The following is a 54703-nucleotide window of genomic DNA, read 5'->3' on the forward strand; positions in this document are numbered from 1 at the left end:
TAATCAAGATAAAGCTTATTTAAAAGCAAGAGGAATCGATCCAGATAAGATAAAAGATGCAGAAATTGGTAATATCGCAGATAATGAGAGGGCAAAGGAACGATTAGTTGTAAGCGGTACTGAAACACCAGAAAGTCTAAAAAAACTGAGTGATAAAGAAATAGCTGACCGAGTAGATGCGCTAGAGAGGAAACTTGAAGCAGAAAATGCAGGAGCAGGTGCTGCAACTGCCGGGTCTCTCGCTTTGATGATGTTAGGTTATCTTGGATTAGGCAGGAAAGAGAATGATAGTAGTACTAAAGAATTAGAACTCAATCAAAAAATTACTGACGCTCAAGAAAAAGCAAAAGCTAAAATTAGTGAACTTAGGCAAAGTTTAGAAAATGCAAAAAACGGGCGCGAAAAGGAGAAAATTGAACAGAAAATACGAAAAATCGAAGCAGACACTGAGAAATCAATTAAACAGTTAAAAATCGACGATTTAGAAAAACCAATAACGATCTCAGGCAAATATCCTAATTTTAAAGACGCATTTTTTACTGGATATAGCTTCAAGGATAAAATCGCAATAATCGAAACTATCTCCAAAAATTTAAACTCAGAGATAAATGATCAGATAAAGAATGCCAAAGATATTGATCCAAATGATAAACGTATTAAAGAACGGATAAAGTTATTAGAGAAAGAAAAAATCAAAATAAAAGCAGAAGTAGAAAAAGCAAAATTGAGTGCTTTAAGCGAAATTCCGAAAGTGCAAGATAAAATTAACGATCTGAAAAATTCAGACAGTAATGTCAGCAAAATTGATAAGATTAAAGAATTGAAAGCAACAGTTTTGGCATTACAAGCCGAAATGAAAGAACTTAACCAAAAAGACAAAATTGTAATTGCTAGAAATAAAGAAATAGATCTTCAAATTAAGATTTTGGATTTAGAGGTTTTAAAAGCTGACCATGAAAATTCAATTCGTAATTTAAATATTGAAGATACATTTGCAAGAACCTCTCTTGAAGGACATACTAAGGCACAATTGAAGGCCGAACAAAAGAAATTCGAAGAGGATAAACGGCTAGTAAATGCAAACTTTGAAAGAATGATTGCAGCTGCTAAAAATTCGGATAAGCAATATATAGATCAACTAAAAGTGGAACATGCAAAAGCAAAAGAAATAATGAATCGTCGAGGAGCGGACTTATCTGCACAATTGGCTGAACTTCATATGGCCCCACTTAGAGACATGCTGTTACAAGGAGGTTCAGCTTTAGAATTTTCTAAAAATTTTGAGAAACTTTCTACTGCGGATAAACGTTTACTTTATCAAGAAAGCATACGATTAGGACAAGATGGGAATGTAATGGTTCCTTATGCGTCTGCTTTTATTCCAGTCGCGAATGGAGAAAAGGTTTATGTTGATGTCGTAGATAGGCCTCAACATTATAAATACTCTGAAACAAATGAGAGTAAAAAAACGATAGGAATATTGAGAGATACGTTACAAGATTCAATTAGTAATAACATTTTGAAATTTGAGAACAATTTAGAAAACTCTTTTGATCCTAATATTAGAGAGCAATATCAGAAAATCAAAACAAAGCGTGGGGAACAAGAAAGCATATTGAAATCAGCGACGGGCGAAATAAGAATTTTTGAGTTAATGCACCCTATTCAATCAATTTCGACTGATCCTGCTTTAAAAAAAGAATATAGCCTATTAAGACAAAAGATTGAAAATGCAAATAAAGAATTGATCAAACTTGAAAAGGCTGAAAAACCTTTATTAGTATCAAATCAAAAGTTGATAGACAAGAAAATTTCAGCACAGGTTGCGATTGATTTAGCAAAAAATCCAGACCTTCTACCACAATTAGATCCAAGTTTATCAAAAGCAGTCACCGCTTACAACCAAGCTCGCACAAACTATGAGGCAATGATTTATTCATCAAATCTGAATATCAATGAGACTAAACCAAATCAGCAAACCTTAGATAGATTTAAAAAAGCTTTAGATGATGCAGAAGCGAATCTTATAAAATTAACAGGTCCGATTCTCGAAATTCAATATAAATTGGGTAATCGTCAGGATTTTGAATCGACTGTAAGTGATGTGAGAAGGATTTTTAAAGAAAATACCATCGTTGATACAGTTCCAGAGACAACCAGAAGAGTAGAACTTCCTATTCTTCAAAACCCAGAAACAGGAGAATTCAGAATTGGAAATGGAGAATCAGCTCGGTCAATTGCAGTGAATTCAGGTCCTGGGTCCGCCTTTTTTCAAGATCAGAATCCGAATCATCTTGCATTGGAAATGGCGGAGAAAATTAGAACTGACTTGAATATAGATGCAAATGTTCCAAGTTCAGAAATAGTTTCTAAATGGTGCCAAGCAGCATCTCTTTGGGCAACTTGCCGCAAAGAGTTTGGGTCTGCCGTGCCTGATAATTTTGTTGATTTTATTATAAAACATAAGGATAGTATCGATATCAAACCTGGAAGTGTGATGTATGTTACAGGTAACCACACAATTATGAATTCTTATGGAGAGCAAAGTGGTAAAGAATGGCATAGGGATACATTTAAAGATACAAATCCCAATATCACCAGAGACCAAGCCTATACAAAAATCGCTGAAGCCATGCAAACTACGACTTCCAATTCTGTGATGATTCGGATTAGTAGCGGGCATACGATTTCCATTCATAGAGATGGTCCGGGAAGCGATTGGATTGTGAAGGATACGGGGCATAGTGATATTAATGGGAAAATCGTTGATCCTGCGAATATTACGAACTCAATTTTATATTCTGGTGGATCCTATGAGAAAAATCTTCCTGAAAGTATAGCATTCCCAGTAACTTCGCCAAAACGGTAATTATGAGAAATAAAATTGTTACATGCTTATTGTATCTTGTTTTTGTTTCAATTTGTAGTTGTAAGACGCAATCAAAAACAGTTGATAATAACTTTTCAAATAGTGAGGGTATTCTTTTCGATTTGAAAACAAGAGGTTACGATATTGATTTTAACAAGCGTAATGGAATGGAGACATATGTGAGTATTTCTCCGACTACTAAAATTAATAGCCATGATATGAAATTAATTTGTAGTTTGCCTAATTTAAATAGAATGAGAATCCAAGGCATTCTCATTCCGGATACGTTTATTAAAGATTTAGAAAATTGCAGCTTAGCAAATTTAAAATCGATAAGACTTGATGAGGTAAAGTTTAATGCAAAATTACTCTGTTCAATTAATGCAGATAGATTTTTTCATGGAGGCATAACCTTTTTAAATACTTCTTTAGACGATGATGGGCTTAATTGTTTAAATGGGATTCAAATATCAGAAAATTTTACTTTGTATGGACCAAATGAAAAATTCACTGAGGCAGGACTTTGTGATTTTATTCACTCGGGAATCAGTATCAAGAGAGTGTATTTATTTCATCTTTCCCTTTCGGATAAAGCTTTTGGTTGCTTAGCCGATTTGCAAGGCGTGGAACACTTCGGTTTCAAAAAAATTAAGGGGCGTTCCGCCAATGATATGAAAAAACTGGAAGACTTATATTTCAAAAAAAATGGTCGTAAAGTCCATGTCGATGTCTTTGAATACGATTCCCTTTAAAGGAATATTTTCATCTACTTAGACTGCATCGTTTTCGAGACATTGATTTTCAATCCTCAGGTTTAATAATATCATTCGCTAAGAAATAGGATTTGGATTTCAAACGAAAGTTCATTATGAAAAAACTTCCAATGTGAATTGAGAATTCTTAAAGACAAAGGAAGTTTTTGGAAAATTGAACTTCAGTAGATTTTGGCGGATCTCTTTGGATGTTAGAATTCGTAATTTCCGCTAAATTCAAAAAGAAATTTTCACTTCATGGTTTCTATATGAAAATTGAATTTGATTTTCTCTGATCCAACCTCTTTGTAAATTCTCATATTGCATTTGCTAAAAAGTTGGTTGATTTGGGTATTGAAGCGGAACAAGCATTTGACGCTAATAACGGCCAAATTTACAGCGAGAGATGTTATTCACTACCTTAGAATTTTCATTTGGTACCTATTTGATTTCCAATTGATTGGTCCGTTGAGTAAAATGTTGGAATTTCCATCCTGCTGAAATTGGTGAATGCAATATGACAAAAAGAAATATCTTATTATTGGGAAGTATCATAGTTATTAGTTTTAGATTGATAGAATCAAAGGTGAACTAATGAAGCTTTTAAAAGGAAAAGATTAAAAAGAGAACTTAACTTAGCACTAGGAAAAATTAAGCTCTCTTCTGCGAAAGGAATTGATTAAATAAATAGTAGACTTATTGCTCCACACAAACAATGGCTTTGCCAATAAGGAGAAGATAGCGCAATTAGTCAATCGAATGTTAAGGTTGCGGAATATTCAAAAAAATTGAAGAAATTAAACGGAGACCAATTACTTGGGGAAATTTCAAAATCCATTAACTTGCCTTCGAGTACAACACTTACCTTAGTAAAAGATGCTGTTGTCATCAAAAAAGAAGTATCTGTTATGAAAGATGGTCAAAAGCCAGTCATCGGAAAGGAAAAAACGATTTCTGTTTTGAATGAGAAGATGAATCGTGCAATAAGTGATTTGGCGAGAGATCCTTTACGAAGTGAAACAATCAAAGATGCTCAGACAAAAATTGACACGGCGCGAGACCAAATTACCAAAGAATCGATGAAAGTTCCGAAAAATACGGGAGAGATACAATCGCTCACAAGTAAGTTGAATTCCTACCAAACAGAGTTAAACAAAGCAATGAGTGGCGAAATTGCCAAAAAATAGGCGACCGACCCTGATTTTGCAAAACAATTACGAACAGATGCACAAATTAAAGCAGATAAGACATTAGCGGAAGCTAAAAATAATCTGACATTATTGTATATTCAAGAACCAAGAACTTCAGATTTATTCGAACCGAAAAAACAATTGTTGGAAAATTTGGTAAAAAATGCAGAATTAGCGAAAGCAAAGGCAGATGCAACGACCGAACAACGAATGAGCTTACTTGTAAAAGAGAGAGATCCCGTAACAGGAAATATCAAACTAGAAACTCTTAGCAGCATAAGTGTGGGACTAGTGGAAAAAGGAAGAGTTCCGGAAACCTACACCGAAACATTCAAGGTATACCAAGATTCTTCTGGAAACCCTTATCTATTGCCAGGTAAAGGCAAAATAGTTGATGCGGTAAGTTTAGAACGTGGTGTCCAGGAAGCTGCCTTCCATAGGCAAGTAGAGAGTATCAACCAGTCAAGCAACGGTTACCTCATAAAACCAGAGACAGGACTAATCGAAAGGAATGCAAAGGGCGAAAAAATTGACGCAAACGATTTCAAAGGACGACAAGACGCATTTAAAGAACTAAAAGCCTCTCTCGGATCTGCGTTTGATCCAAAAACGAATCCGAATCATGCAAAATTGGAAGCAGTGAATAATTTCGAAGAAGTGAGAGGTTCACATGGAACTATAAATCAGTTTAGAACTTCTGTAAATGGAATTGTAATTTATACCATGAATGCTGATTCTGATATGAATTATAATTCAATTCAAATGTCAAACGGGTCAACATGGATGGATGTCACCAATGCTGCCAAATCCGCAGGAGCAATAGAAGTAACGGTAAATTCAATTATTAAAGCAGGGAGTCATAGTCAAGGATTTGCTCTTGATATCGGTTCAATTACAGTTCCAGGGAAAACTGATCCTATAAGTATTAGATATTAAAATGGATCACCTAACTCCATAAGTTCCGAACCACCTCCTGAGCTTAAAACATTTTTAGATAAAATTAAAAATTCAGCAGGAACAACATTTTATGCCACACCTTGGGAAGTAAGAATGAATGGCAAAGTTTATGATAATAAATTCTCTGCAGTTAGACCCGAATTGTGGAGCATCGGAAATTTAGAGCCAGGCAATAAAAAAATAACGCCTGAAATTGAAAATGAAATTTATACGACTATTGCTGAAGCTGCGGGGCTAGATCAAGTAGTGAATCAAGATTTAATCAAGCAGATGTGGAATCATAGACACCACTTGCATGTTTCCGAAGTAGGGTCGCCAGATGGGCACTAAAAAAAAGATATTCGTTTCTCTTGTCTTTTTAATTCTGAATTTTGAGATCGCTGCAGATGAAGTTCATAAATCAGAATACTTTTCGTATTGGTCAAAGGAATTGAAAAAATTTAACTACAGTTTGCCAGATGAATTGAAAGATAGATTTTTTATTTCTAATTTTGATAATGCTGAAATAAAAACGGAAAGAATAAGTATCATTATAAACAAAGTTTCGTTCCCAAATGAGACAATTAACTATGGTATTTTTATTCGAAGTAATGCAATTTCCAATCTTGCATCTAATGTTTACCGAGCATTTTATTTCCAAAACGAAAAACTTTCTCTTGTGACATCGACAGCTTTGTATATTGATGGATTGAAGCGGTATGACTTTGGAGGCATAATAGTTCGAGTAGGGTTAACTTACGAGTACGACGATCATGGACATCTTACTATCAGTTGTTTGGATAAGACTACAAAAAAAACTTTTTACGAAATTGTTGCAAAACAATATTGTGACCAATCGATTGAACTCAATGATGAGAACTCAGTTGTCCGTGTCAGAAGTTATCAATCAAATTGTAATTACGGATGTTTAAGATATTTCCCGTACTTAGAACCGGGTGATTATTTTACTGTAAAGAATCAGGTTAATTTACGAAAGGAACCTACGTCAAAATCGGAAGTTTTGAAATCTTTAGTTAAGGATACAAAAATTAAAATAATAGAAGATACTTTTAAACATGAATATTTTCAAGGACAAGATGCTGCCAACTGGGTCAAAGTTCGTATTGAAGATGGCGGTGAGGGATTTATTTACGGAGGTTTCCTTCGAGCACCATTCGAGCCAGATTTTGTATTGATTCGTGAAAAAGCTGCCAAATGGAAAAAATATACGGTTAAAAATAAAAAAGGGCTTAAATTCCAAGTGTTCATTATCTAAGAAAGATTACAGATACAGTATTCGCCTTACAAGACCTTCTAACTTATTTTAAATTTTTGATCGCCTTACTTCCCTCACTCTCGGATTCTATCGAGGAAAACTTAATAATGTGTTCTCCCGTAGTTATTTCTGGCTTGTAGAGTTCTATCATTGTTGTACAATTTAATATAGAACCGGTTAGTTTTTTCTATATCATCAACTGTTTCATAAAAGTTTGTCGACCAGCGATTCGAAAGAGTTTGTAGATAGACTCTTCCAATCTCTTTAAAGATCCTACTATAAAGGTAACCAAAGCGACTAATTCCACAGTAAAATTGCCCTGAGTGAATCTATAATGATCTTCAAAATTGAATTTTACTAGTAACTTTAATCGATTCACATTTAATTCTATAGGATAATTTTTAAATGTTGATATAGTCTTTGACGGTTCGTAAGAGCTTTAGTCCTCATCCAGACACCTCGAACTCCGTGTTAACTTACACTATACCTTTCTAGGTTCAGTTGTAGAGCTACACGATTAGAATTTTGAGTTGAGTTCTGAGACTGTAATCCAATATCACTATTTCGAGTTCTTCAAAGAATCGGTTTTAAATATCGAAGTTAGTTTCGGTAACTAAAATTATTAGTTCCTTCTAATCTCATAGAATTCTTGTCTGGATCAACCTATGATCTTAATTGCTTAACTAAGATTACCCAATTCATTTAATGACTATAACAAAATTAACATTCTTCTCGCCACTTTATTGAATACGTTAGTATAGGTGGTGATCATGTATTTTCACTCCTAGGAAATGACTTTGTGATAAAAATCATTTTTCTAACTAGAGGATAACTGACCAATGCTTCTTTACGAAACAATAAGGTGAATTTTATACTATCACATCTAACAACAGGAATTGTGACTAAATCTTTGTTATCTCCGCCTCACATCAGACTCTTCCAGAGTCATTATTCTCGCTAATCCATCTTCGGCAATACCTTCAGATTATATACACTTTCTATATACGTCCTTTGTCAAAAAAAGTGTGGATTCAAATCGTATAAAGTACTAATACTTTTGCAGACTAGTCTAATAATATCGATAAAGGCGTTCCATTATTTTGGTCACCTCATTACTTAAAATGCGCCTAACATTAAAATAAAACGATTATAGGTTGGTTAGATTGAGATTGATCGAATGAGGTGACTGTAAGTAAACTAAAGGTGGAGAAAATGTTTATCCTAGATTAAGATGTTTTGGATTATGAGTCGTGCTTTATGCGCTTACTATATTGCTGATCTATTTTGTGAGTAACTTGAAAAGAAAAAGTTAAGCGCGTTCATTGAGCGTCTTGGATAATCTAGCTGATTAACAAATGATCCAATTTATAAATACAATAGCAACCGCATATCGACTTAGGGAATTCCCTGAACCAGGCAAAATATATTTACATAATATTCATAAATACGAATTTTTAAATTATCAGGTAAACTTTTACTGTTGATAGCATAATCGTCATTATGCTATAAGTACAATTCAACTAATTCATAAGAAGACTCTATGAAATATCTAAATCAATTATTCGCGCTGTTTCTTGTTAGTTTATTTATTACAGGCTGTAACAAACCCGATGATAGTAAAGAAATTTGGAAATGGGCAAGTATACTTCCGGGAAATGGGACAATTAACACTGAAAATTCAGAATATAACGAAACTCAAATCATTGATTTAGCTATGAATTCGAATTTAGGAAATAATGGGTTTTACGGAAAATTTGTAGCGTCTGCAAACTATCCAACAGGTATTACCGAAATTCCCATTAACGATTTAATACCTGAAATAATTCCAGGGAATTCTGGAATTCCCGAAACATCCAATCAAACACTTTTAGCAAATGGTGTAGTTGCTTTAAAGTCCATTTCTTTATTGCAACGAGCAAAAATCGAAGCAAATTTATTTACATTAGCACACTGCAAAGGATTTTTTGGAAAAGAATCATGTAAAGGATTTAAAGCAGAACTAACTTTTGGAAAAGAAGCTCAGCAAGAAATTAATTATATTTCAAAAGCTGATACTATATCTATGGATAAAAATTCAAAGATATTAGGAAAGGCATATGCAAATGAATATAAATTAAAAAGTAATTCGCAAATTTCAGAACGTATCACTCCAATAGGTAATCTACCACTATTACCTAAATTTTTAATTGGCACCACTTCAGAAACAAATATTTATGCAAGAAAGAATACTACATTAGAACCCGGTAGTTATAAAAGTATTTTAGTCTCACCAGGAATTCAGTTAAATCTTAGAGAAGGATATTATCAAATAAAATCCCTTTATTTAAACTATAAGTCATCTTTAATCTGCAATGGCACATGTGTAATTACAATAAAAGATGATTTAATTACGCTTCCAAATACCTTAATTACGGCAGCTTCTGGAGATTCTAAAGATCTGTTAATATATTCTCAGAATGCAGATTATCGATTATGGATTTTTTCAAAGCCAGCTGTAATAATTGGAAATAAATCAAATCTCATTGCCAACATTTATTCGCCTTACGGAACAATCGTTGTAAATGATAGTACAAGCATTAAAGGTACCTTAATTGGAAAAGACATTTCTATTGGTAAAAACGCAAAAGTGTACGACACATACATAGGGCAGAATCCTTCTGAACTAAGTTACGATACTTTAACTATACCCATTAACAGAATTTCCATAATAAACTCAACTGGACAAGAATACTCAATCCATAATGGTCAGAAGAGCATCATTTTTAACAAAGATTTTTCTAATAACATAGCCGAATCGATTGATTTCCCAAATACCAATATACCTGCTAGTTTAGCATCGAAAATAAGATTTTATATAAATGGAGAAGCTTATGTAAACAATTCTTCACAGGAATATAAAGTAAAATTTATAACAGATGGAAATCAAAATTATTTTGATGCTATAGGCGAGATTAACATTAGCTCTGGAAAACTCACAGAGCTAAGAATACGGCCAAGTAATAATTTTTCGATGCTTAAAGTATTTGATACAGAATATCTTCTGACTCCTAAATTTGAAATCGAACAATTAAGGTACTTTGGGATAGATAAATTATCGTTAGTTGAAAGGTATGTAGGTGAAGATTCGAAACTTCTTATACAAAATTCTGATACCATAGTTGATGCAAATGTAATCGATCTTTCATCGAATTACGAGACGATCGAAGGCCATCAGCTCATAACAACTATCGTAACCATAAAAACTAACGATATATTTTTAGATGAAGATGGAGGATTGACCAGAGGAGATTCGATTAGCGTTAAATCACTAGGTGGTGAGGTTGGTGATGTGAAACTATTTAGTCCCCATACGGCAAGCTTTTCAGAGGGTGAGCGCTCTCTGGTTTTCTTAAGAACAATTAATGGAATTAAATACGTAACCTTTGGACCTTTAGGAAAAATTAAATTATGAAATTGGGATTAACGAAATATAAAACTTTTCTCATTGTTAGTATATGTTTACTTATTTTTTTAACTACAAGTATATTTGCATATACTACCTTCTTTTTTCGGTGGAAAAGATTTGAAATTCAACCTTTAGTTGGTTTTCATCATAATCTTGAAATGTTTTTTTATGATTTAGAGAATCCTCCACATCGAATAGTTTCTGATGTATTATGGGCAACTTATGCGTCTTGGAACAATGAAGGAAACTCAAATCTCACTGTAGCAGATTTTGGCCAAACAAGTAATCGTACGTTAGCAAATGATAATCACAATACAGTTATTGCAACATTAGATTTAGATATTTTGCAATACTTGTTTTTTAGTCCAAATGCTATAGCAGCCGCGGTTCCATGGGGGAGAGTTCAGTCACTGGAAATTACCGATTGCGACATTATGATTTTTCCTCGACCTTTTTTCATAGACCAAGTAAGTTATTCTAAGTTATCTCTACCAACTGCATTTAAACATGAAGTAGGCCATTGCGTAGGCTTACTACATTCTTCAGAGAATCCAAACGAAAGTGACTCTAATTTAAAGAATGCGTTAATGTATTATTCACTTTATTACGGACAAGTAAAAACTCTCAATGCGGATGATACAGCTGGATTGCATAGTTTATATGGACAAAGAATTAATCTTAATGATTTATTATCAAATTTTTGCAGAGCCATTAATATTGATCCTGCAGATCCATGGTGTATAGTCGTTGCCTGTTTTGCTATAGGATATTGTCATTTATAAAGGTGTTCAAATGAAAAAAATAATTCTTATATTAGTTATTGCATTCGCTAATCTAAATGCAGACGATTCTTGCGTCGTAAATGCAAATGCTACCTGTATCGATTTTAGTAAAAATTATCCTACATCAAATGCGAAAGATTATTGCATTAAAATGTCCGGAGGTGATTACCGATCTAAAATTTGTCCTATAGGCGGAGTCATTTTTCGCTGTAACTTGACCAACGGCAATAGGGAACTCAATATAAATTTTTATTCAGAACGCTGGAATGTTTCTATGAGTTCATCGCAATGCTATCGCCTTCAAAGTTTAATAGCGAAATGAGAATATTGATTAAATAAAGCTTTATGAAATTTTTTTTATTACTTACAATCAATGGTTTTTTGTTGTTTGGTTGTAACATGATTCGATCAAATGAAATGGAAGATAAAAAAAATTCATACATTACTTTATATTTATTAGGGGGAGGGTGCTGCTATACACCTAATAGTCTTCCAAAATCCGGTCGCCCCGAGTTTATCGGTGATTGGAAAAACGTGAATTATACAGATGCCTGTAACCAAACTACTATAAATTACATTTTTGATGATACAATAGTTTCGCTTTATAAAATGCATCAGGTTAAAGATAATTGCAATACAATTAATCAGTATAATCTACAATTACAATGGAAAGTTGAAAGTAGTTTGTTTTGTCAAAAAGTTTGGCTAAATGAACTCTCACCTTGGAATTGTTACTCATATAATTTGAACTCTTCAACTTTTGGATTGGATAATGTCAATTATTTGAAACAATAGCATAAAATTAAATTCTTAATTAAGCGAATAACTTACCTAGTTATCTATGAATTAGGTATGTAAACACCAATCATTCTGGAAGTATGCAGACAAAGACTTCTCAAAGGCCTTACTTTTCCTAATTGCGCTCAAACCTTTTGGACTATACCAGTGAAACAATTGATCAATAACCTAAAATATTTCGTAACCAAGAAAAAATCCTTGTACTTTTTCACATTCCATTGTTTCCTTGAATTGTCTTAGGTGAAGATCCAAAAAGACGCGATTCCCCCTCGAGTTTGCCCTCCTGGGGGACTTTTTTCCCTCCCCAGAAATCTCATAAATTATGTCTCATTGTAGTTGACAAAATCTGACGTTTGGATTTAGGTTTTACTGTCCGGTAATAGGCATTTGTCGGATGAGGTAGGCAAAGACCTCGGATCACTTCACCTAACTTGATCCCCCGCCACAAAAAGAATATTAAATGGTTTGGCCGAAGGCGTGTCTAGGCAAACCGAAGGGACAATATGAGACAAGGAATTTGGATCCCTGCTCGGATAGAGAGTAGGAGGGACCTTTCCATTGCTGAGAAGGTAATTCTTTCTGAAATTGAAAGTTTTACTTCGAGTGGAAAGTGTTTTGCATCAAACGAACATTTTGCGAATCTTCTGGGTTTGAAACCAGATACAGTTTCGCGTATGATTTCCAGACTGAAAAAACGCGGTTTTGTAGTTCAAACAGGTTTTGATGGCCGAAGACGCTTCTTATCCTTGGGGTCTGCTTTGGATGAAAATACGAAGCTAACAGAAGAGACGACTGTCCATTCACAAGCCAGCGTAATGGTTTTTTCCTCTCCAGCCTTGGATGAAACAACATCTCCTCGACAGAAGAATTCAATGACTAGTACAAAAGATCTGTACAATGGTATGTTAAACAAATTTCCAGAAGCTACGAGAAAGGCCATAGAACGTGTATTATTTGAAGGAGAGGTCCCAACTTCGAAGCACTTGGCAAGGATTGTGAATTCGATTACGGCCATGGTTGTGGAGGATGGGTGAGTGTAGTTATACATTTCCATCTAGTTTCGGCTGAAAGTTTATTTGTAGAATTTCAAAAATATGGAAATGTATCAGATTTGACTAATAAAATGGTCGTAATCATATTTAATGAGTAGTATAATAGTCAATAAATCGGAATTGAATGTATCATGAAAATCACAAGAACCTATTCTCGTTTGGCAAAAGAAGCCGGTGCACTTCTCGGAAAGGAAATCCAACTGGCACGAAAAGAAAAGGCCTGGTCGGAACAAACACTTGCCGAACGAATTGGAATCTCTCGGACTACTTTACAAAAAATTGAATCAGGAGATATGACAGTGGCAATTGGATTGACATTGGAAGCGGCCGTCATCCTTGGGATACCACTCTTTGCCACTGAGAGTCCTTCCTTATCACAATCCATTCAAACTGCGTCAGGCAAATTGACACTGATGCCAAAACGCATTCGAACCAAAACTAAGAAGGTGAAAGATGACTTCTAAAGAGGCTTATGTTTGGATTTGGTTGGATGGGAAAGTGGATCCCATTGTTTGTGGAAGGATCGAAGAAGAAAATGGTTACTACTATTTCAATTATGGTAGAAGTTATTTAGAGAAAGCAAAAGACAATGCGAATCTATATTCAATCTTTGAACCCGAATTACCACTCATAGAGGGTAGACTTCCCTTATTAAACAATCTTAAGATGCCAAATGCCATTCGAGATGCATCTCCAGATGCATGGGGAAGGCGAGTGATCCTAAACAAAGTATCTGGTTCAAAAGCAAAAGACACGGGTGATCTAAGTGAATTGTTATATCTTTTAGAATCAGGATCCGATCGCATCGGTGCACTTGACTTTCAAGAATCACCGACACAATACGTGCCAAGAAAACCTACAAATATTTCCTTAGAAGAACTGTTAGCTTCATCAGAAAAGGTAGAAAAAGGAATTCCATTGAATCAGGAGTTAGACTTTGCACTCCTCCATGGAACATCCATCGGTGGTGCGAGACCCAAAGCATTGGTAGAAGAAAAAGAAACTAAGTATGTTGCTAAGTTTGCCTCGACTGCTGACTATTATCATGTTGTGAAAGCTGAGTACATTGCTATGCGCCTGGCTAAGCTAGTTGGAATTGATGTCGCCGATGTTAAACTTACAAAAGCAGCTAAAAAGGATGTTCTTCTCATCAAACGATTTGATCGTATCCGAAAGAAAGATGGATGGACGAGGAAACGAATTGTATCTGCTCTCACGCTTATTGGACTTGATGAGATGTTAGCGCGTTATGCCAGTTATGAAACACTATGTGAAATCATCCGGCACCGATTTGTTTCTCCCAAGGAAACATTAGAAGAACTTTTCAAAAGATTGGTTTTCAATGTTCTTTCCGGGAATACTGACGACCATGCAAGAAACCATGCTGCCTTTTGGAATGGCAATACACTCAGTTTGACACCAGCCTACGATATTTGCCCGCAAGCAAGATCGGGTAACGAAGCAACACAGGCCATGCTCATCATTGGAGAAGATAGAAGGAGCCAAATTCAATTATGTTTACAAGCGAGAAATCAGTTCCTTCTTTCGAAACTAAAAGCGACTGAGATTATAAAACACCAAATACGCACGATCGAAAAAAAATGGAAAACGGTTTGTGAGGAAGCAGAGCTAAGCCAAGTCGATCGAAACCTACTTTGGAAACGGCAATTTCTAAATCCGTTTTCACTGGAAGGAGTGAAATTTTAGCCTTCCTATAACTTTGAGAATCTTTAAACTTAAATCTTAAGTTGCCATTCCTATAAATATTTATATTGGTTATACTAACTAAATGAATCTCTTATCTATATTTACTTCAAATAATTTCAAATTTAGAAATTAGAATATTGATTTAGAATCGTACAGCATTTTCAGCACCTAATATCGATTAGGAAGTAAAATCCATCTCTAAAATTCGACAAAAACGACTCGTTAACTGTCGAATTTGTCGAAATTGTCGAATTTTTACACCAAATACAGCAAAGGGATTCAGTTCACAGGTATTGAATTTCTAGGGGTGCTGCATTGGTTCCAAACGATTTGATCATGGGAATTCGTGTCTGAAACAGGAATGTTACTGAGAATCGGTTCTTTCGTTTGGTACGGGTTAGAACTTTTCTTTTTTTTCTTTTGTTCCTTTGGGAAACTGAATGTTTCAAAAGGAGGAATAAACGTTCTTAAATAATAAGGCATAGACTTTCGTTTATGGATCCAGTGCAACATGCAAATGACGCGATGGAATAATTCAGAATTGAGTTCTGTTTCAGGGAATCTGCGATAAATCCTCTTCATGAGGCGTTTGCTCATTTTGTGGTTTGGTTCGGATACAAATCCAAAGGAAGACAAATCCCAATCTAGTTTATCCAGTTCTTGCCCATGTTCAGTTGATTCTTCTCGTCCGCAGTATCCAAAGTATGCGACACCATCTCCTTTTATTTTCTCCATCCATAGCTTATTTGGCTTCCTTTTAGGACCATTTTTTTTAGGCCGATTGAACAATGATTTTGCTAATTCTTCTCTTAGTATCCTTTTAAAGTTTCTCACTTCTCCTTTCGGGATTAAAACATAACCATGGAGGTGAGGATTGTATTGCCCATCGATTCCATTGCCTTCAAAGGTCATGATTGGTATTTCTAATCCTTTCATTTTATATCTGTAGATTTTTGAATTCATATAATATAAGGTTCTATCAAGAGCCACTTTTAATTCCTTCATATCCGCTACTTTATCACCTCTCGTTAATGTGAATGCATATCCCATGTATCCTATCTTACTATATACCTCATGGTTTTTCTTATTGTAATTCTTAAGACAATTCCAAGTGACTCTGCTCGTAACTCGTTTAACATGTCTTATGTTCATCGATTCTTTTCCGTACTCTCTTTGAAGTTTACCCCATCTTCCTTCACAGATATTGACTATCCTGTTCCTCTTAAACCTTTCTTCCGCTAATTCCTGTAGACATAGCTCGACCATATACGGCCCTCCCGCTTTAAAAATTTCGAAAGTCCGACAAAAGCTCCTGGAGGATTATAAGTCATCGCACTTTCTGGGGTTTTCAAAAGGAGGGCTTTTAGGTCGCCAAGTGATCACCTTGACTAAATTCTATAAAAAAATCGAATATCGGAGAACCGATATCGCATATTTTTGGAATTTTTTTCATTTTTGCTGTACGAAAAATTATTTTAGAATCTCAAATTATTAACTTCATAAAACGGGGTCTTAAAAATGTGGTAATTGATATTATTATAATAAACTTATGTAATTTGATTCCATACTGCTGCATTTGATGCATTTAGTATTGGATTTTGTCAGATGGATTTTTTTATTTCCGGGGTTCTTCCGAGTATATACTCGGAGAAACCCCCACTTACACTAACGCATATTTTGTGCTGCAATTGCTGCAACTACAATAGATCTCCTGAAAAGGTATCAGGGAATCTGAAAGAGAAGATCTCTCTAAGTGATAGGATCCTTAATTTCTTCAACATTTTCTGAAGTGGAGGTCTTCTCTTCGTTTTCTGCTTGAGGTAGAATCGCTTGCAAACGAATGAATTTTTGCCTCTCCAACTTAACCTCTTCAAGAGCCTTTTTGAATTTCGGATCATTTTTAGACCATTGTGTAATGATCGTATGATTCATTCCCAATGCTTTTGCTGCCCTTCGGTAACTGCGACCTTCTTTGATATAGACCAAAGCGGTTTGTTTTTCGGCAGCAAGGCCGGGGTAGCGGTTCTCGATAATATCTCTTCTCTTCAGCAATTCTTGCGTGAAAATCATCAATGCAAATTGATATTGCTCCGAGGATATATTGTATTGTTGTTTGCTAAGTATTTGGTTTTCCAAATTTAGTCTCCTTCGATTTATTACCTAAATTTTACAAAGTTTTCGGATATCGGAGAACTCCTTTTGCAATTTATCGATATTTATTGAAAAAAATTTGGGAAAAGTGGATTTTTTTTTAAGTTTTCTTTAGAATTCGTTCTTTTTGGGTGAAAATGGGCAATTTTTCATCAAAAATTGATGTGGGGAAGGTAGATTTTAATAAAATTTTATCATTTTAGGACGTAAGATGCTGATTCATCGGATTATTGATATTTATAGAAATTTATATCAGTGTATGATTGATTCTGCTCGTATTCGTATCGGAGATGAATGGCTTGGAGTTTGGCCTATCTGTTCCGATTTGGGTTCATTGGAGATATGGATTACAATTACAGAGGAATCCGTTTACCTTTTAGCTTAAAAAAATTTTTTTTAGGAAAATAGTACGAAGAAAAAAATTCGGATCGAACTCGATTAACTTTGAACCAAGAATCGACTGCGACATTCACGCGTAGTAGACGGTCGTTGCGGTGGGTAGGGGAGTGAGGATCGGAAGTGGAAAAACTCTTGAGAGTATAGCTCCGCCCCATGAGTTACAGAAAGGGATTTTGATGTTGGATAGAGAGGTAGGATATTAAATAAAAAACGAGTGAAATTAATTTTGAAACTATAATACGAATTTTACCGATTTATTTTAATCTTCTTACTTTACATCTTCTTTTACTATACCTATTTTTAATTCTAGAAATTCTTAAAAAATTGATTTCCAAAATAAAGTCCTCGGAAACCTACCATTTTGAATATAATATCGTAAGACCCATCTTTATTTAATTAATTTCAAAAATTAGATAAATCTTTCGTAAATCTAGAACTTAAAACTTTTTGATTTTATTCAATTCTTCATGTCAAAAAGGATAATGTTTGCTTTATTTGGTAAGAATTTTTGCAAAACACATTTTATTAAATCGAAAACAGTGGGATATAAAACTGTTTGATCTAGTTTCCACATATTCTACAATTTCATATATACTATGTGATCTACTACTCAACCCTATTCCATTTGGAATTTGATGAATACATAATTGATCAAGAATACTCCACAAAAAACAAAGCACCTTTATTTCTTTATAAATCCGATCATAATGTCATAACTAGTCACTTTAATACAGGGATAGTTTAGTCTTATGTAGTAATTTATTCAATTTTTTATAAAAATTTTTATATAATATATATTTTCATTTTCTATGAATGTTTGTTGAATCAAAATCATTTGATCGATTTCAAAATATACATTTCGTATGCTCTTAGTAGTAACTACATTAATTACCACTCTAAAGGAATTAACTACAGAAAAATAATAATTTTAGTGATTTTTAAGTTAATATAAATTTAATTATAAAAATATTAGAATATTTTTTCTAAATTCAAGTAAACAAAACAATTAATATTTCAATTGCGATGCTTCAGTAGAAGAAATTAACAACTCCCAAAAAAAACAATGCATAACAATTGTTTTTAGAGACATCTCTCTGGGAATTAATATTTAGGCCTTACTCGGCGTATGCTTCTAAGAGAATATTCTTGCCTATCAATAATATGCAGATATCAAAGCCAAATAAAAGAAAACAGGCTAAGCGAATTTTTCATTTGAAATTTAAATAAAACTTTAGAACGCATAGCATTCTGATAAATTTGAACAAGTTGAAGAGCTTGAACATGATGCAGATGCATCACATGTGTATCCAATAAATGAGTTAGGGCAACCTCCAGGTGTCCCAACGAATTTACATTTCACATTATCAATCCCAGCAGAAGTATCAAAATACAGGAGTATATCACTCGATGTAGTCGTAGTTTCGCGAAGAAAGAATCCACTATTTGGTGTGAATTCGACTGTTACTTTAAATTGATATGCCTTTGAAGCAGGATAAGAAGCTAAAGTACCTGACAAAAGTCCAGTAGATGAATTTAAAGTTAAACCATTCGGTAATGCGGGTGAGATTGAAAATGACTTAATTGTAGTATTAGAATTAGCAAGAATCGGAGCAGATATAGTTGGTGATTTGTTTATCGAGCTTCCTGTGCTCATTCCAGTATATTTAGAATTTAAATCAAAAGAAACACTTGCTGGTTTAGAAGCAGATCTTGGAAGAGTACCAAGTAACAAAAGTGTTGTCGTAGTTGTATCCTCTTTCTTTTCTTCCTCACAGGAGATAAAATTTGTCAGAAAAAAAATAATTAAAAATACGGATTTTATAACTTTCATTAGGTTAACGTGTAAATATATTCAAAATTTAGTCAATTAAAATATTACATTTGTTAAGTATTAAAATGAAAAAATTGAATAGAAGTGCTTTACCTTGCCTCAAAAGTTTTGTTAAAATAAATGTAATTTGAGAATTTTTCTTATACGGTAAAAATTTTGACTTTTTCTTTTTAGAAAGTATTCCACCAAACTTTAAAATCCGCAGATTAAAATAGGTTTGGTATTTATGCCTGAGTATCCACGAAGATACCAAGATTTGAATTGATATATTTTTTATTTTTCTTGTATCTCGTAGTCTACGATTCTTGGCAATCCACTCGACAGAAATATGTTAGGTGTATTCCTGGAAACGGGGAAATATTCATATGAATTTCAAGGGTTATTAATACTTTCATAGATTTTCGATATTGTTTGCTTCAAAAATGTTCTTAAATGCGATTTTAGTGACTAAGTTCAATGAAGTAGTCAGCAATAGAGAATACAAACTTTTCCTTCAATTACAGCCATTTATTTCCTTTTGCAATCAATATTTTTACAGAAGTTATTCTAATTAAAGAGTTTAGTAAAGTTTAATCTTGTGTGTATTCTATTTTCAAATCCACGGTATTATTCTCCTTCCAAGGCATCCCCAAAGCCCTCCATTAAAGGTGATCTAAAGGGATTAGAAACCTGAAAGTGTTACCCATGTCCTGAGGCATACAATTTTCTAATTGCGTATAACGAACTAGACTTAACGAAGTTCCCCGACCCTGAGTCCCAGCGGGACGTTAGGGACTGGTATGTAGCTTGCGAACGCAAGGCGAATGCCAGAAGGGGAATTTGCCGCAGGCCGAGCGAGGCCTTGTGCCGAAGCATAGCGGTAAGTCGCTGTTATGCGCTGGACATTAGATTTCCATTGAATCTAAATATCTCTCCGCCTGTATTTTAAATGATTCGATGATTGATTTTAATAACAAATTATTTTCATGTTTTTCTGGGTTTTTATTAACATATTTCAATATCTCATCAATATTTATGTCTTCATCTACAATTGAATAGGATTGGTTTCGATGTTTTGCTAAAGCATTGGCACTTTGTTCTAGAAATTGATATATTGAGATAATTGCTGCGCTACCTGATAAGTCTAAATCTATTTTGTTTAGACCATTTAAAAGAGATGCAGATATACTCAAATGTTTAAGTAGGTAGATCGGATCTTCTTTTACCAAATAGTAAGAAATGTAAGTATTTAACAGGTAAAATATTCCTGAATAATATTTTTTTCTAACGATCAATTCATTGATTTTCTCTAGTAATTTATATTCTTCTTCTTTTTCTTCTAAGCTTAAATGGCATTCGAGTAAATCGATTAAACAAATAATTTTTTCATTTTGATCATCCGTATAATATTCGCTAATTTTGGTAAGACATTCTTTTGATTTCTCATAACACTTAATTTTTTTATAGCAGATTGCAAGGAATCCTAGATTTTCAATGCGTTCTTCTTTTGAGCTAAACTTTCTTTGTATGGAGAGTTCGATTACTTCCTTTATTTTACCTTCTGTGTATAGTAATGGTAATTGGGATTTTATAAATTTCGGGTCAGAGTTATGTTTTAAAGCTTGCTCAAGAAAGTGTAGTGCTTGATTGTATTGTTCATTGATTTCGTATTCCTCGGCTTTACGATAGAGATTTTTAATTTTCTCAATTGTGCTATGTGGATGAAGTTTGTATAAGTTGATTAATTTCTTTTTGTTGAATTTGTTAAATAAATTTGATTTCTTTTTTTTATATTCAGATTGGATATGATGTTGATAGATTATATTAATAAGATACAGAAAGAATGATCCAATTAAGCTAGATAAAACCTGACCTAATTGGCTATCATTAAATAATAAAAAAACTAAAGAAGCTATTGTAAGAATGGCTATAATGTAATTTCTAGATTCAAATGTGTTCTTCATTTTGTTATAATTTCATGTCTTACGCCTAACGAACTAGACTTACCGAAGTTGTCCAACCCTGAGTCCCGACGGGACGTTAGGGACTGGCACGTAGCTTGCGTAAGCAAGGCGAGTGACAGGAGGACAATTTGGCGCAGCCCGAGCGAGGCCTTGTGCCGAAGCGTAGCAGCAAGTATCTGTTATACGACGTGATTTATTTCTGTTTTATTTTTATATTAACGTTATATCCGTGCTTATTAAATAAATGAACTAGGTGTGCTCCACTAATAAGAGTAAGTGGTTTATCTTTTGCAAATTCGATTGAATCTTTCCCGAAATTTGAAGTAGTGACTAGGATACCTTTTACTGCTCCTTCATTCATAACAGTACCAAATAAATCTCTTACAGCACTTACACCAACTATGTTATTGTATCGTTTAGCTTGGATTACAAATTTTCCACCTTTAATTGGGTCTGGGTCGAATATAATGGCATCAACACCAGCATCTCTTGATGCTTGAGTTACTTTTACATCGACTCCTTCTCCTGCAAATTCTTTAGCAAAGATGTCCCTTACTAATGTTTCGAATTTTTGCCAATCCATAGATGCTAAATTATTGTTAGAGTCAATATCATCTATAACAGCTTCAGATTCTATAATTCGTCTATCTTCTCTATTCAAATTCAATATTGGCTTAACAGGAGCGAGGTTTATAAATTCACTTGCTATTAAGCCTTTTAATCCTTTTATACATTCTTTAGCAGAAATTTTAGTTAGATTTAATGAATTAAAATACTCACGTTCTGCTTGTATTGAAACGATGCACGCTATTGTATCATTGCCAGTTTTTTTATCGATTGAGTTGACATAGCCATTTAATACGACAAAATCAATGGAATTGGTATAGACGGATTCAAAAATTTCATGAACAGTTCTAATAGCAATTTGTGATATTACTTCTTCATACAATTCGCTAAATTCTTTTTTCTTGAGTACCTTTGTTGTGAATTCATCTCTGCTAGCAATATATTTATAATCAACTTCTTTTGGCAGAGAATCAGGGTCTGGTAATTCGACATTTACTATAATTGTTTTTCTACTTTCATCAAATAGCAAATCATAGCTCAATGTGATAAAATCAGGATATTTTGATTTTGAAAAAACTAAATCGAGATATTCTTCAATTGCCTCTGGTTCATTTTTTTCGAATCGGCTTTTTAGATCTTCTACTTCTTTATTATGTTTTTCTTGTAATTTTTCAAATTGCTTTTTTTCCAATTCGTATTCTGCTATTTTTCGTTCTTTGTTTTTGTTAAATCTTTCCATTGCTAATTCATGTTCTTTTCTCTTTTCTTCTAGTATTGCTTTTCTTTTGATGGTGATCGATTTAAAAATATATTCAAAGATTGACCATCTTGGAGCTTGTAAAAGATATGAGTTTAAGTCAGGAGGTTGAAGGTCGAATTTGAATTGTTTAAATTTTTTATAATCTTTTAATGATTCCCAATTAATTTTGTCATCAATACCTAATGTATATTTTAGGATATTTTTCATGTTTTTTATATTTTCTAGTGCTTCATTAGTTAATCGATTAGCTTCTTCTAAACCTTCTTCTTTGGTTTGTTGTTTATGAAGTCTATGACCTCTTTTTTCCCATGAGGCCAGTTTGTTTTCTTTTTTCTGGTTAAAGATATACCAATCGTTGGATTTAATAATCGCTATTTCACCAGTATATGTATCTTGTATTCTTTCTTCGTAGTTTGCCATTTTATTTTCCTTTTTATAAATTTATTAAATCATATCGTATAACGCAACTAGGCTTACTGAAGTTCCCTGACCCTGAGTCCCGAACGGGACGTTAGGGTCTGGCACGGAGCTTGCGTAAGCAAGGCGAATGCCAGAAGGGGAATTTGCCGGAGGCCGAGCGGAGGGCTTGTCCCCAAGCGTAGCGGTAAGTCGCTGTTAGCCGAAGTTAATTATTATAATGATTGATCAATCTTTAAATACATCTTCATTAATGTAACGTACTTTCATTGCTGTGATAGACTGATTTTTAAGGAAGACATTCCAATATTTTTTTAAACTTTCTCTCTTTTTAAATAGAAAGTTCCAATCTGAGTATCTATATTGAGCATTGATTGCGTTTTGCCACTTAAAATTTGCAATATAAATTTTTCTAGCTCGATCGGTTTCATTTTCTATTTCCTCCAATACACTTTTTGCATGAATTTCAGGATTGAATAGTTTATATTCATTTTTTAAATATGCAAGATCATTTGTTTTGTAGTAATTAAGTAAACTTTTGTAGAGATAATCGTAAAACTCGAAATAGTTTTTGCAATATTCTGAAATTTCTATTAAATTTATAGGGATTTTGCTCCAATCAAAATTTGTCCAAGTTTGATGATAAGCTTCGTACGATTCCGCTGAATCAAGTAGAAATTTTAATTTGGATGTATCTGCATTAACATATTCAACATGTATGGTATCGCAAAATTTCTCATGGTATGGATTTAAAAAAGATAATTTTTCAAAGTCTCTAGCTGTGAATATTTTTGAAGAAAATTGGTAATAATGTATATACTCATTTTCCTTGAATTCATATTGGTTTGTTAAAATTTTCTCATTTTTAGTGTCATTTATTATTTGCGTAGAGTTACGGTTATCGAAAATGAATCCACGTAAGCCGGTTTGCGTAACAATATAAATCCAGTTACCATGAATACCATCTTCTATATCGGGAAATTTTGTTTTCAGGATTCGCGTTAAAAATTCGCCTTTTATTGCAAAGCCTACTGAATCAGAATATCCTGCCGCATATTGTCTGATATTCAATTTTGGAGCAGTGACATACAATGAATTTGATAATTCCTCCTGTTCTGCTAAATTTCCTTTGCAAGAAATTAAAATGAAAAATAGAATTGTAAGCGAATTTGTAATTTGAGCTGTTTTTTTATTTATCATAATTAAATTTTTTAATTAATTTCGGCTAACGAACTAGACTTGCCGAAGTTCCCCGACCCTGCGGGACGTTAGGGACTGGCATGTAGCTTGCGGATGCAAACGAGTGACAGAAGGGCAATTTGCCGTAGGCCGAGCGAGGCCTTGTGCCGAAGCATAGCGGCAAAATGCGGTTATACGTCGTAATCTTTTATTCTTTAAAGTGATTCTTCAGTATATCTTCAATTTTTTGATCGCTACAATCGAACCATTTCATTAATTTTGATAAGGCAGAATTTCCCCTTTTGTTTAAAATTAGTTTACTAAAAGCAGATCTAATTCCAAAATACTTTCCAGGTGATGGTAATGATTTGGTTGGCAAATCAATACTAAAAAAGGAGATGCCAATACTTGTGCTCCCTAAATCTCCATTATTTTTACGATCATTTATGTCTTTGCTTACTAGATTTAATGTTTTCTGAAAATTTAAAATTTTCTTAGGATTTTCTGAGATTATCGATTCTTGATATTCTGAAATCCATTCTCTCACTTTTGAATATTTTTCCCTTAAATTTAGTGTAGTTGGAATTAAATCTTTCAAATTGTTACACTGTTCTATTACTTCACTGACTAACGGGGGTAAAATAATTTCCAAAGTATCTTGTTTACCTGCAGGAGTTAAATTTGTAAAAATTTTAATCCGTTCTTCTTTTATCCAATCTGTTATTTTTGAATTTATATCTATGGGTCTATTGAAAAAATGAGCTTGATTTAGCAAAGAAGCTCTTATTGGATGAGGTATATAAGCCGAGCCTAAGAGTGCGCTGCGACCAAGATTCCCGGCTGCTCCCCATACAACTTGACCAAAATAAGAATGTGGAGATTTTTTAGAGATTTTATATTCATTTTCGTTCTCCTTTTGATGAACTTTCATTTTATCGGTTACGCATAATATATCAATTGCTCTCTCTCTCGCTCTATAGACTTCTTGATTGAAGGTTGGGATGTCGATTGGAATTAGGATATGCTTATCTAATTCTTTTAAGTTTTTGTCTATTTGCCAACCTTTTGAGAATTTTTGATCATAAAAAATATTTTCTCTTAAGATTAATTCGTTAATTAAAGCGAATAGGCATTCTAGTTGTAAAACGGCTGAATTTATACTCTCAAAATAGTATGAATTTTTTTTCCTATCGATTATGAGCTTATTTGAATCTTCGTAATCAATCCCTTGATCAAATAGGTATGCTAAATCCTCTAGAGCCCAGTTATCCCATAATGATGTATTATTATTCATAGATTTAGATTATGACGTATAACGAACTAGGCTTACTGAAGTTGTCCGACCCTGAGTCCCGAAGGGACGTTAGGGATTGGCACGTAGTTTGCGGATGCAAACGAGTGACAGGAGGACAATTTGCCGCAGCCCGAGCGATGGCTCGTCCCGAAGCGTAGCAGTAAGCCGTAGTTATGCGCAGTATAAAACTTTTACTTTTATTGTCTTGGGCTGTCTCGGTATTTTGTATAATCAGCTAAATATAGCTGAGCAGTTTCATCAAGATATTCTTTCCTTCGATTTCTCAAGTCTCTTAATTTATTATAAATACTTTTATAGATGATTTGATGAGCTTGGTTTTTAAGTATGGAATCATTGAATTCATCGTATTCTATTTCATCTTCATCAAAAGTCCAGTTAACTAAAGATAATAATCCTTCTTTGTCTAAAGCATCAATTTCTTTAAAATTTCCATCTTCCAGTCGAAAAAAACCATTATTATTTTCAATTTTTAGTAGCTTCATAGCTTATCCTCCTTTTTTCATAAGCAGAAATACCCGCTTCCAATGAATTCATAATTACTTCGTAATTGTTTATTTCAGAACCATCTATTGAATGTAGTTTTTTATCTGTAGGATAACCCGAATAGATTCTGTATGTAATTTTCCCACCGATGATTTCTTTTTTAGTATATAGTACATAGTCCGCTCCAACAGATCCACCTACTGTACTATTATGAGTTACGATTACAACTGGCATTGATTTTGATATATCTTTTAAAATTTGATTGACATCACTTCTTAGAAAGATGTTGTCAAAAGATGATTCAGGTTCATCTATCAATAGTATGTCATAATTTTGCGAATCATTAATTTCTTGAAGAAGTCTAAATTCAGATCTTTCTCCACCTGACACCTCAAATCCATCTCTATTTAATATTTTATAATCAATTTTGACAAAAAATTTATAAAGGTCTGAGCGAGGTATATAGTCATTTTTTAATAGCTCTCGCAGATATTGATAAGGTTGATCATATAATTGATAAACAGCACTAAATGCTGTTTTTAATCCACTAACAGATTTAATTTCTCCGGCCCCTGCAAATTTCCTTTTTTGTGCCTCAATAGTAAAACCTTGAATTGTTTCTTTGAGAATGGTTGAATCTATTTTTAGAAACTCCACTATCTTTTCAAATTTTTTTACTGCCTTATAATCCAAGCTTATTCTATAAAGATCAACATCTTCTACTTGAACTGCTGAAGTTCTTATTCGAAGACCACTTTTAATATCTCTTATTAGGCTATTTACTACTTTCTTTTTTTCGATTTCTAAATGATTTGCTCGGAGCAGAGAAATTAATTCCATTATTAAGGCTATTAATGAGTTTATCTCTAAATGTTTTGTTACGATATTATGGTACTCTTTATTTTCTATAACTTGTCTTATGGATTCAATTAAGGATTTCAAAGATTGCAAATTCCCTATTGTGAATTCTATTTCATCAAAAAGTTTAACTTTAGAGAATACATCGCTCCGATTAAAATCTTCTGCAGCTTTAAGTAAGGTTGTAACATAGTTATCAACAAGTTGCTCGTTAGCTTCGATATCAATGTTTATTATTTGATCAATAACTCTTTTTAAGCCAGATAAATAATTTTCTGTAAATACGCTTCTCTTTTTTTCTAAAGTTCCCTTGAATTCCTGTTCTTCTGATTGTTGAACTAAAGCAAATTGTTTTATATATTTTACATTTTCTTCGCTTTCGTTTATTTTATTTAGCGTGTGAGTTTTACCAGAAGATCGGGCCCCAAGCAATACGTTTAGTCCTGTGGATAACTTTTGTCCATCTTCAAATAACTGAAAAAGTTTATTTCCTTCATCCGCAGATAAAGCAACTTTTGCCTTATCACCTAAGGAGGACTTTAGAGCCTCTATGCTCAGGTTACCGCAATCGACAAAAGTTTGCCTTGTGGGAAAATTTATTAGGTTTTCTTTCATTCTTGAATCGCTAAAGAGTACCGGTGTCAGTTTTTCAGTATCTTTAATCGATCTAATAAATTTTTTCGGACTATCAACTTCACCAACAGTAACAAATCTTGTTAGCTTTTCCAATGTGTTCCCAGTAATTGCAGGTGATTTTTCATAATGTGGAATAATTAGATATTCATCAAGATTTCCAAAAATTTCGACTAATTCTTCGTAAGATATGTTGTCTCCTATTTTCGTTATTCGTTGGGATACCTTTGAAGTTCTTGAATCAAAAGAATCTACACGTTCTGGATTAGTTATTAATAAAAGATGTCCTTTATCTACATTAATTTCAATGCCAGGAAATACAACGATAGGAAGCTCTGATTGAATTATTTTATATTGAGTGATATCAAAGATATCATGATTGGTAATTGCAACGGCATCTAATTTTGCTTCGCGAACATAATTTTTAAATGTATCTATGCTGAAAATAAAATGACTATCACTAATAGTTGGTATAGTGTGAATGTGCAGATCTATTTTTTTCATTCTTAATTCCTGATATAACTAATGTAAATTATAATGAATCTAGTAGTGGATTATTCAATGTAGATTTTTTATATTGCGCATAACGAACTAGGCTTACTGAAGTTGTCCGACCCTGAGTCCCGGAACGGGACGTTAGGGACTGGCACGTAGTTTGCGGATGCAAACGAGTGACAGGAGGACAATTTGGCGCAGCCCGAGCGAGGGCTCGTCCCGAAGCGAAGCAGTAAGTCGCTGTTAAGCGCTGTGCCCTTAGTCAATTGAATTATTTTTGAATTTAGAATACATCATTTCTGACATTGGTTTAATGATTTTATCTATTTTCGAAAAATCTTTTTTATTTAATAGAGAGTATTGAGTTTTTAAATAAATTTTTCTGTCATATTTGTGTTCACTGTCTGTTTCTGAACAAACTATTAGTTGAGTTGTAGAAGGCAGTTGATTTGCAATAAATTCATTAACTATTGGAAGATTAATATCATCTTGAGCTTGTTGATTTGGGGAGTCTATGACAATAGGTATTATGAACGGCGAATCCTTGTTAAGCATTACTTTCCAAAGAGAATAATAGTATGCCATAATAGAACGTGGACCTCCACTTCCCGAAAGCTTAGGTCTACTTGATATATTCATTTTTTCGACGCTAGCCGGATTTAGTTGTAAAGAATTGCGTGCTCCCGAATAAGAATCTCTAAAAACTTTCAGAATTTTTTCGGCTCGCTTTTTATCTGTAAGTTCGCTTATTCTAGAATCAATTTGTTCAATTTTAGTATTAAATTCGATAATGGAATTTTTAATTAAATTTGATTCATCATTAAAGGCTCGAAAAACCTTTTCTGACCCATAACTTTCTATAACTTCTTCAAATCGCATGTTCTCTTTTTTCGAATTTAGCAAAGTTTCTATTTTTTTAAATCTCTTTAAATATTCTTCTTGGGAGGCTTTCGTTTTTTTATTTTCTTGGAGAATTTTTAGTAAATCTTCATTTAATCTGTTTACGAGCTCTCGTAAAACTCGAGAATCTTCAGTATAATGTATCACATCTAAAAACGATTTTGAATGCTCTGCACCACAAGTTGGGCAGTATAGATGTTCTTGATTATCTTTCTGGAGATATTCAAAATCTTGCCCGGAAGTACGTAAGGCTTCCTCGGCAAGTTTAATTTGCAAATTTAAATTTGAAATTAGTTCTTCTTCTCTTATTACTTTTTCGCGAAATATAGATTGTTCTTTGCTGATTTGATTAAATTCTTCCGTAATATTTTTAATTTCCTCATTAAAATTTGATATATTTAAATTAGTATTGTGGGATGGGACTTTTTCGTTTATTCTTATTCTTGCTTTTTCAAGAAAATTTAGTTCTTTATTTAAACTTTCTTTTTCCAATGAAATTAGAGTTTTTTGCGATTTGTTAATATAGTATTCAGGTGGTTTTAGTCCGCTAAAATATTCTAAGATAGAACCAACTGGCGCTTTGTATTGTTGAAGACCTGCAAAAGTATCCCAATCAGCGAGCCAACTTCCATCCTGATTGATATAAAATGGCAAGAAAAAACAACGGGGATCCGCTGAAACAGATTGTAGGTTCCTGCTAGTAATGATTAAGTTAAAATCTGTGATTTTGCAAAAAATATCTGTCCATTCTGAATGTGTTGTCGAACAGGCTATAATTTTTCTTTTTTCATTAAAGAGTGCTCTGTTGCCTTTTTGATGTAGAGCATAATATGCTTTTTCATTAACACTGAATTTTACTACTGATATTGAATTCTCATCCCAATTTGCCAAATCACCAGTCGCTCGTGCACCCAAAGTCAAGAATAACGTTTTAATAAGGCTAGATTTTCCTACGTGATTTCTTCCTGCTATTAGGTTTTTTTTCGGACTGAATTGTATCTTTGCTGCCATTTTCTCTTTGTGAGAGATCATCCAAATGCTTTCGAATGTTAATTTTTTCATACGATTTTGTTCTAATACTCCTGACTAGTTTTCTTAATTCTGGTCCACGCATTTTATAATTATCCTTATTAATAAATATCCTATCAGTTCTGTTTCTGTTTTCTTCGGATTTTGTGGCCTAAAAATGGCTAACGCTCTTTTTACATATGAGATATCTTTTTTGTCTTTAATAGTTGTTGATAAAAACTTATCTATTTCTTCGATTAATTTTTGATCTTCTGTGGAAAAATTTCCTAATACAATATTTTTATAAATATTAGTCGCTGTTAGCTTTACTTTAACAATGTCAAACGCAGAATATCCAGAATCTTGAAGATCCTTTAGCCAAAAATCAAGTAGTTCAATTGCGTCTGGAATTGTTTGTAGATTTGATAGAGCCTCAAGTAATGAGGCTTTAGAATAACCTTGTCGCTGTACCACTTCAGAGAAACTTTTGCATTTTTCAGTTTTTGCTCCAAGAGGACTTATCGAAACAATTAATGCATCAACTAACGATTTTGCCTGTCCAGAATGCCTCGGACTTCTTTCATTTAGAAAATTATGTACGTATCCAATACAATATGTCTTTGGGTCATCGACTGGTAAATACGTTCTCTCTAAGAAAATTCTATTAAGATTCTGATTTAGCTTTGGGATAGTGTAAATTGTTTCAATAGCTTTTGCAATAATCTCTATATATTGATTTGATAATTCGCTAATGGACGATTTTGTTGATGTAGCCACATTATCACCCGATTCGAGTAGTATATCACACCCGCTATTAGATATAAAGACACCGATACTATTTAGTTTTTTGAATGATTCAATTGAATAGAAGAGTTTACATATAATACTTTCTTTGAATGCTTCGTATTTTGCATTTTGTTTATTGTTTTGGGTTTCAGGAAGGCCTGTTAACTTATTCCATGTCCATTCTTTTCTGTCACTTTTTTTGATTTGATATATGGTAACACTTTTTGGTTTAGTAGCAGAATCAAATTCTGCAATATCTTGTATTGCCTCAAATAATAGTAGGAAGTCGTCTGCATCATTCTTCATTAACTCAAACATTCTTAAAATAGACCAATATTTTTGAAATTCGATTCCTTTCTGATTATGTTTGCCGCCTGATTCGGATAAATCTTTGTCATTTATATATTTCAAAATATCTTCTGTCATTAAGGTTGATTTACTTATCATGCTCATTTACGTTACCTATAAAAAAATTGAAGGGCATTGCGCTTAACGAACTAGGATTATTGACGTTCCTCGACCCTGAGTCTCGAAGAGACGTTAGGGACTGGCACGACGCTTGCGTATGCAAGAGGAGTGACAGAAGAGGAATGTGTCGGAGACCGAGCGAAGGCGAAGTCCCGAAGCGAAGCGATAATCCGCAGTTATGCGACGTCACAAAGATTTAATTATTTGAAATATCAGAACTTCTCGTCTAATTGCCTTTTGTGATTCCCAATAGTAGGGAAATTTTAATATTGAAGGAAATGGCAGGCTTTCAGAATAATTTATTACTTTATAATTCTTGGTTTTGCAGTAGAGCAAGATTGAATTTGTTATAAATCCTGGATTTATATATAAAGGAATGATTTTCCCAGTAAATGATTTGGCTGGTAGACAGAGAGTTAATACACCTTTGGCTGCCAAACTTTCAATTAATACTGGTATTATATTTTTATAAAAGATCGCAAATATTTTGTTATCTTCTTTTGTATTAAATCCGTAAGGAGGGTCTGTGATAATCAAATCATACATATTCTTTTGCAACTTATTTGCATTTTGTGTAATATATTTAATCGTCGAAAAATCTATTTTTTTGCCAAAAGGATTTGTACCTATTGTATAAGAATCAATGAATTGATTTTCAGTTTTTGAATTTTGTATTTTTTCTGAAATATTAGCAAGCTTCTTTATTGGATTAACTAGTTCTTGTATTTCTTGAACGATTGATGAATTCAATTTTTCAGAACCACGAGTCAAATTTTTTTGATGTCGTATAAATACTTTTAAAATTGTATAAAATAATATTCTGGAAAAAAGTTCCATTTTTTTAAGCTTATTTAATACGATAATTTTCTTTTCATTAAATTCATAATCATATGCGAAGTCTAAGCATTTGTTTAACAAAATAATTTCTTTTTTACCAACATGTTTTACAAGATTATCAAATTTTATACCTTTCTTCGGATTGTTTCCTATGAATTCATAGTAATTTTTTATTTTATTTAATCTCTTGATGATTAGTCTATATTCAATACTACTCAAATTAAAGAATAATTCATTATCATGAAGCATATGGATTCCGATTTTTTCTAAATCAAACCCGAAGAGTTTTACATTCTTATATTTTAGAGCCTCTATAAGGAATGTACTGGAACCAGCAAACGGATCGCAAATTGATAAGGTTTTTTTCTTATTAATTAACGTAGAAAGAGAAATATTTAAAATAGCGCCAGCTAAAGTGTGCGGAATGGTAATGTGATTATTCCAGCCCGGTTTGTTCTCATCGAACAAGTGAAAAGGATTTCTATTTATGAATAGTTGCTCATAACAACAAAAATATCTGCTTTTATCCGATGAATCAAGAATTCCCTTATCTGATACCAACCATATAGCTTTATTTTTTTCTATATTCGTATCGTTCTTTTTTTCTATTGTGAATGATTTGTAATTTCCGGGCGATGGAAATATGCAATTGGCTTTTAGATTCTTTTCTAATTTAATTAGAATTTCATCAATTGAGAGTTCCTTAAAAAAGTATTTGCTGATATATATTTTTACATCATCGAGACCATTTTTAAGGAAATTTGTTTCTTCTCTATCAAATTTCGAAAAGTCTTCATGCGCGTAGACAATAAAAGGTGTTAGCGTTTTCCGCCTTTTGAATTTAGTAAAATGTTTTCTAATTGATCCTAAAAAATCATTGTATTCTATCTTTTCCGCGTTTCTTATAAAGATAGCGTTGCCACAGGAATGTATATAACCAGAATGAGAACAAACGGAACTAAGATTTAAATCAGTAAAAGGATTTAAGTGGATTGTTGCGGAACCCTGTAGGGGAGATATTACGAGCGAATTCAAAAGTAAAATTAGATATGTATCTACAAATTCCGTGATTTTTTTATCACTAAAATCATTTGAAAAAAAGGTTTCGATTAACTTTTCCAATGTTTCTTTGAATTCTTCAACGGAAGAAAAAATTGGCGATAAATGATAATTCTTTATCGAGCTAAATTGTTTTACTAAAGAAATCAATTCGACGAATTGAATATTTGTTACATTCTTATTATTCTTAAATAAGAAATAATAAGATTTCCCTCTAACATCGAACCAATAAGTAAAAAAAAATGAAGAGTTGAACATTTTCTTTTTTATACTACTCTTAATGGCATATTTTAATAGTTTTCTTTCTTTTGTTAGTTTATTCATTATTATTATTCCTTTTTGTGATGTCGCATAACGAACTAGCATTATCGACGTTCCTCGTAGCTGAGCCTACGGAGTAGGCGTTAGCGTCGGCGCGCTTTTTGCGAAGGCAAAAAAGCGTGACGGAGAGGAATGTGGCGTAGCCCTAGCGAGGGCGTCAGTCCCGAAGCGCAGCGATAATGCGTAGTTAAGCGAAGTGCCGCATAAAACTGTTGTAACTCGCTTTTAATAATTCGATCGACTATTGTAGAATATAAGTTCTAATCTTTAAATTTTTCAAAGTACATTGTATTTAGGTTTTTAAATTTCTCATCAAATGGCCAAAGAGTGTCTGATTTACTTATTGTATTTTCATTTAATCTTCCTTCAGGAAATTTAAACTTTGGGAATCTATTTTTTAGAGTGGGTAGTATGGAGCTAGGAATGGATACATTATTCTTCCATTCGTCGTGACCTGATCCATCCATATTTATTGCAGAGATTTCATTTTTTTTGAAGTATAAATGTATATGATGTTGGTTTTTTGGTGTATGTGGTTTGTGTTTGCTAGCAGAATATCCTTTTCCGAGAACTATATCTCCTCGTTCGACTCCTTCTCTTAGTATCGTCTCTAGTTCAGGTTCTCGACTATTAAAATAATAATGAATTATGTATATACTATTGTCTCTTTCTATTAACTCTTCCATTGTCCAAATTTGTTGCTTGTAACTCATTCTTGATATCCTTCGATGTTTTTTAAATCATAAATTTGAAATTTCAATTTCAGATTTTCCTAATTGAATTGCATAATTGAATAACTTTAACTTGCTTGTTTTCTGTGCTTCCAGTAGATCTGATTTTAAAAGATCAATTGCTTCAGATCTTTTAATTTCTTCTTCAAATGAAACTTCCCAAGCTGTTGTTAGACCATCTATTTTTATCCATTTATTCTTCTTTAAACATTCATAAAATTTCTTACGATTTTCATCCGTAGCATTGAGTAAATCTAATGTAATTAATCCTTTATATCCCATTTTAATCTCCGTAAATCTTTTTTTATTAAGACTATTAACTGTTTATATCTTTTAGAAGCAAAGCTGCGGCATTTCGCTTAACTGAATTTATTAGAGTTTCGTTTATTGTCTGAAAAGTAACAAATCCATCTATTGTTTCTGAAGTGCAGTCTTAACTAGCCAAGCTTTCAGATACCATCTAATATGAAGCAATATGCAACGTGCGATAATATAGATTATGTCGCATAACAGGCGTTACTGCTATTGAGTGTACTCGTATTGGAAAGCGAATTGGTAACTTCTGAGATCGCTCAAATAAGCTACACTTTTATCCGCCAATTCTATAAAATTTCTACTTGGGATCAACAATTTACGACCCTGCGAATTCTAAAATTACTAAAGAAGGGGCTATAGGCATAGCTTCGCCCCCTCAGTCCCATTTGCAAAACAAAACAGTTGTTTAATTTAATTTAAAATGCATCAACTGTATTTTAAAATATACAGTAAATCTTATATAAAAAGCAGATAAAATAAAAGAGGGGTGAGGTCTTAAATTTGAGATGAGTTAAAATAATAAATTGCAAGCCGATCAGAAATTATTACAAAATATCATAAAAAAAATTAAATTGTTAACAGCGATTTAATACTCGCAAATTTATTTGTAGAAATTCCGATCAATTTGCCACCAAACATACAATTTTATAAACAAATTCAATTTTTTAGGAATAAGGATTTTTTTGCATTTTTCCCAATATGGGAAGTCTACGATGATTAGCCTGATCTTCGTTTAAATCAAATATTTTGGCAATCTGGGCAAATGAAATGAGGAGGGCTCTTAAGCAGCCCTCACCCCCCCCTCTTCGCTTCCTTCTTCAAATACTCCACCGCTTCCATTGCAAGATATCCCGCCTTGACAATAGCTCGTGGATTGTTTTCCAAAATCCTTAACCAAGACCCAATATACTCTCGATGTTGCAACTCCCCACTAAATCCAAATTCACCTGCAAAGATGGCTGAGCAAAGTTCGGCGACCAATTCTTCAAATGCGTAAGAACCAATGCCATTCGAAAAATCTCTTCGCAACCGATGACTAGCACCCGTACAATGACCTAACTCATGTAAGTAAGTAGACCAATAGTCGGTTTCACTTCGGAAATACTCTTTTTTAGGCATACGAATCGTATCCAAAGGGATCACGTAAGATGCTTGGTCCACCCCGAACTCTTCCCTATTGTGTTCGATCGATTGCACAAACTGATCGATTCCGGGAGAGCCATCTCCCACAGTCTTTGTTACAAACAAATCATATTCGTTTTCCGGAATATTGATTTGTGCTATGTTTAAAATAGGAAACGCCTTGTGAACTAAACACGATTTGTAATAGAGAGGTGCCTCTTCTTGTTCTTCTTCGATTCCCTCCACTACTTGTTTCTTTTGGGAATAAATAGGAAACTTTACATGACAAGGATACAAAACTACCGTCTTTGCAACCTCGCCTGCCTTCAAACAATACCCAAGGCTATTCCATTGTTTCTCCGTGGCCCAAGCTGGATACGTATACCCATACCGCATCAAACTGTCTGTTAACCAAAAGGTATTGACTAGTCCATATGATTGTTCTGTCTTCACGTTCGTCGGAAATCCGAAACTCTGCCAAGGTTTGACCCACTTCCCAAGACTACCAGATTTTAAAGCCGCCATTACATCGTTTGTAATCTTCTTTATGATCGTTTTTGCATCGTTCTCTTTCATAACAATGGATGTAATCTAGAACCCAAGAGTGTCACAATTCTCGAAAAAAATCGCAAAACTGAGTCTTTTCCGGAGAGGCTAAACCATATAGGTCGCCTAGGACAAATGGGAGTTATGAATGTAACAAATCTATGGAAGGGATTCGGAAGAATCTTTTCCGAATGGAGGAACGTTTAGTCGTGTAAAATTAGTAAATTGATGCAAGATTGTGAGAAATAGAGAATTTGGGATGGCATATTAATTTTTTGTTAAATTAATATTAAACAACGTAGGTATAAGACTTTCTGGAGCCTGTCCGTAACTATCTATTATACTCAGTGGATCATTAATTCCAAATCGTTTTTAATCCAGAAATTTTGTAATGTTTCATTTCAGAATCTTTAGAAATCAAAGTCAGTTTATTAGAAATGCATTGCCAAATGAGCATTCGATCAAAAGGATCTCTATGAAAATCTTCCTTTAGATTATGATATGAGGAAGCATCCAATTGATTTAATTCAATGACCTTGATGTTTAATTTCTCAAGAAATTTCGGAATATCCTCAGGTTTAAAACCCGATAATTTTAATTTTCCAAGTTTATATTTTAAAGAAATTTCCCACAAAGAAATTGAACTTACTAAAATTTGATTATTTTGGTCTTGAATAATACTGGAAGCTTTTTTACTTAATTGCTTTGAGTCTCCAATGGTCCAAAGTAGAACATGAGTATCTAATAAAAATGACATTTAGTTGCTTAAGAATTCATCTTCAGTGATAGAAAAATTATGATCGAATTTAATTTTAACTTTCCCATCAAGCATACCAATCTTTCTTTTTTGATCATTTTTTTGATTCACAGGAACAATCATAGCGATGGGCTTTTTGTTTTTCCCAAAAAGAATCCCTACTTTTTCTCCGTTTTTAACGTATTCAAGGACTTCGGAGAAATGTGTTTTTAATTCACCAACAGGAAAGGACTTCATGTTATCTAAAAGATAACAATATTGTCAAGTTGTCAAGTTAATTCAATTCCCCTACTCTACCCTTCCATCAGACCAAAACAACTTGTTTAGTTACTTGAGAGACAATTAATTGCACTTGAAACTTGGGATTCGCGGTATTTGCGAGTGCCATAGAAGATGGAACCAACAAGGGAGAAGAGAAAACCGATAGAGAATATGATTTTCTAGGTTTTAGCGAGATGATCGAGAGGGTTAAGAATCATTTAATTTTTTCTGCTATTTAGTTTCAGATACTGTCCAAGATATTACTTCTTCCAATAAGCAGTAAGAATCCATTTTTATATCACAATTAAATTTAAAATCTGTCTCTGAATTGTGAAGAAAACGCATACCTCCTGGTTTAGACTACTTGATGAATGAAATAGTAAATCTGCTTATTGGGATATTTGTATCTTCAGATATTGAAGTTTCCCAAGAATGTGTTAGCAAAAGATATGGACCAATTTGATTATTTAAACCGGTGAATAAATGCATTGCAGAATCAAAGGCCTTTTTGTTAAAAAAGAATTCACACACATCTAACTTAATTTGAGGTTCCAAAAAATAATCTTTCCTGTAGAAAAAAAAGCAAACCTAGCTTCATCGAAACTATAATAAAGTTTATCTCCTAGCCATTTTTTTAAATTCGTACAATCCTTATTTTTAAACACCTGCACAAACTGGTTAAATTGTTCTGCGCTTGTTAACATTGAACGGTTATCGATAAATTCTGATTTTCCATCAGATTGTTTTTTCACACAACTCATGCAGATTATTGTAAGTATTAATAGAAATGCATTTTTCATCATTTCTTACAAGTCCAGCCATTACAAAAATCAGATCTTGACATACGTTTCCCCACTCTATTAATCCGGACCAAGAAGTTCTTCCAATTTTCGCACTTCTTCTTCGGCGAACCCGAATTCCGTAAATGGAGGTATATTTTTTTCTAATTTGTAGAGTCTATAAGCTTCTTTAGCACTCTTTAGGAATTCTTCCGAATCAATATGTCCGTGTCCGAAGAACATTGGATACTCTCCCTCTGGGTGCATTAAATAAAATAACTTATCATTTCTAGAACGAAGATAAATGACTACAGGTGTCATATCTGTGTATGGCGACAAAATAAAACTAAGCCGACAATCACGAAACTCTTTCGTAAATTTAATACAATATACTTCATTTAGAGTATCAATTTCCGCAGAAAAACCAACTTGCAAAAAAGAAACAAATCTCCCTGCTTCTTTGTCAAACTAAATAACAACGCGAGTTCGACCTGCTTGCTTATGTATAACCTCATAAAAATCATAAACAGAAAGATTCCCTTTTTGATCACCGATCTCTTTTCTAAAACGAGTTGGATCAATTTTTTGGTATTTTTCATAGGGAATCTCCAAAAGTCGATCTTTATCCCAATTATTGAATTAGGAATTCTCTTCAATCAGTAAGGATTTCTCTTCGGCAACTTCTTTCTGCACAATAACATTATCTTTTTTGCAGCTAAAAAATAAAAACGAAACCAAAAGTATACTTAGAATCCTAGTGCTATAATTGTGTTACAAGGTATACTCCCTCAAAAGAATTTCTATCTGAAGTGGATAGTAAACCTATCCGATTTCCATTGCCATTCTTTTTCATACTATTCCCACGAGTGTATTTCCGCTGATTCCGTCCGAAATATTACAGTTACGATGAGACAACTTTTCGCATCGTCAATAATTACCCCACCTAACTCCCAAACATAGGCCGAAGTCTCACCGTAAAGTTCTCCCAAAAAATTCGATCTTGTTTGGTCAAACTCTCTGGTCCAAGGGCCGACTGGATCCGAATGCGAGTCGAAGGTGCCAATTGGTTTGTCCAATGCAAAAACTCTTTCCAAACATCGAAAGGATTCTTTGTACTTATGTTATGTACTTTTGTTGTACTATGTACAAAAGGAACTGCTGAAATTTCCGAATCTGCCTTGGATTTTTGGAAGGGGGCACTTGGTTTTGTTTCCACTGCTGGTTCGGATACAATTCCTAAGCAGTAGGACAATTCACGTCTCCTTCCATCGAAGGAAAGTTGTGAGATATAGTTTCGTTTTCGCAGTTTAGAAATCATGCGAGAGATGGTATCGGGTTTTTTCCCAAGAAGTTTTGCAAAGTAAGTGTTCGATGCAAAACACCCTTTCGCCAATGTTAGCGATCGAATTTCTGAAAGCAGATACTTTTCAGAAACACTCAAATCCACAAGGCATTCAATCTCCCTGGGAATCCAAATTCCTGTTCGGTTGGTTTTCATTTTAGGTTCCTTCTTCCAAATGAACACTGACTCCGGCTACGAGCATCTGGTCGTTTCTATGCCAATGCATTCATCGAACGCATACCTCCCCTACTCTACTTGCCATTGGTTTTTCAAAATGTGACAAACCTTCGGTCCAAGTAAAATCGAGAGATGGGAAAGTTCTTTCGAACGTTCCGTCGGAACTTTTTTTAGGAATTCCGAGTTAAGTCATAACGGCTATGTGGTAGAGCCGTGTCCGGCAGTGCCCACCGAACGATCCCTAAATGTACTGACGTCGATAAACTGTCAATAAGTAAAAGAGACATAAATCTGAAATTTTCATTGTGACCCAAACAAAAGTTCGGAGGTGGTGGAAAGGTGATTTGTTTTTGGAGGAGAAATTTGCCCTGGCTGGCTACCACACCTTCCAGGGCGTTTGACTTAACCCGATTAAGGATTACTTACCAACTACCCTAACCGAAGTACCAAAACAGTACAAGCATTTTTTAACTTTTCTGAAATCGCCGAGACTTTAATTGGTCCAATCTATTCTTTAAAATATGGACTGAATTAATGATAAATTCATAAAAAGTAATATTGTTTGATTTTTCCCAATTTACCATGATTCGCTGGTTGAGTTCAAATATCGAAAAAGTAAGAAAACTGTTTGTAAAAAATAAATATATTATATAGAAATCTTCACCACCGATAATTAGCAGGAGACCACAAAGGAGAAACATCAAGGAAAGAATTTTATTTTTTCTTCGATTTGATATATCTTGAGAAATTGAAAACTGAAGAATTCCATGAATCATTCCGATTATTCCAATTACTGGTAAAGGACCTGGAAATAAAAAGTTAATTAAAAAAATAAGAAAAAACCAAGATGATAAAATGAATATCGATTTTGAAAACTTGGTTTTTATTCCAGAATCTTGCGAATAAAATGACATTAAGATAAGTATAGGTATCAAAAAAATAAAATATGTATGAAGGTTCTTTGAATTTTTTTCTCCAAAATATTGGTCTGATTCCCATCGGTAACCTTCAGGGAATGAATATGAATCTAGAAAATCGTAAACACGGTTTCTTGCAGTGTACCCTAATTCATTCAGTTTAATAAGCATACTTACGATTCTAATTTTATTTTTATGATATATTTTGACTGGCACTTTTGTTTCGATGCCTGAAGCAATGCTTTCAATAGGAACGAAGTCATCATCACGATTCTTAATTCTAATTTCTTTTAAATTTTCTAATGATGATCTAAAGTCTTTCAAATATCGCACTCGTACGTCGATTTCTTTATCAGCAGAATTTATTTTAACCGCGACCCCTCCTTGTATCGCAAGTTGGAGTTGATCGCCAACTTCTGAAAATCTAAGTCTAGATGCAGCTAATTCTATATTTTTTGGGAATAGTTTCAATTCTTCTCTTGCAGATTTAAATTTAAGAACAGACTCTTCCACTCCATCAATAGTTTTTATTCTAGCTGCAAGATTATTGGCTAGATTTTCAAGAATTCGATCATCGAATCCTAATAAATCAATTTCAATTTCTTGAAAGTACTTTGAGCCTTCATTAGTGGCAAAAAAAAGTTGACCGTCTTCGACAGAACCGATAACGGATCTGATTTTGCTTAATAAATTTCCATCGGCAATTATGCCATCTTCTAAATGAAGAAAAAAAACAGAATGAGCAGGGTCTACTTTGCTTACAACTTCCGATACTTCTTCAATCGTAGATAATTTTTCTTCAACTCTTTTGCTAATTAGATTTGTATGTTCGAATGATGTGCCTGAAGGAAATTCAAGAAAAGCCAAAATTTCTTTTCTGTCTAAATTAGATGTCGCTGCAATTTCAGCTTGTGAAGAATAAACCAATCCAAGAGAAACTAAGAAAAATAATCCAACTGGATAAGAATATAAAGATAAATGTACAAATTCAGTTTTTTTGCTTATCCAATTTGCGGAAGTTTTGTTAAATTTTCTAATTAGAATTTTTTTAAAAATATTTATTTTTTCAATCTTAAACGTTATGATAATTTTTTGTTCAAAATTCACATCGATAATTTTTCTTATTAAAATTGAAGTTGCTAAAATGATAAAATAAAAAAGGATAAATTCTATGATATTGCTTGCATATACTAAGTTTAATAAACTTAATAATACAAGAAAGGAAGCGAAGATTCCAATAAGAATAGAGTTTATATCGTGGATTTTTTTAAATAGAAGCAAGGTAGTTAGTGCTCCTAAGATGCCCAGATAATTAAAATATGTGAGGTCTAAATTTAGGATTCTGATTGCGAAGGCTGCGAATAGTGATAGGATAATAAAAAGAATCCAAGTTTTGATGAGATTGCCGAAATTTAAAATAAATTTAATATTTGTAATTACTGAAAACAAAAGTAAAAAAAACACTGAAGAGAACATCGATATGTAAATATCTTTAAGATATTCTCCTTCATCTTGAGTGATTTTTTTTGTTATAGTCTCTGGTAGATTTTGATCCAAAATAGACCTAACATTGGAAGAGATAGATAATGAATTTAAGTCTGACGAGGAATAGATAAATAAACTGACTCTTTCCTCGCCATTTACTCTCGCAGTTGTTGAGTCTTCTCTTTCTTTTGTCTGAATTATCGCGATATTATTAAGTTTTATTAATTCGTTTGATATTCTGGAATAAAACGGTATATTGCTAATATCTTCGATATCTATTAATTTTTCCTTTACTGAAATGGTTAAATCTAATTTGTCTCTGGATATTTTGCCTAGTGAGTAATTTTTATGGATATCTTGAATTTTATTTAAAATATCTCGAATACTAATATGGTAGGCTTCCATTTTATTTGGATCACATCCTACTTCGATTTCTACTAAATTTCCCCCTGCAATTATGGCTTGACTAACTCCTTCTATAGACTCTATTTTCTTTTTAATGTTCTTTTCGATAACTTCTCTAAGGTCATTTATTGAGAGTGTATTTGACTGAAAAGAAACGACCATATAAGGTTGTTTGCTTGGATCGTGTTTATGAATGATTGGTTTGTGAACATTTTTAGGAAAATTGGCAGATGAAAGTTCAATAGAATCTTGAATTGATAAAATTTTTTTATCTACATTCTTTGAACTAGATAACTCAATGAATATCATTGCTTTTCCTTGTTCCGAAATGGATCTAATATTTTTAATTCCATTTACTGTGGAGAGCCCTTCTTCAATCGGGTTGATTAATAATTCCTCTACTTTGTAAGGATCAAATCCATATGCTGATATTTCAACGGCAAGTGTTGATGCTGAATTGACAAAATTGGTTTTGAAGTTTATGCTTTCTATTGCCAGTATCCCAAAAGCTGTTGTAATAAGTGTGGCCATTAGAAATAACTTAGGCCTCAACTTAATGTAAACATCGATTTTATCAAACATACTTTGATGCGATGCTCGGAAAAAAATAAATTGTTATAGGGATCACAAATAAAGAAAGAGTTAAAGACGTCAATAAACCAGATACGACTACTAGTGCTAGTGGAGATTGGAATTCGGAGCCCGAACTAATACTTAGAAGAATTGGCAACATACCTAATATGGTAGTGCTGTTATTCATTAAAATCGGCCTAATGATTGTTTTGCCTGCAAATAGTATCGAAAGTTTTTTATCGTAATTATTGTTAATGTAAAATTTATAATATTCGAAATAGAGTACTGAGTTGTCCACAACGACCCCAATGACTAAAATGAATCCCATAAAGGAGCTTATATTTAGTGACATTCCGGAAAAGAATAATGAAGGGAAAACTCCAATAAATATGAACGGAATTGATGTCATGACAAATATTGAAGATTTGAAAGATTCGAAAATGCCAGTAAGAAGCATAAAAATCAATAATGTAGCAAATAAAAATGATATAGTAATCTCGTTAAGTGCATAATTTAAATCTTCTAGATTACCATCTTCTTTCATTGTTACTTCGTTTTGGTTAACCAATTCTGATTTTATTTGGGATACTAATATTTCTCGATTTGAATCTTGATTCAAATAAATGTCAGTTGAATATAAATTTGAATTTCTGCGAATAATTCGTTCACCATCGATTAAGCTAATATTACAGATTTCTCTTAATGGTATAAAGTCACTGGAAGGAGTTTTTAATCTTAAATACATAATTTTATCAACTGAATCAGCATATCTTTTTTCCATTTTAATATATAATTTTAAAGTTTGATTAGAGTATTTCATTTCTGAAGTCTCTAACCCTTTGAGAGAAATTCTAATAAAGCTAGAAACACTTTCAGTTGTTAATCCATACTTGGCTAATTTGTCTTGTTGGAAATTAATCAGATATTCTTGTGTTGTATAATCAAAATCCGTTGAAATGCTTTCATGAAATTTTCTTTTTATTTGCAGGGCAAAGTTTTGCAATATTTCACGTGAATTCGATTGTACAGAAATCGATTTTTTCTTGTTGTTTGATAATAATTTTTCTAATCCTGATGATTCTTCTGTGAATATGATTTTTGAATCAAATTTCTTTTCGTATTCAGAAATCATGTTAATGATTTTACTTTTTGCTTCTTTTTCTAATCCAATTATTTTAATTTCTGCCTTATTTCCTCTAGAGCTTTCTTCTGAATCCCATTTTGTCAATTCTTTATCAATTCCAACTTTAGTTAAGAGTGTAATATGAGGAAATGATTTTGAGATATGCTTTTCTAATTCTAAAACATTGGAGTTAATTATTGATAAATTAATTCCAGATTTTGATTCATAATCAATATTGTATACTTCGGTATGAATTTCAGGAAAGAATTCATATTTTATAAATGGTAGAAACAAAAAAGAAGTAATAAATAGTAAAGTTATAAAGACGATTAGTTTTTTAGGTGATTGAATCAGTTTTTCTAGAACTACAATGTACTTCATTGAAATTGCATCGATAATTTTTGAATTATTAGCGTTAATATTTCTTCTTCTGGCATAAAGAATGGATACTATTAATGGGACAAATGTACACGATACAATAAAACTTGTAATCAGAGTTATTGAGATTGCAAAGGCCATCTCAGAGAATACTAATCCAAGGATATTTTTCAAAAATCCAATCGGTAGAAAAACAATGACTGATGTTAAAGTAGCGGTTAAGATTGATTCGAAAACTTCGGAAACACCTTCTTTTATTGATGATTCAAGAGGCTCATTAGTTAGAAGTCTTCTTTCTATTGCTGATAGTACAACGTTACTTGAATCGAACAATAATCCAATTCCAAGCGCTAGTCCTCCAAGGCTCATAATATTGAAGCCTATTTCAAAAAGGTAAAAAAATAGGAAACTTAATGTTAGCGTTGTTGGAATTGTTAATATTAAGATCGATGGTGAAAATATATTTCTCATCAAAAATAATAGAACCAAAAAAGCTAAAAATGCTCCTAAAAGAAGATTTTGTAGTAAGCTATTGATTGAATTTTCTATAAAATCTGATTCATCATAGACTATCTCAAGATCAATGTCCTTTTCAAGATTCTTCTTAATTTGGGATAAATTTGATCTTATCTCATTTGAAACCGTTACGGAATTTTTTCCTGGTTCTTTATAAATATTTAAGATAACTGAATCATTTAAGTTTAATCTCGAATAACCTGTAGGTTCTTCAAAATCTTCATTAAGATGGGCGATGTCTCCAATTCGTATCACTCCTGAATTTGGTCTAAATGAAACTACAAGATCTGATAGTTGAGTTAAATTTTGAAATTCGCCTACTGCTCTAATTTGTAATTCCTTATTTCCGATTGCGAGCTGTCCTGCAGGATAGTTTTTGTTACTAATTTTTACGAGCTGATCAAGCTCTTCAGGTTGTACCCCATAAGATGATAATTTCAAAGGGTCAATAGTTATGTTTATCTTTCGTCTTTTTCCTCCAATTATTTGTGTTAAGGCAACCCCATCGACTCTGTCGAAATTAAACTTTACATTTCTTATTAGATAATCTCTTAAATCATTTTCATTTAACCTGGGTTTTGCTGAAAATGCAATTTGGATTAAAGGTTTACTATTTGGATCAAATTTTGATATGATCGGTTTTTGAGTATTATAAGGTAAAGTGTCTCTAATGAAATCTAATTTTTCTCTTATTTCCATCGAAACAATTGAGATGTCTGTTTCGTTTTTAAATGTTAGATGTACAAAAGAATAACCTTCCTTAGATTCGGATTCGATTCTTTTAAGTTTCTGTAGAGTTCCGAGTACTTCAGCGATTTTTTTAGTTACTAAGTTGTCAACTTCTGAAGCTGATGCGTTCTCATATTCAGTAATAATGGTTAATTTTGGATATTCGATTTGAGGGAAAAGACTAACGGGTATCGAAAATGATTTGATGATTCCAAAGAGCATAAGCCCTGAGTACAACATCCCGATTAAAAACTTTCTTTTTAAAATTAATGTTATCAGAAAGTTCATTTTTTAAAAGTTGGGCTAACTTTAACTCCTTCGTATAACTGATTAAGTGGAGAAAGAATAATTGTTTCGTCCCCGTCTAGTCCATCTTTAACCATATAAAATCCATTGTATTTTTGAATGGATTCTAATCTTTTTTTATAAGCTCGATTATCTTTGAACTGATAAATTTCAATTATTTTTTCCTGAAATGGGATTGCTGCATTTTCTGGAATTAAATAGAAATCCTCTTTTCTGCCTGATAGGATTTCAGCTTTAACATACATTCCTGGTTTTAAATCCTTTGACTTTTCCATTCTAATTTTAATTTCAGCGCTATGGGTTCTTTGATCTAATACTGGACTTGAATATAGAACTGTTCCTTTGTATTCTCTATTTGGAAACGAATCAGAACTAATAATTGCTTTCTGACCCGGTACGATACTTCCAAGTTCAGTTTCGTTTGCATTGAATATAACATTTAATTCTTCAACTGAAACTAAGTTGACAATAGGTGTTCCAGCATTTGCTCCTGCATTGATTAATTCGCCAACGTTTCGATTGATCCTGTAAACTATTCCATTGATAGGTGAAACTAATGTAGATTCTCTAATTAATACCTCTACTGACTCGATATTCGCTTTTGCTGCATTTACATTTTTCTCCGCGACTTCCAACTCAGCCTTTTCCAGTCTCGTATTTAAATCTTTCCATAATTCAATTTTATCTGCCCTTTTTGCAGGTACTGGAATACCTTCTGAAGAAATATCTTGATCTCTAATTCCAATTTGAATCATTTCTAAGTCTTTTTTTGCAGAATCTCTAGCTAACTTTTTTAAATTAAAGTCCTGCCTAGTTGCTAAAAGTTCTTCTTCTGCAATCACATTCGAATTAAACAAACTTTCTTTTTTTTCTAGGATTGAGGAAATTCTTTGGTATTCTAGTTCAGCTTTTTCCAAATTTTGAATTCTTTTCTCCTCTTCTGCAAATTTAATTTCTAAATTTCTTCGAGCATTTAAATACTTGGTTTTGCTAAGAGAATAGGAAGCTTTTGCAGATTCAAGATTTGCGTTGAGTTTTAATAAATCTATTTCAAATGACAAACTATCAAGCTTCGCAATTTTTTGGCCAGTCTTGACATTTTCTCCTTCTTTGACGTATATTTTTTCTAACCGTCCACCAACTTTCGAATATAGATCTACTTTCTGAACTGGATCGACTAAAGCTGCAAAGAATAGTGAAGGAGATAGGTTTTGCTTTTCAATTGCGGAAATGAAAACAGGAATTGACATCTCTTCAGAGGAAAGATTTTCAATCGTTTCGTTTGAATTCATTCTATGTTTAATTGATAAAGACTTTACATAAAATACTCTTGTCAAGAATGGTACTTTGGATCTCAAGTCTGTCCATGTTAAATTAGAATATACCAGAACTATTAGAAGATAAGATATTCCGCTGATTACAATTTTTGAAAAATATGGTATCTTCGTTAATATATCATAAATCTTTTTTAAGGATTCAAGTTTCAATTGATTGCCAATCCCAAAAAGAAGTAAAAGACAAGGGCATAGCTCAAAAACCATATCATTGCTGATCTCCGTTGGAAAAAGCCATTTACCTTATAACATTTTGAATATAGTTTTGTCGAAATGTAACATGAAAAAACTAATATTGATATCCAAATAGCAATCGAAACTGAAATTTTAATTACGTTCATATTTTCAAAGGTTGCGAAAACTGAATGATAAGGAATTAAGATTATCATTGGCAAAAATGCCGCATTTGTAGACAATATTGAAATATACAAATGTTTGGAAAAAGGTAAGGAATTCTCTTCAAACAATTTCTGAAGTAAGAAACTGACTAAAGAGGTGATTGATAACCATATAAAGAATAATGCGAATATATATATTAGATTCCAAGGATAAGTGTTAATTATAGTCGTTATCCCTGTAATATTTTGTGCTTGAAGCTTCGATATGATGCCTCGGTTCAACTCAGTAAAATAATTAAAACTGAGTAAAAAAAAGATCATATATACAAAAAAATACAAACTCATCCAGAGAATCGTTGATATTAAAGTTAGGCGCTTTAAAGTTTGTGCCGATTTTAATTCTTCGCCATATTGGTCAGTTTTTCCTTTGATCAAAAGATCTAAGACATGTTTAATTTGGAACTTCTGAATAAAATTATTTATCATTTTTTTTACCTATTTGTCTTTGGGGTTCTATATTTTTTGCATATTCTAAATGAGATTTTGCTTTTTCAGTAATTCCTGCTTTTGAATAAATACTAGCAAGCGATGAGTGTGCAATTTTGATTTTATCGGATTGCTGTATGATCGTTTGATAATCTCTGATTGCTTCAGGAATTTTGTTTGAAGCTTCATAGAATTTTCCTCTTAGCAATAAAGCATCCAAATGCACTGGATTTGTTTCAAGTAAAGAGCTCAATTTATCAATAGTTTCTATTTGATTTTGATTCAATGCCAAATTGATTCTCGCCAATAGTAGCATTGATTCTGTTTTATTTTGAAATTCGTCTCCAAGCTCATCATATACTTTTTTTGCATCGATGATTCTACCAGAATAGAGAAGTATTTTGGTTTTTAAGAAAATTGCATGCTGATCATTGGGATCTTCTTTCAATATCTTATTCAAGATAATTTCTGAATTTTGAAGATCACCGAACACAAATGCTTTCTCTGCTTCTTTTTGAAGTGTGCTTTTTTCCTTCTCTGAACAGCTGTAGTTTAATAAAACAATAATTAAAAATGTGATTATTTTATACATTTTATATCCTATTTAATTGAATTCGCCAAATTAGTGATCATTAGTCCAATTGTTTTTTGAACCTTATTGCCGATATATAAATCTTGTATTTCTAAATTGTATATATTGTTAGTAGATATAGATAAAATTTTTCCTTCTAGATTATAAAGTTTAAGAAATATCATTATGCTACTTTTTTGATCTTTAATGGATTCGTTCGTATATATGGAAACGGAAGTATGTAATAAATATTTTGCATTATGATTTGAAATAATGTTTTTTATTTCTTCACTTTTTAATAGTTCTTCAAAGTTTTCATAATACTTTCGGAACTCACCTGAATAAAGATTACTTGATGCAATAGGTGTTTTCTGGTCGAATGATTCAGGTTTGACTTTAAAATTATTAAAATTGTTAAGAAACGTAACTTGGTATCCTTTGTTTATTAAATTAAAAGCTACAGTGTCTTGAATATCTCGGCCGATTTGTGGAATAGTATAAATATTTCTTGTTTCTATTGGTAAAAGAATAATTCCATTCGCATTGAGAGAAGTGATTGCAATATTTGTTTCTGGCATCGCTGATTTGCAGGTCCAAAAGAAAAAAAAGATAACGATTGAATTGATAATTTTCATTTCCCTTCCATTACAAATTGAAATGTTGAACCCAATTGTAGATTGTTAGTATCTCTTGCGCTTGTATCTACAGTAAGCATATAATAAGGATATCCTGCTGGCATGTTATCAGTTCTAGATAAATTAAAGTCTCCACCAGTTCCGGCATTTCCGAAAAACGAAGTACCGTTACATGAAGACTCAAGTTCAGAGAATGCTAGAGTAACAACTCTACATCCGAACGGATACACTAATTGGCAGTCAGTCCAATTCCAACTCGCCAATTGTATGATTGTTCCTGGCGGTGAAGTACGTTGAAGGCGTATTGCATTGATTGTTGCCGTTATATTCATATAATTTGAAAAAATAAGTCTAAAATTGTCTGTATTTACGTCTGTACAATTTGCATTAGTTCCATCGCCATTGTCTCCCCCTCGAAATTGATATGAATTTGGTCCAAGTACTGGTAAAGTGCTATCCCAAAAACAATTTGCAGCTAACCAATTACCACCAGCTGCTTGGCCTACTCCGGGAAATGTATTAGAACAACCTTGTGAAGCAACTCCAATCGCTTGTACAATTGGGGAATTAGTTAAAGCACCTCCTGCCACAAAGCTATAACTGGTATTCTGGTCGAAAGCAACCCTATCGCTTGAAATTGCAATTGTAGAGATAGTAATAGTATAACGTTGACCGAATGTAAATTTGGAATCCGGTGTAAAAGTTAATGTTTGGTCTCCTCCTGACCAAAGAAATGTTCCAGTAACATTTGGAGAAATTGAAAACCCTGCAATTGTTTGAGCTTGGCTCATCGGGCGCGAAAATTGGATTGTAATTGGATTATTGACTGAATTTCCCAGACAACCATTTACTACAGATGTTAGTATGATATCATTTTGAATACCAATTCCAGACAAACAATCTCCAAGTGTTCCTGTAGCTAATTGAATTGAAGTTAACGTTGGAACTAAATTCAAAGTGCCAACGTAAAAGCTAGAACTAATCGGTGATAATAACCTTACACCATTGGTGTCTTGTATTGTGCTTGTTAATTGAACGCTAATTCGGGATCTTGCGGTGAATGCAATATCTGGGTTTATTTGAACAATAGAATCTGAAATCCATTGCAAGTTAAATGGAACAGAAGGAGAGAGGGAGATTCCATTTTGAACAGAAACTCTATCCATAGGCTTTGAAAAAATTACTTCAATTGGATTTACATTCGGAGACCCCATGCATGCATCGTTAACGGAATCTGAAATAATATTTCTTCGAGGTCCTGAATTTGTATTACAAGTTGCGATAGTACCCGTGTTTACATTAATGGCGATTACTTCTGGGAATTGTCCAGCTTGTGTGGCTTCACCTACCGTAAAACTTGCGGAAAATAATTCTTTTAAATCACCTCCCTTAGATGATTCGCAATTTTTTGTGATATTATATGTATAAGATCCAAAATTCAATTGGTTGGTGGGTGTAAATTTCAAACTAATATCTGTAAATTCAAAGAATCCTTGAACTTGTGGAGAGACAGTGAAACTTTGAATACATGAATTAATATTCATAGGTTGGTTAAAAAGAACTGAAATAGATTGGTTTCTTGGTAAATTTTTGTCACCCATACCAGGAAAAGCAACTAGTACTTGCGGAGATTCATCGCCTAAAAAGGTGAACACTTTATTAGGATCTATGTTGTTTTTTTTACATGAGTTTGAGATTGCAAAAAGCAATATTATGAAAATAGCGTTTAAAGTTGAATATTTTGATTTTTTCATAATGGATTAGTTTGCATTTCTTTAGAATTTATTTTTTCACTCTTTAAAAGAATATCTTGATCAAAATTTTCTCTAATAAAAGAGTTACCACCGCCAGGCCTAATTTTGACTAATTTTAATTCTTCATAAGGAGTACCAAGGATAAAGGCCATTTCAAAAGACAAGTCGATATACCCCATCAGCGCAACTAATAGATCCTCATAAGATTTGAGTAAGTCATATTCAGCATTCAATACATCGAGTTTTTTTGAGAATCCTTTGTTAAATTTATTTTTGACATTCTTTACGATTTCCTTATTTAGTGCCAGTTTAGAATTCATCACTCTTATTATTTCCCAAGCTTCATCGAGCTTTTCGTAACCTTTGTGAATATCGGCCCTGACTGTTACCTCTAACAGCTGTTTATTTCTTATAGCATCGGATAAAGCAATTTTCCCTTCATAAATTTTTCGAGAATAACTTAAGTCATCGAATAAATTCACTGTAGAGCTATTAAATGCATTTTCCCCTCTTCCGACAAACTGTGGTCCATATCCAGGAATTCTTTGAATACCAGTACCATCGCTTTGTACACCATAATTTGCTGTTGATTGAGTGGTGCTACTTCCTAATTGAGCTTGTAAAGAAATGTTAAAACCATATACTTCATTAGTTACTGGTAAGGGTGCGTTGACATTTTGACCATAGTAACTTCCGAAAATGACTTTTGGTTTCCAATAGTTTTCAGCTATTTCTGCACGTGTTCTTAAGTTTTCGATAGCTAATCTTGATTTTTTAATTTCCGGTTTTTGAAACAAATACTGTTCAGACAATAATTCGCTATTTGGAGGAAAAATTTCGAAATCTTCAATGATTGAATGTTTAAATCTTACTTGAGTATCTAATGGCAAGTTGAGTGTTTTAATCAAATCCAGATGAGCAATATTCATTTGAGATTTACTTTTTACTAAACTTAGATCAAACTCCCTTACTTTTGTTTGAAGTTCTAAATACTGTAGGTCTGTTATATAGCCTTTTTCTTTTTCTTCTAATGCCGCTTTGATATTAAACTGCATTTTCTCATTGTACTTTAAATTTAGCTGGTGTTTTAGCTCAAAGGATAAATATTTTAATGCTGTTCTTCTCACTTCCAAAACAGTTTTATCTTTAACAATTTTCCAGTCCTCTTGATTTAGGAGTTCCTGTAATTTTGCGGATTCAATTTCCAGACTATTTTCTCCACCATCATATAACAACTGATTTAATTGTAAGCGTATGTCATTGTATTGAGAATCAGGTTGGTTTACATTGGCATTTTTTAAACCAAAATAGCTCAAGGCTACTTTTGGAAGGTAATTCCTCCATTTTTCTTTTACCAACATTCGAAAAACTTCTTTTCTATCTTTTAAAGTAGCTAAGATTACATTGTTTGTTACACCAATTGCTTCCGCGTCATCAAAATTTATTAATAGTCTGTTATCTGATGCTTCTGGAAACACTTGTAATGTAGCAAATATTAATACAAAAATATAGAAGGTTATTCTATTCAAGAACACTCATGAACCGTAAAAACATTTCTACCTAAAGTCTCGGCATGACCTAACAAATCTTTTACTAATATTTTTTACTTTAGTTGATTTATTCTTGAGAAATAAATCGAAATCTGAACTTTTTGGTGCAATCCGAACTAGTTTTTCAGGTATTTGAAGTCTCTTTCAACTGATTCCAAATAATTTAAGAGAATTAATTCTAAGTTGTTTCTGGGTTGTATAAAGATTCCTTTCATTCCTTTCAGATATTTATATTTTTTTAGTTTTAGATAATTTAAGAAATCTAATTCATTGAATGCATATAAATTGAAAGCTTGAAATAGCATTTGTAATTTTGAAGTCAATTCTAGGATTCCTTCATTCGTAAAATATTTTCTGGGGAGTACTAAGAAATCAAAATAAGACTTTATTAATTCGAAGTGGCGATTGTATTCTTCTTCCTCAAATCTGATAAAGATTTTTGAAGCATGGTGGTTCTTATAATTAAAGAAAATCGCAGAATGATTTTTAATGATTAGAATTGGTGTTTTTATTTTGAAAATGGTTTCCTCAAAAATCCCTGCTGTATTGGTAAGGAAATCAACCTTGAATTTATTCTCTGTAGTGTTTAATTTAGTATCGTAAAAGGCAAGGAATCGTAGGTTTTTCGATATAAAATTCAAAAGGACAAATTCAATGTCTTCATATTTTCGAACTCCTACTCCTTGTGAGTAACGTAAATTGAGCTTAGATAGTAAACGATCTACTCCGACTGATGAAATGGTTAGCTCGGATATTACAGATTTATTTTCGAAGAAATCTTTTTTAATTTTTTCTTCGAAAATTACCTGTAATTTTGAATCTATACGCAAATTAGTTTGGTTTTTCTTTCCAAATAGCCTTACTTCCATTGATTCGTTGGCTTCCCTTTTAAATTTATGAAAAAAAGTTCATTTTAACTTGTATTTCACAAATTTCGGCTTTTTTGCTTGAATGCAATTTTAAAAAATTTTAAATGAAAAATATGAAAATAATTACCATCGCATCTATGAAAGGTGGCGTCGGTAAAACGACTTTAGCTGTTTATTTGGCAGCTTATTTAGCAAGGACCCGAAAAAAAGTTCTTCTAATTGATGCCGATCCAAACAATAATTTAACTGATTTTTTCCTTCGTGACGAAGAATTATCTTCACTTGAAAAATTTAATCTCTTTCAGACATTGTTGGGTTTAATAGAAGTTGAGGAATCGCTTCGTCAAATTTCGTCAAATCTAAGTATTCTTCCTTCTACTCCTGAGTTAGCAAAATCACAAATAGAATTGGCAAATGATCCTGGTACAATGATTCGATTTCAATCGGATCTTAAAAAATTAAATTTTGATTATATTGTTTGGGACACACCACCATCGCTAACTTATGAATTATTTTTAGCGTTATTTGGAGCAGATTATGTATTGTCTCCGATTGGATTCTCAAGGTGGACATTCCAAGGATTTTCTTTAATTGAAAATGCTTGCAAAAAAATGAAAGCCCCCCTGCCTATTGCTGTTCCTTGTATGGTTTCAAAAAAAGACTCTGAAAGGATATATGAGTCTGGACTTGACCGTATTTCGAAATCTTTCATTTCGAAGAATATTGCCTATGGTAAGTCTGCAATTTTAGGGAAATTAGTTCCTGAAAATTCTGATCTTTGGGATGAATTCAAACTTTTGGCAAAAGAGATCTTATGAGCAAAGAAAGATCCAAATTAATTTCCTCTTTAACCGGGAAACGACCTGGAGAAAAAGAAGTTCTTCAATTACATACAAGCATTGAAGATGAAGATATTCAACGTATTAATGAATTACATCAATCAATGCTTTCTAATATGAGTCGCGCAATTCAAAATGCAATATTGATTGGAGAAATTTTAACAAAGAAAAAGTCAATTTTATCCCATGGATCATTTTTGCCATGGCTTGAAGGTAATGTTCCATTCACTCGGGCGACTGCTGCGAACTATATGCGAATGTATGAAAAAAGAGAAATTTTAAATGTAAAACGCGTTTTACATTTGAGAGATGCTCTGAAGCTTCTTGCTGAAGATTCTAAATCACCCAAAAATGAAAAAGTAATCAATAGGCCTATTCGCGAAATTTACAAAGATTTTAAGTCGGGAAAAAATCTATCAAAGTCTGATCGAGATGTTGTTCGGGGGTGGCTTTCTGGAAAAGTAGATTCACTCAAAACCAAAACAAAAAAATTAGAAGACGAACTTAAAAGACTTAAATCGTAACCTCTTTGTAGTTTCGAATGAAACTATTGTCTTATGATTCTAATTTTCATTCTATTGAGACGTAAAGCTATGCGACATAATTGTAAGACCTTAATGTAGCGGGTAAAGTTACGTACTTGTGAAG

The 54703-nt window shown here is 32.9% G+C and carries 43 protein-coding genes; 15 read left to right on the plus strand and 28 right to left on the minus strand.

Annotated features, from left to right (window positions below; translation table 11 throughout):
- The 12 genes from ND812_RS17920 to ND812_RS17975 all read left to right on the plus strand — a co-directional run.
- Window positions 1-2869, plus strand: a 2869-nt coding sequence (locus ND812_RS17920; RefSeq protein ID WP_265376699.1) for a hypothetical protein, incomplete at its 5' end; no start/stop codon positions are given.
- Window positions 2870-2871: 2 nt separating this feature from the next.
- Window positions 2872-3621, plus strand: a complete 750-nt coding sequence (locus ND812_RS17925) for a hypothetical protein (RefSeq protein WP_265376700.1) — start codon at window positions 2872-2874, stop codon at window positions 3619-3621.
- A gap of 788 nt (window positions 3622-4409) precedes the next feature.
- A complete protein-coding gene (locus ND812_RS17930) occupies window positions 4410-4808 on the plus strand; it encodes a hypothetical protein (protein WP_265376701.1) in 399 nt (132 codons plus the stop codon).
- Between the two features lie 156 nt (window positions 4809-4964).
- Window positions 4965-5747: a hypothetical protein gene (locus ND812_RS17935; RefSeq protein ID WP_265376702.1), complete on the plus strand. Its 783-nt coding sequence runs from the start codon at window positions 4965-4967 to the stop codon at window positions 5745-5747.
- A gap of 114 nt (window positions 5748-5861) precedes the next feature.
- Complete coding sequence (locus ND812_RS17940; RefSeq protein ID WP_135640244.1) at window positions 5862-6098, plus strand: hypothetical protein; 237 nt, start codon at window positions 5862-5864, stop codon at window positions 6096-6098.
- On the plus strand, window positions 6088-7023 hold the full coding sequence (locus ND812_RS17945; RefSeq protein ID WP_265376703.1) for an SH3 domain-containing protein: 936 nt from the start codon (window positions 6088-6090) through the stop codon (window positions 7021-7023). Before ND812_RS17940 ends, ND812_RS17945 begins: the two co-directional genes overlap by 11 nt.
- Window positions 7024-8563: 1540 nt before the next feature.
- Window positions 8564-10474, plus strand: coding sequence for a hypothetical protein (locus ND812_RS17950; RefSeq protein WP_265376704.1), 1911 nt, complete (start codon window positions 8564-8566; stop codon window positions 10472-10474).
- The gene (locus ND812_RS17955; protein WP_135640241.1) at window positions 10471-11250 is read left to right on the plus strand and encodes a matrixin family metalloprotease; all 780 of its coding nucleotides are present in this window, start codon (window positions 10471-10473) and stop codon (window positions 11248-11250) included. The genes ND812_RS17950 and ND812_RS17955 overlap by 4 nt, the downstream gene beginning before the upstream one ends.
- Window positions 11251-11595: 345 nt before the next feature.
- Complete coding sequence (locus ND812_RS17960; RefSeq protein WP_265376705.1) at window positions 11596-12045, plus strand: hypothetical protein; 450 nt, start codon at window positions 11596-11598, stop codon at window positions 12043-12045.
- Window positions 12046-12551: 506 nt separating this feature from the next.
- Window positions 12552-13082, plus strand: a complete 531-nt coding sequence (locus ND812_RS17965; RefSeq protein WP_135640240.1) for a helix-turn-helix domain-containing protein — start codon at window positions 12552-12554, stop codon at window positions 13080-13082.
- A gap of 149 nt (window positions 13083-13231) precedes the next feature.
- Window positions 13232-13564 carry a helix-turn-helix domain-containing protein gene (locus tag ND812_RS17970; protein WP_135640239.1) on the plus strand — a complete coding sequence of 111 codons (333 nt, stop codon included), beginning with the start codon at window positions 13232-13234 and terminating at the stop codon, window positions 13562-13564.
- The gene (locus tag ND812_RS17975; protein ID WP_135640238.1) at window positions 13554-14807 is read left to right on the plus strand and encodes a type II toxin-antitoxin system HipA family toxin; all 1254 of its coding nucleotides are present in this window, start codon (window positions 13554-13556) and stop codon (window positions 14805-14807) included. Before ND812_RS17970 ends, ND812_RS17975 begins: the two co-directional genes overlap by 11 nt.
- Window positions 14808-15086: 279 nt before the next feature.
- Here the strand turns inward: ND812_RS17975 and ND812_RS17980 are convergent, their stop codons facing one another.
- The gene (locus ND812_RS17980; protein WP_265376706.1) at window positions 15087-15857 is read right to left on the minus strand and encodes a hypothetical protein; all 771 of its coding nucleotides are present in this window, start codon (window positions 15855-15857) and stop codon (window positions 15087-15089) included.
- 699 nt (window positions 15858-16556) lie between these two features.
- Complete coding sequence (locus ND812_RS17985; protein ID WP_135640236.1) at window positions 16557-16943, minus strand: hypothetical protein; 387 nt, start codon at window positions 16941-16943, stop codon at window positions 16557-16559.
- Window positions 16944-17217: 274 nt separating this feature from the next.
- Here ND812_RS17985 and ND812_RS17990 point away from each other — a divergent pair, with 274 nt between their 5' ends.
- A complete protein-coding gene (locus tag ND812_RS17990) occupies window positions 17218-17343 on the plus strand; it encodes a hypothetical protein (RefSeq protein ID WP_265376707.1) in 126 nt (41 codons plus the stop codon).
- A 1245-nt stretch (window positions 17344-18588) separates the two neighbouring features.
- On the opposite strand, the gene ND812_RS17995 is transcribed toward ND812_RS17990, so the two are convergent.
- The 26 genes from ND812_RS17995 to ND812_RS18120 all read right to left on the minus strand — a co-directional run bounded on the left by ND812_RS17995 (window position 18589) and on the right by ND812_RS18120 (window position 53216).
- On the minus strand, window positions 18589-19188 hold the full coding sequence (locus tag ND812_RS17995) for an Ig domain-containing protein (protein ID WP_135640235.1): 600 nt from the start codon (window positions 19186-19188) through the stop codon (window positions 18589-18591).
- 884 nt (window positions 19189-20072) lie between these two features.
- Window positions 20073-21131: a hypothetical protein gene (locus ND812_RS18000; RefSeq protein WP_135640234.1), complete on the minus strand. Its 1059-nt coding sequence runs from the start codon at window positions 21129-21131 to the stop codon at window positions 20073-20075.
- Between the two features lie 193 nt (window positions 21132-21324).
- Window positions 21325-22878, minus strand: coding sequence for a restriction endonuclease (locus ND812_RS18005; protein ID WP_135640233.1), 1554 nt, complete (start codon window positions 22876-22878; stop codon window positions 21325-21327).
- A gap of 225 nt (window positions 22879-23103) precedes the next feature.
- A complete protein-coding gene (locus ND812_RS18010; RefSeq protein ID WP_265376708.1) occupies window positions 23104-24075 on the minus strand; it encodes a hypothetical protein in 972 nt (323 codons plus the stop codon).
- Between the two features lie 187 nt (window positions 24076-24262).
- A complete protein-coding gene (locus ND812_RS18015; RefSeq protein ID WP_135640231.1) occupies window positions 24263-25348 on the minus strand; it encodes a hypothetical protein in 1086 nt (361 codons plus the stop codon).
- 197 nt (window positions 25349-25545) lie between these two features.
- Entirely contained in the window at window positions 25546-25851 is a 306-nt protein-coding gene (locus ND812_RS18020; protein WP_135640230.1) for a hypothetical protein, read from the minus strand.
- A complete protein-coding gene (locus tag ND812_RS18025; protein WP_265376709.1) occupies window positions 25832-27847 on the minus strand; it encodes a histidinol-phosphatase in 2016 nt (671 codons plus the stop codon). The genes ND812_RS18020 and ND812_RS18025 overlap by 20 nt, the downstream gene beginning before the upstream one ends.
- 249 nt (window positions 27848-28096) lie before the next feature.
- On the minus strand, window positions 28097-29800 hold the full coding sequence (locus ND812_RS18030) for an AAA family ATPase (RefSeq protein ID WP_135640228.1): 1704 nt from the start codon (window positions 29798-29800) through the stop codon (window positions 28097-28099).
- A 33-nt stretch (window positions 29801-29833) separates the two neighbouring features.
- On the minus strand, window positions 29834-30958 hold the full coding sequence (locus ND812_RS18035; RefSeq protein ID WP_265376710.1) for a dsDNA nuclease domain-containing protein: 1125 nt from the start codon (window positions 30956-30958) through the stop codon (window positions 29834-29836).
- A gap of 228 nt (window positions 30959-31186) precedes the next feature.
- Window positions 31187-33220 (minus strand): TRM11 family methyltransferase, encoded by a 2034-nt coding sequence (locus ND812_RS18040; protein WP_265376711.1) that lies wholly within the window; start codon window positions 33218-33220, stop codon window positions 31187-31189.
- Between the two features lie 257 nt (window positions 33221-33477).
- Window positions 33478-33930, minus strand: a complete 453-nt coding sequence (locus ND812_RS18045) for a hypothetical protein (RefSeq protein ID WP_135640223.1) — start codon at window positions 33928-33930, stop codon at window positions 33478-33480.
- A gap of 27 nt (window positions 33931-33957) precedes the next feature.
- Window positions 33958-34230: a hypothetical protein gene (locus tag ND812_RS18050; protein WP_135640222.1), complete on the minus strand. Its 273-nt coding sequence runs from the start codon at window positions 34228-34230 to the stop codon at window positions 33958-33960.
- An 825-nt stretch (window positions 34231-35055) separates the two neighbouring features.
- Window positions 35056-35961, minus strand: a complete 906-nt coding sequence (locus ND812_RS18055) for an ArdC family protein (protein WP_265376712.1) — start codon at window positions 35959-35961, stop codon at window positions 35056-35058.
- A gap of 325 nt (window positions 35962-36286) precedes the next feature.
- Window positions 36287-36688, minus strand: a complete 402-nt coding sequence (locus ND812_RS18060; protein ID WP_265376713.1) for a type II toxin-antitoxin system VapC family toxin — start codon at window positions 36686-36688, stop codon at window positions 36287-36289.
- On the minus strand, window positions 36689-36925 hold the full coding sequence (locus tag ND812_RS18065) for a type II toxin-antitoxin system Phd/YefM family antitoxin (protein WP_265376714.1): 237 nt from the start codon (window positions 36923-36925) through the stop codon (window positions 36689-36691).
- A 557-nt stretch (window positions 36926-37482) separates the two neighbouring features.
- Entirely contained in the window at window positions 37483-37701 is a 219-nt protein-coding gene (locus ND812_RS18070; RefSeq protein ID WP_265376715.1) for a hypothetical protein, read from the minus strand.
- Window positions 37702-37809: 108 nt separating this feature from the next.
- Window positions 37810-38163 (minus strand): hypothetical protein, encoded by a 354-nt coding sequence (locus ND812_RS18075; RefSeq protein ID WP_265376716.1) that lies wholly within the window; start codon window positions 38161-38163, stop codon window positions 37810-37812.
- Between the two features lie 508 nt (window positions 38164-38671).
- Window positions 38672-39226 (minus strand): helix-turn-helix domain-containing protein, encoded by a 555-nt coding sequence (locus tag ND812_RS18080; RefSeq protein ID WP_265376717.1) that lies wholly within the window; start codon window positions 39224-39226, stop codon window positions 38672-38674.
- A 488-nt stretch (window positions 39227-39714) separates the two neighbouring features.
- Complete coding sequence (locus tag ND812_RS18085; protein ID WP_265376718.1) at window positions 39715-42636, minus strand: efflux RND transporter permease subunit; 2922 nt, start codon at window positions 42634-42636, stop codon at window positions 39715-39717.
- Window positions 42629-45661, minus strand: coding sequence for an efflux RND transporter permease subunit (locus ND812_RS18090; RefSeq protein WP_265376719.1), 3033 nt, complete (start codon window positions 45659-45661; stop codon window positions 42629-42631). The genes ND812_RS18085 and ND812_RS18090 overlap by 8 nt, the downstream gene beginning before the upstream one ends.
- Window positions 45658-47166, minus strand: coding sequence for an efflux RND transporter periplasmic adaptor subunit (locus ND812_RS18095; RefSeq protein ID WP_265376720.1), 1509 nt, complete (start codon window positions 47164-47166; stop codon window positions 45658-45660). Before ND812_RS18095 ends, ND812_RS18090 begins: the two co-directional genes overlap by 4 nt.
- Before the next feature lie 660 nt (window positions 47167-47826).
- Complete coding sequence (locus tag ND812_RS18100) at window positions 47827-48429, minus strand: tetratricopeptide repeat protein (protein ID WP_135640184.1); 603 nt, start codon at window positions 48427-48429, stop codon at window positions 47827-47829.
- Between the two features lie 8 nt (window positions 48430-48437).
- Window positions 48438-49043: a hypothetical protein gene (locus ND812_RS18105; RefSeq protein WP_135640183.1), complete on the minus strand. Its 606-nt coding sequence runs from the start codon at window positions 49041-49043 to the stop codon at window positions 48438-48440.
- On the minus strand, window positions 49040-50797 hold the full coding sequence (locus ND812_RS18110) for an Ig-like domain-containing domain (protein WP_135640182.1): 1758 nt from the start codon (window positions 50795-50797) through the stop codon (window positions 49040-49042). The genes ND812_RS18105 and ND812_RS18110 overlap by 4 nt, the downstream gene beginning before the upstream one ends.
- Window positions 50794-52326 (minus strand): TolC family protein, encoded by a 1533-nt coding sequence (locus ND812_RS18115; protein ID WP_265376721.1) that lies wholly within the window; start codon window positions 52324-52326, stop codon window positions 50794-50796. The genes ND812_RS18110 and ND812_RS18115 overlap by 4 nt, the downstream gene beginning before the upstream one ends.
- A 137-nt stretch (window positions 52327-52463) precedes the next feature.
- Entirely contained in the window at window positions 52464-53216 is a 753-nt protein-coding gene (locus ND812_RS18120) for a hypothetical protein (RefSeq protein ID WP_135640180.1), read from the minus strand.
- 113 nt (window positions 53217-53329) lie between these two features.
- Here ND812_RS18120 and ND812_RS18125 point away from each other — a divergent pair, with 113 nt between their 5' ends.
- Together ND812_RS18125 and ND812_RS18130 are read left to right on the plus strand one after the other, a co-directional pair.
- A complete protein-coding gene (locus ND812_RS18125; protein ID WP_167881048.1) occupies window positions 53330-54034 on the plus strand; it encodes a ParA family protein in 705 nt (234 codons plus the stop codon).
- Window positions 54031-54579, plus strand: a complete 549-nt coding sequence (locus ND812_RS18130; RefSeq protein ID WP_135640178.1) for a DUF3102 domain-containing protein — start codon at window positions 54031-54033, stop codon at window positions 54577-54579. The genes ND812_RS18125 and ND812_RS18130 overlap by 4 nt, the downstream gene beginning before the upstream one ends.
- Window positions 54580-54703 lie beyond the last annotated feature (124 nt).

Source organism: Leptospira limi, assembly GCF_026151395.1.
GTDB lineage: Bacteria > Spirochaetota > Leptospiria > Leptospirales > Leptospiraceae > Leptospira_A > Leptospira_A limi.

What these genes read in the sequence shown, in the direction of transcription:
- ND812_RS17965 (WP_135640240.1), top strand. Translation starts at nt 12,552, where the DNA reads ATGAGACAAGGAATTTGGATCCCTGCTCGGATAGAGAGTAGGAGGGAC.
- ND812_RS18040 (WP_265376711.1), bottom strand. Translation starts at nt 33,220, where the DNA reads ATGAATAAACTAACAAAAGAAAGAAAACTATTAAAATATGCCATTAAG.
- ND812_RS18035 (WP_265376710.1), bottom strand. Translation starts at nt 30,958, where the DNA reads ATGACAGAAGATATTTTGAAATATATAAATGACAAAGATTTATCCGAA.
- ND812_RS18060 (WP_265376713.1), bottom strand. Translation starts at nt 36,688, where the DNA reads ATGTCATTTTTATTAGATACTCATGTTCTACTTTGGACCATTGGAGAC.
- ND812_RS18125 (WP_167881048.1), top strand. Translation starts at nt 53,330, where the DNA reads ATGAAAATAATTACCATCGCATCTATGAAAGGTGGCGTCGGTAAAACG.
- ND812_RS18090 (WP_265376719.1), bottom strand. Translation starts at nt 45,661, where the DNA reads ATGAACTTTCTGATAACATTAATTTTAAAAAGAAAGTTTTTAATCGGG.
- ND812_RS18085 (WP_265376718.1), bottom strand. Translation starts at nt 42,636, where the DNA reads ATGTTTGATAAAATCGATGTTTACATTAAGTTGAGGCCTAAGTTATTT.
- ND812_RS18030 (WP_135640228.1), bottom strand. Translation starts at nt 29,800, where the DNA reads ATGAAAAAATTAACATTCGAAAGCATTTGGATGATCTCTCACAAAGAG.
- ND812_RS18100 (WP_135640184.1), bottom strand. Translation starts at nt 48,429, where the DNA reads ATGTATAAAATAATCACATTTTTAATTATTGTTTTATTAAACTACAGC.
- ND812_RS18050 (WP_135640222.1), bottom strand. Translation starts at nt 34,230, where the DNA reads ATGGGATATAAAGGATTAATTACATTAGATTTACTCAATGCTACGGAT.
- ND812_RS18000 (WP_135640234.1), bottom strand. Translation starts at nt 21,131, where the DNA reads ATGAAGAACACATTTGAATCTAGAAATTACATTATAGCCATTCTTACA.
- ND812_RS17995 (WP_135640235.1), bottom strand. Translation starts at nt 19,188, where the DNA reads ATGAAAGTTATAAAATCCGTATTTTTAATTATTTTTTTTCTGACAAAT.
- ND812_RS18080 (WP_265376717.1), bottom strand. Translation starts at nt 39,226, where the DNA reads ATGAAAACCAACCGAACAGGAATTTGGATTCCCAGGGAGATTGAATGC.
- ND812_RS18120 (WP_135640180.1), bottom strand. Translation starts at nt 53,216, where the DNA reads ATGGAAGTAAGGCTATTTGGAAAGAAAAACCAAACTAATTTGCGTATA.
- ND812_RS17945 (WP_265376703.1), top strand. Translation starts at nt 6,088, where the DNA reads ATGGGCACTAAAAAAAAGATATTCGTTTCTCTTGTCTTTTTAATTCTG.
- ND812_RS18065 (WP_265376714.1), bottom strand. Translation starts at nt 36,925, where the DNA reads ATGAAGTCCTTTCCTGTTGGTGAATTAAAAACACATTTCTCCGAAGTC.
- ND812_RS18005 (WP_135640233.1), bottom strand. Translation starts at nt 22,878, where the DNA reads ATGGCAAACTACGAAGAAAGAATACAAGATACATATACTGGTGAAATA.
- ND812_RS17950 (WP_265376704.1), top strand. Translation starts at nt 8,564, where the DNA reads ATGAAATATCTAAATCAATTATTCGCGCTGTTTCTTGTTAGTTTATTT.
- ND812_RS17940 (WP_135640244.1), top strand. Translation starts at nt 5,862, where the DNA reads ATGAATGGCAAAGTTTATGATAATAAATTCTCTGCAGTTAGACCCGAA.
- ND812_RS17925 (WP_265376700.1), top strand. Translation starts at nt 2,872, where the DNA reads ATGAGAAATAAAATTGTTACATGCTTATTGTATCTTGTTTTTGTTTCA.
- ND812_RS18130 (WP_135640178.1), top strand. Translation starts at nt 54,031, where the DNA reads ATGAGCAAAGAAAGATCCAAATTAATTTCCTCTTTAACCGGGAAACGA.
- ND812_RS17975 (WP_135640238.1), top strand. Translation starts at nt 13,554, where the DNA reads ATGACTTCTAAAGAGGCTTATGTTTGGATTTGGTTGGATGGGAAAGTG.
- ND812_RS18055 (WP_265376712.1), bottom strand. Translation starts at nt 35,961, where the DNA reads ATGAAAGAGAACGATGCAAAAACGATCATAAAGAAGATTACAAACGAT.
- ND812_RS18025 (WP_265376709.1), bottom strand. Translation starts at nt 27,847, where the DNA reads ATGAAAAAAATAGATCTGCACATTCACACTATACCAACTATTAGTGAT.
- ND812_RS18010 (WP_265376708.1), bottom strand. Translation starts at nt 24,075, where the DNA reads ATGATAAATAAAAAAACAGCTCAAATTACAAATTCGCTTACAATTCTA.
- ND812_RS18045 (WP_135640223.1), bottom strand. Translation starts at nt 33,930, where the DNA reads ATGAGTTACAAGCAACAAATTTGGACAATGGAAGAGTTAATAGAAAGA.
- ND812_RS17980 (WP_265376706.1), bottom strand. Translation starts at nt 15,857, where the DNA reads ATGGGATATGCATTCACATTAACGAGAGGTGATAAAGTAGCGGATATG.
- ND812_RS17955 (WP_135640241.1), top strand. Translation starts at nt 10,471, where the DNA reads ATGAAATTGGGATTAACGAAATATAAAACTTTTCTCATTGTTAGTATA.
- ND812_RS17990 (WP_265376707.1), top strand. Translation starts at nt 17,218, where the DNA reads ATGATTGATTCTGCTCGTATTCGTATCGGAGATGAATGGCTTGGAGTT.
- ND812_RS18110 (WP_135640182.1), bottom strand. Translation starts at nt 50,797, where the DNA reads ATGAAAAAATCAAAATATTCAACTTTAAACGCTATTTTCATAATATTG.
- ND812_RS18105 (WP_135640183.1), bottom strand. Translation starts at nt 49,043, where the DNA reads ATGAAAATTATCAATTCAATCGTTATCTTTTTTTTCTTTTGGACCTGC.
- ND812_RS18020 (WP_135640230.1), bottom strand. Translation starts at nt 25,851, where the DNA reads ATGAAGCTACTAAAAATTGAAAATAATAATGGTTTTTTTCGACTGGAA.
- ND812_RS17960 (WP_265376705.1), top strand. Translation starts at nt 11,596, where the DNA reads ATGAAATTTTTTTTATTACTTACAATCAATGGTTTTTTGTTGTTTGGT.
- ND812_RS17970 (WP_135640239.1), top strand. Translation starts at nt 13,232, where the DNA reads ATGAAAATCACAAGAACCTATTCTCGTTTGGCAAAAGAAGCCGGTGCA.
- ND812_RS18015 (WP_135640231.1), bottom strand. Translation starts at nt 25,348, where the DNA reads ATGAATAATAATACATCATTATGGGATAACTGGGCTCTAGAGGATTTA.